The organism is Pseudooctadecabacter sp. (assembly GCF_965657175.1).
Lineage (GTDB): Bacteria > Pseudomonadota > Alphaproteobacteria > Rhodobacterales > Rhodobacteraceae > Octadecabacter.
The window spans coordinates 1-56,419 of sequence record NZ_CBFHNH010000010.1 but is presented as its reverse complement, the minus strand read 5'-3'; the positions used below and the strand labels follow the sequence as shown (position 1 = coordinate 56,419).

Genomic DNA, 56,419 nt, shown 5'->3' with positions numbered 1-56,419 from the left:
GGCCTTCTGGTCGTCGACCTTGGCCACTGTGTTGGGCACCATGGCGGCATACGCCATGGTCCGCGCCGGTCGGTTCAAAGGACGTGGGCTCTTCAGTGGCATGATCTACGCGCCGCTGGTCATGCCTGAGGTCATTACCGGCCTGTCGCTGCTCTTATTCTTCATCGCCATCGGCTTGGACCGTGGCGTTTTCACGATCGTGCTGGCGCATACCACCTTTGCCATGTGCTACGTGTCCGTGGTCGTCACATCGCGGTTGGTCAGTTTCGATCAATCGCTGGAAGAGGCCGCATTGGATTTGGGTTGCACGCCTTTTGACGCGTTCCGCTCCGTGACCTTGCCGATCATCATGCCGGCGGTGATTTCAGGGTGGTTGCTGGCCTTCACGCTTAGCCTTGATGATCTGGTGATCGCGTCCTTTACCGCCGGGCCATCGGCCACGACTTTGCCGATCAAAATCTTCTCCGCCGTGCGCTTGGGCGTCACGCCTGAGATCAACGCGCTCAGCACAATCATGATCGGCATTGTGACGCTGGGCGTCATTACCGCGTCGCTGATCACACGGGCCACGGCAAAGAAAGCGGCCGCCGACGAACGCGCCGCCGCCGGCTAGCGCGCAATTTCTTAAGTAAGAAATTGTCCCCACAAACCCTCCTTGAGGGTTTGGCCCCTAGCCTAAGGCGTAGCCCGCACCGCGCACCGTGCGCACGGGATCTGTGCCGCCGTGCTGTGTCAACGCCTTGCGCAATCGTCCGATGTGGACATCGACCGTGCGGGTGTCGACGTAAATGTCGCGTCCCCAGACCCGATCCAGCAGGTGTTCACGGCTCCAGACACGGCCGGGTTTCTCCATGAAGGTTGTCAGCAGGCGAAACTCTGTCGGGCCCAGCTTGATCTCAGCGGTGTCGCGCGTGACGCGATGGGTTTCGGAATCCAGTTGGATGTCTTCAAACGTCAGGACCTGCCCCACGGTCGAGGGCCGCACGCGGCGCAACTGCGTGCGCACCCGCGCCAGCAATTCAGCCACCGCATAGGGTTTGACCACATAGTCATCCGCACCCGTTTCCAAGCCGCGCACCTTGTCGACCTCTTCCGAGCGGGCAGACAACATGATGATCGGGATACTTCGCGTGTCGCTGCGGGTCTTCAGTTGGCGACAGACCTCAATCCCGGACACATTGGGCAGCATCCAATCAAGGACGATCACGTCGGGCGCGTCTTCCTCGACCAGCATCAGCCCCTGTTCGCCGTCTTCGGCTTTGGTGGTGCGAAACCCCTCGGCCTCCAGATTGTAGGACAGCACCTCCCGCTGGGCGGGCTCGTCCTCAACGATGAGAACATGTGGCTGCGACATGGGATCAGCCCTCCGCCTGCATGGTGGCGGTATGGTCCATCTTGGGGCGGTCTTCGTCGGGCATTTCACCGGTGACCATATAGATGACCTGTTCGGACATATTGGTGACCAGATCGCCCATGCGTTCCACGTTCTTGGCGATGAAATGCATGTGCATACAGGCCGTGATGTTGCGCGGGTCTTCCATCATGAAGGTCAGGAATTCACGAAACAGCGCGTTGTACATCTGGTCCACTTCGCTGTCGCGCTGGCGCACGCTTTCGGCCAGATCCGCATCGCGGCGCACGTAGGCATCCAAAGCGTCGGACAGCATCGCCTGCACCTCTTTGGACATCCGCCGCAGGGCCGCGTCCGTGCCGTTGATGGGCTGCATTTCGGCCAAAAGCGACGTGCGTTTGGCCATGTTCTTGGCGTAGTCGCCCATGCGTTCGAGACTGGAGGCGAGTTTCAGCACGGACAACAGCGACCGCAGGTCCTTGGACACGGGCGCGCGCAGGGCGATGACGCGTGCGGCTTCTTCGTTGATCTGTTCTTCCAGCGCGTCGATGACCTTGTCGCCCTTGCGGACAACCTCTGCGCGTTCCACATCGCGGGTCTCTAAGGATTTCGCGCCCTCAAGAATGGCGTTTTCCACGAGGCCGCCCATTTTGACGACAAGCGCTTGAATGGTCTCAAGGTCGCGGTCGAAGGCGGATGAAATATGCTCGTTCATAATTGCTCCTTACCCGATCCGGCCGGAGATGTAGCTCTCCGTTCTGGGGTCTTCGGGGTTGGTGAAAATCTTGTCGGTCTCGCCGAATTCCACGAGGTTGCCGAGGTGAAAGAAGGCCGTTTTCTGGCTGACCCGCGCGGCCTGCTGCATGGAGTGGGTGACGATGACCACGCTGAAGGACTGGCGCAATTCGTCGATCAGTTCCTCGACTTGGGCTGTGGCAATCGGGTCAAGCGCCGAACAGGGTTCATCCATCAGCAGGACCTCAGGCGATGTCGCGATGGCCCGCGCGATGCACAGACGTTGCTGCTGGCCACCCGACAGCCCCGTTCCGGGCGCGTTCAGGCGGTCCTTGGCTTCGGTCCAAAGGGCTGCCTTGCGCAGGGATTTTTCCACGATCTCATCCAACTCGGCCTTGTTGCGCGCCAGCCCGTGGATTTTGGGGCCGTAGGCCACGTTGTCGTAGATGGATTTCGGAAACGGGTTAGGTTTCTGGAACACCATGCCCACCTTGGCGCGCAACTGCACCGGATCGACGGCTGGGTCATAGATATCTTCGCCGTCGATCAGGATGTCGCCTTCGACGCGGCAGATATCGATCGTGTCGTTCATGCGGTTGATGGTGCGCAGGAACGTGGATTTGCCACAGCCCGACGGGCCGATGAAGGCGGTGACGGTCTTGTCTTCGATGTCGACGTTCACGTCTTTAATGGCATGGTTGTCGCCGTAATAGACCTGCACGCCTTTGGCGGAGATTTTGGTGTCGGACATCAGCTTACTTCTTTCGGTCAAATTCAAGTCTTTCATCGATCTGCCCCCTTACCAGCGGCGCTCAAACCGGCGGCGCAGCAGGATCGCGATGAGGTTCATGGTCAGCAAGAAGACCAGCAGCACGATGATGCCACCCCAGGCCTTTTCGTAAAACCCGGTGTCGGCACGGGCCGCCCAGGTGTAGATTTGCGCGGGCATGGCGGAGTTGCTGTCCACAAAGCCTGAGATGATCCCGTCCGGATATTCCCGCGCCACATAGCCCACCATACCAATGAGCAGCAGCGGCGCCGTTTCGCCCAAGGCCTGTGCCAGACCAATGATGGTGCCCGTGAGGATACCCGGCATGGCCAGCGGCAGCACGTGATGGAACACCGCCTGCATTTTGGATGCGCCCACCCCAAGGGCGGCATCGCGGATGCTGGGTGGGACGGATTTCAGGGACGCACGGGTTGAGATAATGATCGTCGGCAAGGTCATCAGCGTCAGCACAAGGCCGCCCACCAGCGGGGCCGATTGCGGCAGATGTGCAAACTGGATGAAGACCGCAAGGCCCAGAATACCGAACACGATGGACGGCACGGCCGCGAGGTTTGAGATATTGACCTCAATCAAATCAGTCAGGCGGTTCTTGGGCGCGAATTCCTCCAGATAGATCGAGGCCGCGACGCCAATAGGCAGGGCCAGCAGCAGCACCACGATCATCATAAAGAACGACCCGATGACCGACGCACCAATGCCCGCACCGCCGGGGTTGTCCACGGCGGTGTCCGTGCCGGTGATGAAATTCCAGTCAAAGGCGGTTGTGATCAGCCCTGCTGCAATCATCTCATCCAGCACGTCTAGGTCTTCGACCATCAAAAAGCGGCTGTCGGTCACATCTTCGCGCTGCAGGTCGCCTTCGAAATAGCGGCTGATGCGGGTCGAGGCGGGCAGATTGAACGTCACGGACTGGCCGATCTGGCCTGGGTTCGCTTTGTAGAATTCGCGGATCGTGGCGCCTGTTTTGGGCACCAGACGGTCGGTGATGAAATCCTCATCCACCTCAATCGTGGACCCTTGGGCGGTGAGGAATTCGTTGACCTTGGCCACCAGCAACGCCTCATAAGCGGCGGTTTTCAGCAGCTGGCCTTCGGCGGCATCGTAGTCTTCTTGCGTCACTGTCGCTTGCAAGGCCACGACCGTGTTGGTGAACGCAGGCAGACCGGAGCGCAGGATCGACGTCAGCAGCACGACCAGAAACAGCAGACCAATGGCGATGGCCACGATGCCGTAGGCTTTGAACCGCTTCTCAGCCGCGTTGCGCTTTTTGGTGCGCGCATCGACCGTCAGCAGGGAGGATTTGGGGGACGCGGTCATTCGTATTGCTCCCGGTATTTACGGACAATGAAAAGGGCGAAGACGTTCAGCCCCAGCGTGATGACAAACAGCGACATGCCAAGGGCGAAGGCCACCAGCGCCTCAGGCGATGAAAAGTCGCTGTCGCCGGTCAGCTGGCTGACGATTTTGGCGGTGACGGTGGTCATGGCCTCAAACGGGTTGAGGTCAAGGCGCCCTGCCGCCCCTGCCCCAAGGACCACGATCATCGTCTCGCCAATGGCGCGGGACGCAGCCAGCAGGATGGCGCCCACAATGCCGGGCAAAGCGGCGGGCAGCACAACCTGGCGGATGGTCTCAGACGGGGTTGCGCCCAAGCCAAGCGATCCGTCGCGCATGGATTGGGGCACGGCGTTGATGATGTCGTCGGACAGGGAAGACACAAACGGGATCAACATGATCCCCATGACCAGCCCTGCGGTGATCACCGACCGATCTCCGGTCATCCAGGCCACACCCAGCGCGCCATCGCCGCCAAAGACATCCTTCAGCATCGGCCCCACGACCAACAGCGCAAAGAGGCCGTAAACGATTGTGGGAATACCGGCCAGAACCTCAAGCAGCGGTTTTGCAAAGGCCCGGACCCTCGGCCCTGCATATTCGCTGAGGTAAATGGCGGCGAACAATCCGATGGGTACCGCCACCAGCAGCGCCACGAAAGAGATGTAGAGCGTGCCCCAAAGAAGCGGCAGCAACCCAAGTTCAGACGCCCCGCCGCGCCCCGAAAAGCTGGGCTGCCACGTGGTGCCAAAGAAGAAATCCATGGCCGGATACAGGCGGAAGAATTCGACCGTGTTAAACACCAGCGACAGCACGATCCCGATGGTCGTCAGGATCGCGATGGAGGCGGCTGCGATCAGCACCGCCATGACGCCCCGTTCCACGGTGTTGCGCGCGCGGAAGGTCGCGGTGGTCTTCATCAGCGCAAAAGACGTGCCGCCAATGGCGATCATGAGCACAAGGACGGTTTTGATCAGGTTGCCCGTGGCAGAACCTGCGCGGTAGGCTTGCGCGGCCCCCAGCACGTCCTGCGACACCTCAGACCCAAGCGCCACACCGACACCGGCCAGCGTGCCGCGCACATCCGTGCCCTCAGTTGTCATGTTCGCGGCTTCAGCAGACGACAGCGCACCTTGCGCCACGGCAGTGTCCAACCCGTCGGCCAAACGGCGCACGTCGGACATAATCAGCGACAGCGCGCCGTCATCGGCCACTTCGGTGGTGATCATGTCGGACACGTTGCTTTGCAACACCATAGGCTGCGCGATGGTCCAGACCGCCAGCACCAGTGCGGCAGGCACAAGACCCGTCAGGGCGGCGTTGTATCCATAATAGCTGGGCAGCGAATGCAATTTGCGCATGTCGCCATCGGCTGAGGCCATGGCCCGCTTGCGGCCCAACACATAGCCCGCGACAGCGATGATCGCGAGGACGATAAGAAGGGTGAGGATCGGCATGGCAGCTCCGCTCAAGGGTGGAACGCGCGCGTTCCGGTCTTCGTTTCGGCCCTCTTATCGGTCACGGGGCCTGTCGTCAAAAGGCCGCCCCTGATGGGGGGCGGCAAAACGGGATGGCGCGACCCGCGCCGCGCCATCCTAAAGGGGCTTACATCGCCTCTTCAGCTTCGATCTTGGCTTGTGTGGCTGCCAGCTCAGGGTCGGACACGAGGCCATACTGGGCCAATGGGCCGTCGGGGCCTGCCAGCTCATCTGCCATGAAGAACTGTGCGTATTCCTTCAGGCCGGGGATGACACCGATGTGCGCGCCTTTGATGTAGAAATACAGCGGGCGGGACACAGGGTAGTCACCTGCGGCGATGGTTTCGGTTGTGGGCTCAACACCGGACATGGTCGCCACTTTCAGCGTGTCTGTGTTGTTTTCGTAGAAGGCCAGACCGAAGACGCCGATGGCGTTGGGGTTCGCGTCGATGGAGGCGAGCGTTTCTGTGTAGTCGCCGTCGATGTCCACGGACAGACCATCAGTGCGCACAGCCAGACAAGCGTCTTCTGCGTCGTCCTCGGACATGCCTGCTTCCATCATCGCCTCAAACGCGCCGGTTTCTTCGCAGCCCACTGCGATCACCTTTTCTTCGAATACTTCACGTGTGCCGTGCTTGGTGCCGGGGATGAAGGCCAGGATGTCAGCCGCCGGAAGATCCGCGTTGAATTCGGACCACTGTGTGTAGGGGTTGTCGACAAGTTCGCCGTCAACCATGACCTTTGGGGCCAGTGCGTTGAACAGATCGGATGGTGTGAAGGCTGTGTAATCAGGGCCGTCGATCTGGGAGGCAAACACGATGCCGTCATAGCCGATGCGCACTTCGATGATGTCGGTCACGCCGTTGGCGGCGCATTCTTCGATCTCACCTTCGCGGATCCCGCGGGAGGCGTTGGCCACGTCGATGGTTGTCTCACCGATGCCTTCGCAGAAACGGGCCAGACCAGCGGAGGAGCCACCGGATTCCACAACAGGTGTCGGGAAGTCGGTGTTGTCGCCAAAGGCTTCGGCTACGATGGACGCATAAGGCAGCACGGTGGAGGACCCGGCAACCTGCACGTTGTCACGGGCAGAAGCAGCGGTGGCGAAAATGGCAGTGATCGCCAGTGTTGAGGCGGTCATTTTGATGAAGGACATTGAAGTCTCCTGTACGTCGGTTTCATCACCCCTAAGTGCGGGGCTTATCCTTCGCGGATCGAAGGATCATGGGGCGGTGGCTAAGCGCCGCTCAAAACGCTTTTGTGACAGTTGTGTAAAAGTTATATGACAGCCGCCGACGCTTGCGCATTATTCTGCGGGGCCAGCCGCTCCAATCGGCAAAATCACTGTAAAAACAGACCCTTGACCGATTTCACTTTCGATGCGGAACCGGCCGCGGTGACGTGTGATGATGTGTTTTACAATCGCCAGACCCAGCCCCGTGCCGCCGATTTCACGGCTGCGGTGGGTGTCGACGCGGTAGAATCGCTCGGTCAGGCGGGCAATGTGATGCGCGGCGATACCGTCCCCCTCATCACGCACGGACAGGCGCACGCCGGGCTGCATCAGAGCATTTTGCTGGGCCGGTTCTGTCAGGGTGATCGTGACGGTGCCGCCTTCGCGTCCGTATTTGATGGCGTTTTCAACGAGGTTGCTGACGACCTGCCACAACTGCCCCCAATCGCCCAACACTTCGATGGTATCATCGGGCACGTTGGTGACAAAGCGCGCGCCCCGCGCCTTGGCCACGGGGGCCAGCGCCTCAAGCACCTCCCCCATCAGCGTATTCAGCGGCACTTTGGCCGTGGGCCGGATGCGTTCCTGATCTTCCACCCGGCTGAGAGACAACAGGTCCTCAACCAGACGGTGCATGCGCCCGGCCTCTTGCTCCATGATCGCCAAGAACCGCTGTTGGGCTGCTGGATCATTGCGGGCGGGCCCGCGCAGGGTTTCGATGAACCCCAGCAGTGATGTCAGCGGCGTGCGCATTTCATGGCTGACGTTGGCCACAAAGCCGCGCCGCATCTCACCTGCGTCTTCCACGGCGGTCATATCCTGAAAGGACAGCACGACCGCACGACCTTCAGACAGGGCCACAGCCCGCACGGACACATCCCACGTGGTGTCGCGCGCGCCGTCATTGCCCAGATACCGCGCCACCCGCTGGCCGCCGTCGGCCAGCGACGCCTCAACCGCGTCCAGAACCGCCGGTTGGCGCAGGGCCGTGACATAGTGCCAGCCGTCGCAGTCCTTGCCGACCAAAATGCGCGCTGGCGCGTTGATGCCCCGAATACGCAGGTCCCCGCCCACCACAATCACCGGATTGGGCAGGCTGGTGATCAAGGCGCGCAGGTCAGACATGGATCAGGCCTTTTGGCTTTCAGCGATGGCGTGGGTCAATTCGTCGATCAACAGGCCGGGGTCTTCGAGCCCCACAGAGACGCGGAAGAACCCTTCGGAGATGCCAAGCTTCGCGCGCCCGTCTTCGGTCAGCGCGCGGTGTGACGACGACGCCGGATGGCTGAGTGTCGTGCCCACATCACCCAAGGTGGGCGCGAATGGCAGATCCTTTGCGGCGTTGGTCAGCGCATTGCCCGCAGCACGGCCCCCTGCCACCTCAAACGACATCATATTGCCGGGACGGTCGCCCAACACCTGCGCCACACGGTTGTGGTCAGGATGATCGGGGCGGCTGGGGTGCAGGACCTTGGTCACACCGGGCAGATCGGACAAGGCCTCCGACAGGGCCGTGGCCGTGGCCTCGGCGCGGTCATAGCGCAGATCGAAAGACTGCAGGCCACGTTCCGCCAGCCAGCAGTCAAAGGGGCTTGGCGTCAGGCCCCATGTGACATTGGCCACGTTGATCTTTTCCATCAATTCGGGGTCTTTTGCCACGGCATAGCCAAGGGTCGCATCAGAGTGTCCGGCCAGCAGTTTCGTGACCGAATGGATGACAATATCCGCGCCGTGTTCAAACGGCAGGTAGCTGCGCGGGGTGGTAAAGGTGTTGTCGACCATCAGCAGAATACCACGGTCTGCGCACAGGGCGGCAATCCCTTCCATATCCGCCACTCGGATCGTGGGGTTCGACACGACTTCGACGACAATCATCCGCGTGTTGGGCTGGATGGCGGCGGCGATGGCAGCAACATCCGTTGGGTCCGCGAGTGAGGTTTCAACCCCGAACTTGGGCAGGTCCTCGGTCATCAGACGCAAGGTACGGCCATAAAGCTGATCCGCCCCGATCACATGATCGCCTGCCTTCAGAACACCCAAGAACACGGCGCCAACAGCCGACATGCCGGACCCTGTGATGATCCCGCCTGTCATCCCTTCAAGCCCGTCGATCTTTTGGGCCAAAACGGAGGCATTGGGATGGCCTTCGCGCGCATAGGTAAAGCCCGAGCCTTCTTCATACTGGCGGTCCAGCCCGTCAGGATCAGGTGAGGAATAGACAACAGAGGGCTGCAATGGTGTCACGACAGGACGGGACACGGATGTCGGCCACGCCGGACGGCGCGCCAAAGACTTCGGCGTTTCAGACATTAGATTTCCTTAAGACCAGCCGCGAAACGGGCTGCGTTTTCTTGGTAGTGTAAGGCGGAGGCGGTGAGGCCTGCAATCGCTTGATCGTCAAGGTCGCGGACAATTTTACCGATGCCCATCACAAGCGACCCATCGGGGATCACCTTGCCTTCGGTGATCAAGGCCCCTGCCCCGATCAGACAGTTTTTGCCGATGACGGCCCCGTTCAGAACCGTGGCCCCCATGCCAATGAGGCTGTTGTCGCCAATGACGCAGCCATGCAGCATCGCCTTGTGGCCGATGGTGCAATTGGTCCCGATCGTCAGGGGGAACCCCATATCCGTATGCAGCACGCAGTTTTCCTGCACGTTGCTGCCCGTGCCAACGGTGATCATCTCATTGTCACCGCGCATCGTCGTGCCAAACCAAACGGAGGCTTTCGCCTCTACCGTCACTTTGCCAATCAGGTGACAGCCCGGCGCAATCCAGGCTGCGGGATCAATGTCAGGGCGCGCGCCCTCAAGGTCATACAGCATCACTTGGCCCCCGCGAATTCGTCTTGCAGCTGGCGCACATGATCGGCCAGATCGGGCTGCTGATCACGGCGTTGGCGCTCAGCCTCTACAATAGTGCGCAGGCGCGCTTCGGTGGCGTCCAGATCATCGTTGACCAACACATAGTCATAGCTGCGCCAGTGGCTGATTTCGTCCCAGCTTTGGTCCATGCGTTTGTCAATGACCTCCATGCTGTCTTGGCCGCGTGTTTCCAACCGACGGCGTAATTCCTCAATCGACGGGGGCAAGAAAAACACGCTGAGCACGTGCTGGCCCAGCGGGCTGTCCTTGATCTGTTCGGCCCCCTGCCAATCCACATCAAACAACACGTCAACGCCTGCGTTGATCGCATCGCGCACCGGATCCATGGGGGAGCCGTAGAAATTGCCAAAGACATGGGCGTGTTCCAGCATCTTGTCGTCCGACACCAGCGCCTTGAACTCTTCTTCGGATTTGAAGTGGTAATCGACGCCATCCACCTCCCCCTCACGCGGGGTGCGGGTCGTGGCGGAGACCGAAAACCGGATCGTCGGGTCCCATGCCCGCAGCCGCTTGGTGTGGGTGGATTTCCCCGCACCCGAGGGCGAGGACAGAATGATCAAAAGGCCGCGTCGCGCCATGGGGTTACTCCACGTTTTGGACTTGTTCACGCATTTGGTCGACGACCGCCTTGAGGGCAAGCCCGATCTGCGTCAGCGCCGTCGAATGGGCTTTGGAGCACAAAGTGTTTGCCTCACGGTTAAATTCTTGGGTCAGAAAATCGAATTTTCGACCAATCGGGCCGCCCGCATCCAGCAAATCACGGGCCGCCTGAATATGCGCGCCCAGGCGGTCGATTTCTTCGGTGATGTCGGATTTGACGGCGATCAGCGCCAGTTCCTGCGCCACACGGTCCGGATCGACGGTGGTTTGTTCGGCCACGCGGGCCAAAGCACGGTCCATCTGGTCTTTGAGAGCCGATGTGCGGACCTCGGCGGCGGAGGCCGCTTGCGCGGTCAGTGCTTCAACCTCATCGACTTGGGCGCGCAACACCTGCGCCAAAGCCGCCCCTTCATGGTCGCGCATGGCCATCAGACCGGCCAGTGCGGCGTTGAAATCCGCCTCCAGCGGGGCCAGCAGAGCGTCGGCGTCGTCCGTTTGGCGGGCCACCAGAACGCCCCTTTGGGCCAAGACGTCCGCAGCCGTGGGCTGGCCCAGCGTCACGCCCTTGTCGAAAGCGCGGTCCTGAATTTGATCTAAAGCCGCCAGAATGACATCCAACCGGTCCTGATCAATCTGCAACGCTCCTTCGGTCTGGGACCGGTGCAGCCGCAGGCCAACAGTGATGTTGCCACGGGTTGCAACGGCGCCCACGGCTTTGCGCACGGTGCCTTCCAGCGCGGCAAATCCGTCCGGCAACCTCAGCTTTACATCAAGTCCGCGGCCGTTCACGCTGCGCACCTCCCACGTCCAAGCGACGTCATCGGCGGTTCCTTGCTGCGTTGCAAATGCGGTCATGGAGCAGATCACGGGCGGTCCTTCGGCTTGGGTCTATCCCCTTGCACCTAAAGGCAAATGCAACCTCTAGGCAAGTGTCTGACCGCCTCAGACAGCCAGTTCTGGCGCCGCACGGCAGCCCGCCATTAACCCGTTAACACTTTGTTTAGAGAAAATGCGAAGCAAATGTGTCACAAACTGGACAAGCAATCGATACAGATAGGACGACCGTAATGAGTTTGACATTTGACCCCTACAAACTTGGCAACAAAGACGTGGCACAGGCGCAGGATGTCATCATGACCAATCCCACGGCGCTCGACGAACTTGAGGCCTATTGGAAAAGCCTGCCCCGAAAACTGGGCGTGCCGTCCCGCGCGGATGTGGATCCGGTGGCCATGGGCCGCCAGCTTGAGGACAGCTTTATCGTGGAACGTGTGGCACCGGGTGTGGCGCGGATCAGGGTGGCGGGCCGCAACATCGGTAAATTGATCGGGATGGAACCCCGTGGCCTGCCATTGACGGCGATCATGTTGCCTGCATCACGTGCGGCGATCTCGAACTTTATCGAAACCGCGTTCACCACCCCGTCGGTGGTTGAACTGCCCTTAGAATCCCCCCGCGCCGTGGGCCAGCCCGCCCTGCACGGCAAGATTTTGTTGCTGCCCTTGCGCGACGATCACGGCCAAGTCACCCGCCTATTGGGTGTTCTGGTCATGAGCGGCCGTCGCGGCATGGGCGGACGCCGGTTTGGCGTATCAGACAAAGTTGCCTCCCGGGTGGAGCCCATCGCAGGGCTGACGGCTGTGCAAGGGGGGCGCCCCGATCGCGTGCGGCCTTCGCCGCGGGTGGCATCCGACCTGTCAGAGCCACAAAAGGCGAAGGACACACCTGCCCTCCGCCTTGTTGTGTCGAACCCGTAAGGGTTCATGACGCGACGTGACTTGGTTCAGGCGGATTGCGCCGCCAGAACCGATGCGCGGCGCGAAGACAGCTCTTCTGCGACCAAGAACGCCAGTTCCAGAGATTGCGACGCGTTCAAACGCGGGTCGCAGGCGGTGTGATAGCGGTCGGACAGGTCTTCGTCTGTCACGGCCCGCACGCCGCCGGTGCATTCGGTCACATCCGCGCCCGTCATCTCAAAATGCACACCGCCGGGGATCGTGCCTTCGGCGTTGTGGACGCCAAAGAATTCGCGAACCTCACGCAGGACACTGTCGAAGGGACGGGTTTTGTAGCCCGTGGACGACTTGATCGTGTTGCCGTGCATCGGATCGCAGACCCAAGTGACCTTGGCACCTTCTTCTTCCACAGCCTTGATGAGACGCGGCAGATGTTCGGCCACGGACCCTGCCCCAAAGCGCGCAATCAACGTCAAACGCCCAGCTTCGTTTTCGGGGTTCAACTTTTGCATCAACGCCTTGAGGTGGCCAGACGTCATCGTGGGGCCACACTTCAACCCGATGGGGTTTTGCACACCGGAACAGAATTCCACATGGGCGCCGTCGGGCTGACGGGTGCGGTCCCCGATCCAGATCATATGGCCAGACCCGGCCAGCCACTTGCCGGAGGTAGAATCGATCCGCGTCAGGGCCTCTTCGTATTCCAGCAACAGCGCCTCATGGGAGGTATAGAAATCCACCGTTTCCATCGCGTGCGCCGCTTCGGCATCCATGCCAGCGGCCTTCATGAAGTCCAGCGTACCGCTGATCTGTTCGGCCATGGCGCGGTACTTGTCCGCCTCTGGCGCGCCGGTGAACCCCAGGGTCCAGCCGTGAACCTTGTGGATGTCCGCATAACCGCCCGTCGAAAAGGCGCGCAGCAGGTTCAGCGTGCCTGCGGCCTGCGTGTAGGCCTGCAACATCTTATCAGGGTTCGGGATGCGGGCCTCGGGCGTGAAGTCCAGATCATTGATGATGTCACCACGGTAGCTGGGCAGTTCCACACCATTGATCGTCTCGGTCGGGGCCGAACGTGGCTTGGCAAATTGGCCGGCCATACGGCCAACCTTTACCACCGGCACTTTCGCGCCGTAGGTCAGCACCACAGCCATCTGCAACATCACCTTAAAGGTGTCGCGGATCGCATCGGCGTTGAAGGCCGCAAAGCTTTCGGCGCAATCGCCGCCTTGCAACAAGAACGCTTCACCACGGCTGACAGCAGCCAATTCCTGACGCAACTTGCGGGCCTCACCGGCGAAAACCAGCGGCGGATAGGAAGACAGCTTTCCCTCAACAGCGGCCAAAGCCTCCGCGTCGGTATAGTCCGGCATCTGTACCCGGGGCTTGTTGCGCCAGTCAGATTTTTTCCAGTCCGTCATGTTCTTGCTCCGATTGAAAATACATGTGATCGCGGCCCCGTCCGTGGGGCAGTGAGCGATACCAGACCCGCTTATAACGAGGATGTGGATAAGGTCCAATGACAAATGCCGCTTCGCTAAAGTCTGATCCAGCGGCTATTTGTCTTGATTGTGCCATAGAAAGATGCTCAGCCTAACCGTCACCTATTGAAGCGTAGCCACCATGCAGTCTTACAACTCCGTCGATGTTGAAAACCCAAGCCGGACACCGCGTCGGTTTATCTTTGTTTTGCTGGACCAATTCACGTTATTGTCGTTTGCAGCGGCGATCGATTGCCTGCGTCTGGCCAACCGTATGGCCGGACAGGAGCTTTATTCATGGCGGCTGGTGGGCGAAGGCGGCGACAAGGTCAGCTGCTCGACCGGCACGACCTTTGCGCTGGACGGTGATCTGGATGAATTGCATCGCGACGATACGGTGATTTTGTGTGGCGGCCGCGATGTGCAGGCGGCCACGACCAAGCGCATCCTGAACTGGATCCGGCGCGAAGCCCGTCGCGGTCTGGTCATGGGCGGGCTGTGCACCGCCGCCTATTCGCTGGCCAAGGCGGGCCTGCTGGACGGCAAACGCGCCACGATCCATTGGGAAAATCACGACAGTTTTACCGAAGAATTCCTTGAGGTGGAACTGACGAAATCTGTCTTTGTCAAAGACGGCAACCGCTGGACCACTGCGGGTGGCACATCCTCCATCGATCTGTTTTTGCAGATCATCGCAGATGACCACGGTGAAACATTGGCCAATGCGGTGGCAGATCAGCAGATTTATTCCGCGATCCGCACCGATCAGGACACCCAGCGGTTGTCGATCCCCACGCGGATTGGCGTGCGGCACCCCAAATTGAGCCGCGTCATCCAAGCGATGGAGCAAAACATCGAAGAACCGATCAGCCCCTCCATTCTGGCCAAGGATGTCGGCATGTCCACACGGCAATTGGAACGGCTGTTCCGGCGCTATCTGAACCGGTCCCCCAAACGGTATTACATGGAATTGCGGCTGCAAAAGGCGCGCAATCTGCTGATGCAGACGGATATGTCGGTGATCAATGTGGCCTTGGCCTGCGGGTTCGCGTCCCCGTCGCATTTTTCCAAATGCTACCGGTCCCACTACGACACCACCCCTTACCGTGAACGCGGCGCCCATGCAGCGCGGCTGTCGGTTTGACGTCGTGGTAGGCGGCGCGGTCCGTCCGTGCTAAGCATCTAAAACACACCAGAGGTTCCAATGGCGAAACGCAACTTTACCGTCCTTCCGATCTTGGTTGTCCTTATGATCGTCGGCATCACTGTGTTTATGATCTTCACCGAAAGATCCAACGCGCCCGACATCGAGGGGGACGCGAATTACCCGCACTATGTGTGCACCTTTGAACGGTATTGCGTCGCTGACGCCTGCAAATCGAACCCCATCTATATCATTGCCTATACATCCTACATTGACGGCCAGCCCCGTCTGGAAATTCCGGGCATGGACCCTCGCGCCACCTTGGACAGAACCGATGAGGCCCTGACGTTCACGTCCATGGGGGGCGATGTGAAGGGGCGGTTGATGATGTTCCGCGACCGCGCACTTGATTTCTACGCGACCTCCGCTGTTGAGGGCGAAACCGAACCGCGCGAACACTTTGCCTCCGGCCAATGCGACCGCCTCGTATCACCCTAGCGGGGGCCTTGCTTGCGGGGCTTGCAGGCCCCGCTGCGGCGCAGTGGGAGTGCGTGATGACGCGTGAGGACTGTACACTCTTGTGTGAGGACATCCACGTGGCCTTCGCCATCGACCCGCATCAGTTTGTGGAACCGCTGAACCCCGACGATCCGCCACGTAGGCAGGTCACGCAGGTCACCCTGGAGGACGCCACCTTTGCCGCGCAGGCCATTATGATGGCAGGCGGCGTCCAAGGGTTTCACGAAGACGCAGGTGAGCTGGGATCACGCCTGATGATCGTGCGTCCAGACGGGACCGCGCGGCTGACCCTGCAGCCCGAAAACACCCGCTGGGTCGGGATGTGCACCCAGACCGATTAGGCAGCGCCGTTGATGCAGGCGGCCCCTACCCCAAAGCGCGCAAGCGTTTGATCAGGCTTGATGTGTCCCAGCGTCCACCGCCCATGGACTGGACCTCTTTGTAGAACTGATCGACAAGGGCTGTGACAGGCAGCGACGCGCCGGTTTCATCAGCGGTAGCAAGACAAATCCCCAGGTCCTTGCGCATCCAGTCCACTGCAAAGCCGTGTTCAAACGCGCCGTCGATCATTGTCTCGTAGCGGTTCTGCATCTGCCATGACCCAGCCGCCCCTTGGCTGATGACTTCAACCACCTGCCGCCCGTCGAGGCCCGCTTTGTCGGCAAAATGCAGCGCCTCAGACAGACCTTGGACAAGGCCCGCGATGGCGATCTGGTTGCACATCTTTGTCATCTGGCCTGCACCGCTGTCACCAATGCGGCGGCAAATGCGCGCGTAGCTGTCGATGATCGGCTGGGCCACGTCATAGGCCGCCTGATCACCCCCGCACATCACCGACAACACACCGTTTTCGGCCCCCGCCTGACCGCCCGAAATCGGGGCGTCCACGAACGACACGCCTAGCCCCTGACCGGCGGCATAAAGCTCCCGCGTGACTTTGGCAGAAACCGTCGTGTGATCCACAAAGATCGCCCCGCGCGCCATGGTGCCGAATGCGCCATCTTCGCCGATGCAGATCGCGCGCAGGTCGTCGTCGTTGCCCACGCAGGCCATTACAAAATCCGCATCCATCGCCGCAACCGCAGGCGTGGTGGCCATCTTGCCGCCAAATTCATCCGCCCAAGCAGCGGCTTTCGAATGGGTGCGATTGTAGACGGTGACGTCATGTCCGGCTTTTACCAGATGCCCCGCCATGGGATACCCCATCACGCCGAGACCTAGAAATGCGACTTTTGCCATTGTGTTCCCTCTTGCTTGCATCGTTTTGGCTGTTGCGTGATAGGTAACGGACGCGGGCCTGTCGTCAATGGCGGGGTGGCGATGGAATGAAGGAAGACACTATGGCGTTTGCCTTTCGTTGGCTTGTCCGGCTGGCCTCTGCGCTGGTCATATTGATCGTGGTGGTCTTTGCCTTGGCGTATTACTTCGCCTCGCGCTCTCTGCCTGATTATAACGACAGGCTTGAAATGGCAGGCCTGTCCGCCCCGGTTGAGATCGTGCGCGACAACGCCAATGTGCCCCATATTTTCGGCCAAACTGACGAAGACGTCTTTTTCTCATTGGGGTTGGCCCATGCGCAGGACCGGCTGTGGCAAATGACGATGCTGCGGCGGACGTCCCAAGGCCGCCTGTCTGAACTGTTTGGCGAGAGAACCCTGCCCATCGACCGCCTGATTCGCCACCTTGACCTCAGCACCCTGTCCCAACGGTCTGTCAGTGCGCTGGACGCACGCACGCAATCGGCCCTGCGTGCCTATTCGGCCGGTGTGAACGCATGGATCAACGAAGTGAACGCCGGTGCGCGCGGCCGTGGCGCGCCCGAGATGTGGCTGTTCAACCATGCCATCGCCCCTTGGCAGCCGTCGGATTCCATCGCGATCACCAAGGTGATGGCGCTGCAACTCAGCGGGCATTTGGAACAAGAAGTGCTGCGCGCGCGCACGTCGCTGATCCTCAACAACGATGACCGGCTGGGGGATATTTTGCCGGACTTTCCCGGTGCGGGTTTGGCCGCCCTGCCCAGCTATGCCAGCCTGATGCCCGGCGTGCCGGACTATGCGCCGAATTCCCGGATGGCCTATGATGCGCTGTCGCCTGTCAAACCCCGTGCCTTGGCTGGCGCGTCAAACGCATGGGCCGCGGGCCTCAGCCGGTCGGCCACGGGATCGACGCTGATGGCCAATGACCCGCATCTGGGCCTGACAGCGCCGTCGATCTGGTACCTCGCCCGATTGGAGCTTGAGGGCGGCGGTGTCATCGGCGCCACCATTCCGGGCGTGCCGGTTGTCATGTTGGGCCGGTCTGCAGATCTGGGCTGGGGTCTGACGTCATCCTATCTGGACGATCAGGATGTGTTCATCGAAGAGGTCAATCCAAGCGATGCCAGCCAATACCGCACGCCTGACGGCTGGGCCCAGTTTGAAACCCGCGAAAGCATCATCCGCGTGGCCGATGCGGCCCCCGTGACGATCCAATTGCAATGGACAACGAACGGGCCGGTGTTGCCGCCCGATCAATATGACCTCGGCACGATCCGGCCCCCGGGCCATGTGACCGCCCTTGGCTGGACGGCCCTGTCGGGCGAGGACACGACCCTACAGGCCGCCATGGCGCTGATGCGCGCCACCAACGTGGAGGCCGGGATCGCCGCCCTTGAAGGCTATGTGGCCCCCTCACAGATGATCACCTTGGCGGATCGCAATTCGGTGGGGCTGAAACTGATCGGTCACGTCCCCAACCGCAGCCCCGATCACGTGACCCAAGGCCGCCTGCCCCATTTCGGTTATCTGCCCCAGAACCGCTGGGACGGACGCAGGCCCTATGACACCAATCCCCAATGGATCGACCCCGTGGGCGGTCTGGTGGGCAACACCAACAACAAGATCATCGATGCGCCCTTTCCCGAGCATGTGAGTTTTTATTGGGGCGACAGCCAAAGGGTGAACCGCTGGCGGCGATTGATGCAAGCGCGTGAGGTCCACACCCGCGACAGTTTCATCGAGGCGCAGCTGGACACCGTGTCCTATACCGCGCGGTCGATCCTGCCTCTGATCGGGGCTGATCTGTGGTTCACCGGCGAGGCCGCCCCCGAAGGCACGCCCCAGCGCCTGCGGCAGGATGCGCTGGCCCTGCTGGCCGAATGGAACGGGGAGATGAACGAACACCTGCCCGAACCGCTGATCTATTCCGCTTGGCTGCGCGCCTTGCAGGACCGTCTGATCCGCGACGAATTAGGCCCGCTTGCGCGGGAATATACCCATGTGGAGCCCCTGTTCATCGAACGCGTCTTCCGTGACACTGACGGGGCGTCCGTGTGGTGCGACGTGCTGCAATCCGCCCCGGTAGAGACCTGTTCGGACATCGCACGTCTGTCGCTGGATGACGCGCTGGTCTGGGTGGCCGAAAACCATGGCACCGCCTTGGAATCCCTGCGCTGGGGCGACGCCCATGAGGCGACCCATGATCATCCGGTGTTGGGCGAGGCTCCGGTTCTGAAATGGTTCGTGAACATCCGCCAATCGACGTCAGGCGGCGACAACACCTTGATGCGCGGACGCACTGCGGGCAGCGGGCCCGACCCGTTCCGCAATGTTCATGCTGCCGCCTATCGCGGAGTTTATGATTTCGCCGATCCGGACAGTTCTGTCTTTATCACGTCGACCGGTCAATCGGGGCATTTCCTGTCACGGTACTACGACGATCTGGGGGATCTGTGGCGGCGGGGGGAATATATCCCCATGTCCCTTGATCCTGCACTGGCCCGTGGCGGGGCTGTGGGGATCACGACTTTGGTGCCTGTGGCCGAGTAATTTCGAATTGGCTTCGCCAATCCGATCCGGCGCCGGAATGTATGGTTTTCTTGATTGAGAGGTCGGAGGGGGCGCTGCCCCCGGCCTTCGGCCTCCCCCGAGGTATTTGAGAACCAGAGAGTTCGAGGCGTCTTGGAACACCTCCAGTGGAGGTTTTCAGCCGAGAACGGGCGGAGCCCCGAAAGCCGTTTCGGAATTGATCCGGGGCATCAATTCAGGTGCAGAATGGTTGGAGATCTGATCCGTCTCGGAAAGCATCCAGTGGAGGTTTTCAGGCCAGAACAAGCGGAGCCCAATGGCATATCGCACCCCGGTGTGACGGAACTTAGCCGAAAGCGGGCCGCCTACAGCGCGTCAGGGAAGGATTTTTCGAACTTGGCCTGTTGATGTGCTGTCCAGCGGACATCCAGCGTCCATCCGGTGTCGCCCTGCGCCTCATCCTCAATCACGCCTTCGCGTTGCAGCCAGCTGTGCGCAGCCCCCTGCGCCCAATCAAGGGAGAGCGTCGCCGTGCGGGTTTTGCCTTTGAGGTCTTCTGAAACATGGGTCAGCAGTGTTTCAATGCCCGCCCCTGTCACCGCCGAGATGGCGAATGTGTTTTCCTCGCGCAGGTGAATAGCCTCCATATAGGCGGCATCATCGTCGTCCAGCAGGTCGATTTTATTGAGAACCTCAATCATCGGCACGTCGGGGTTCACATCCAGCACGCGCAGCGTGTCGAGGACCGCCTTTTTCTGGATATCGGTTTGCGGGTGGCTGATGTCGCGCACATGCAAGATCACATCCGCCTCAAGCACTTCTTCCAGCGTCGCGCGAAACGCAGCGACAAGCTGCGTCGGCAGATCGGAGATGAAGCCCACCGTGTCGCTGAGGATCACATCATCGCCCTTGCCCGTGTCGCTGGGCAGTTCGACCTTGCGCATGGTGGGGTCGAGCGTGGCAAAGAGCATGTCTTCGGCAAAGACCTCCGCCCCTGTAAGGCGGTTGAACAACGTCGATTTGCCCGCGTTGGTGTAGCCCACCAGCGCCACAATCGGGAACGGCACTTTGGCGCGGGCCTTGCGGTGGAGTTCGCGGGTTTTGACGACTTTTTCCAGCTGCTTGCGCAGACGGTTGAGTTGGGCGTCGATGGCACGGCGGTCGGCCTCGATCTGGGTTTCACCAGGGCCGCCCACAAAACCAAGCCCGCCACGCTGACGTTCCAGGTGGGTCCAGGCGCGCACCAGACGGGTGCGCTGGTAGCTCAGCGCTGCCATTTCAACCTGCAACACGCCTTCGCGGGTGCGGGCACGTTCGCTGAAGATTTCCAAAATCAACCCTGTCCGGTCCAGAAGTTTGACCTTCCATTCCTTTTCCAGATTGCGCTGTTGCACGGGGCTGACGGGTCCGTCGATGAGAACAAGACCCGCGTCCGCCTCTTCCAGCCAGCCTTTGATTTCTGCGATTTTACCCGATCCGAACAGCATTCCCGGATGAACCTTGGGCAGGCCCACGACCTGTGCGCCCACGACCTCAAGCTCCGGCAGGGCATGGGCGAGTGCCACGCCTTCTTCCAACGCGGACACAGCATCGCGGCGGAATTGGTCTGATTTGATTTCAGGGTGCAGGACAAACGCCCGCGTCGCGGAGGCGTCATCCCCCATGAACGGAGCCCATGGTTATTCTTCGCCGTCGTAGAGGCTGATGGGTTGGGCGGGCATGATCGTGCTGATGGCAGATTTATAGACCAGCTGGCTTTGCCCATCGCGGCGCAGCAGCACGCAGAAGCTGTCGAACCAGGTGATCACGCCTTGCAGCTTCACACCGTTGATCAGGAAGATCGTCACCGGAACCTTGGCTTTGCGAACGTTATTAAGAAAAGCGTCCTGAAGGTTCTGTTTGTCTGAGGCCATGATCCCCGTCCTTTATTGTTTTTGTGGCAGCACGTCTGCCAATGTTTCCCATCGGGCACCACTATGTCGTGTGACGTTTGGGATTTCCAGCCCCAAAACCACACCTTGCGCCCGATGGGGTTTTTGCGCCTCAGCGGCGCCAGAATTCGGGGTTCAAAAGCGCGATGATCGCCAGTGTCTCAAGCCGCCCCAAGGCCATGGTAAATGCCAAAATCACCTTGGCCATATCGGGAATGCCTGCGTATGAAATGGGCGTTTCGGCGGCGATGGCGGCCAAGGGGCCGGTGGTGGATAAGGCCGCCACGGCCAGCACCAGTGCGGTTTCAAACTGCACACCGGTGAAGGCCAGCATGACCATGACGGCGGCAATGGAAATCACAAACAGCATGAAGAAAATCCACGCGATCTGCGCGCCTTGCCTACGGATTTGACGGGCCCCAGCCCCCGCACCGCCGACGGACGACGGATGCACGAGGCGTTCGACCTCTCGTTGGCTGTGCTTCCACAGCGCATAGACCCGCAAGAGTTTGATGCCGCCTGCTGTTGTCGCGACCCCGCCACCGATCAGCGACAGCCCCACCAGCATCAGACCCGGCGTGCTGAGGCCGGACCACGCCCGTGTGGCGGTCCAATCGGCGGATTCAAACCCTGTCGTTGTCAGGAAGCTGGCAATGGTGAACAGCGCCCCCCACATGGCACGCGCACCGGTGGCCAGATCATTTGACGCGCCGTCGTCAAAGGCCACCAACCCGTGACGCAGGAACAAAACGACGGACAGGATGGCAATCAACGTCAGACCCATCTGGAATTCGCTGTCTTTGTGCAGCGGGTTCAATTCCTGCCCCGCCAGCCCCCGCGAAAAGGCCACGCGCGACATCGCAAAAACAAAGAAACAGGCAATGACCAATTCGCCCCAAAACCCTGCGGGTGAAAACAGAATGCCCCCCACGGGTGAGATGCCGGAAGTGGCCATCACGGACATGGCGTGGCTGATCGCCACAAACGGGACTTCGCCCAAGGCCACAAGGGCCAGCCACAACAGCGCCGTCAAAGCCGCATAAAGCGGGATCAGCTTGGCGCCGAACCGGATCAGCCGCGACGACGGATCGGTCACTTGCCCGATTTGCGTCAGGCTTTGTTCGCTGGCTGATCCGCCCCGCAGGGCGCGCACTTCAAACCCGCCGATGTTGAGGGGGGCAAAGATCGAAATCGCGCTGACCCACATCAGCAATCCCCCCAGCCAGCCCATCACGGCGCGCCATAAATGGACCGACGGCGGCAGGCTGCGGGGGCTGTCATAAAGAGTGGCGCCCGTGGTGGTGATGGAGCTGACCGCTTCGAACCATGCTTCAAGAAACGTCATGCGCGGGACGGCTTCGTACATGGGAACGGCCAGCATCAAGGGCAGCACCAGAAACGCCGCCAACAATGACACCAGATACCCGCGCGCAGCTGTGGTCTGATAATTCGCTGTGGCAAACCCGATGAACAAGGTCAAAACGAACGACAACAATGCCGCGTAAAAGAACACGCGGCTGACGGCGTAGTTTTCCAGCATCAACGCATGAAGCGACGGGATAATCATCGCCACACTGCCTATGCCCATCAGCACTACAAAGAACGGACGTTTGGACAGGGTTTCGATCATCGCATCAGAAGAAATCGATGGAGACTTGCAACAGCGCCTCAACCTCGGCCACTTGCGGGGTCATGGCGAAAATGGCGACGATATCGCCTTCTTCGATCCGCAAATCGCCCTTGGGCTTGTGCATCTTGCCGGACTTAAGGATCCCGCCCACCAGCACGCCTTCGGGAAAATCGATGTCGCGCAGACGTTTGCCGGCGATGGGACTGGTGGTGAGAACCTGCGCCTCAATCACCTCGGCCTCGGCGTCACCGATCGAATAGACGGACCGCACGCGGCCATGACGGATGTGTTGCAGGATGGAACTGACCGTCGTGGCGCGCGGGTTGATGTAGGCGTCAATGTCCAAAGGCCCCATCAGGGACACCAGCGTGGGATCATTGGTCAGACAGATCGCCATCGGGCAGCCCATGCCCTTGGCGCGCACAGCGGCCAGAAGGTTGGTTTTGTCGTCGTCTGTGACGGCCAGCACGGCGTCGGCGTTGCCGATGTTGGCCTCTTCCAGCAAAGACGCATCCAAACCATCACCGTTCAGCACAATCGTGCGTTCCAACTGGTCCGCGGTGGCCTCGGCGATTTCACGGTTGCGTTCGATCACGCGCACGCGCACGCGGTCGGTGCGGGTTTCCAGCGCGCGGGCCACCGCAAGTCCAACATTGCCGCCGCCGATCACCACGACCCGTTCCAGCTTGCCTTGGATCTTGCCGAAAATTTCCAGCGTGCGGGCCATGTCCGTGGTTTCGGTCATGACATAGCAATCGTCGTCCGGGAAAATCTGGTCACCGGGCGACGGCGCAAACAAGGTGCCCTTGCGGCGAATGCCCACGACCACCGCTTTCAACGTTGAAAACAGGTCCGACAATTGGCGCAATGGCGTGTTGATGACAGGGCAGTCTTCGTCGATGGAAATCCCCAAAAGCTGGGCGCTGCCTTCGAGAAAGCTTTCGGTGTCAAAGGCTGCGGGGGCGGCCAGACGTTGCAACGCGGCCTCGGCCACCTCGACCTCCGGTGAAATCACGACGTCGATGGGCAGGTGATCGCGGCGGTAAAGATCGGAATAGATCGCGTTCAGATAGCTTTGCCCGCGCAGACGCGCGATCTTGCGTTGCACGGCAAAAACCGAATGGGCCACCTGACAAGTGACCATGTTGACCTCATCCGAATGGGTCGCCGCGATGATCATATCCGCGTCCGCCGCCCCTGCCCGTTCCAGAATGTCGGGATAGCTGGCAAAGCCCGCGATGCCTTGGACGTCCAAGGTGTCGGTCGCACGGCGCACCAGTTCAGGGTTGTTGTCGACAACCGTCACGTCGTTGCGTTCCGATGCCAGATGGCGGGCAATTTGCCAGCCAACCTGTCCTGCTCCGCAAATGATGACCTTCATGGACACGCCTATCGTCGTTTCGGTTTGATCGTGGTGACAGAACCCCCGCGCCCGGTCAATGCGTTACGCGTCGGACCCTTCTTCAACATGGGCCACCCGCGCCCCCGCTTTGTTGGAGGTCACCACCCCCAAAGTCTTGAGCTTTCGGTGCAACGCAGACCGTTCCATGCCCACAAAACTGGCCGTGCGGCTGATGTTGCCACCAAAGCGGTTGATCTGGGTCAGCAGGTATTCGCGTTCAAACAGCTCCCGCGCTTCGCGCAGGGGCAAGGTCGCAAGGCTGCCCGACAGCAGCACGCGGCCTTCGTCGCTGGGCCCTTCGGACTGGTCGGGCAGTTCCTTGGCCTCAATCGGGCCGGTGCCTTCGCCTAAAATCAGCACACGTTCCATGACATTGCGCAACTGGCGTGCGTTGCCGGGCCAGCGCATGGTCTGCAGCAACGCGCCGGCCTCTTCGCTCAAAGAACGGCCCGTAAGGCCCTGACTTTGTTCAAGTTCCGCAACAAAGTGTTCCGCCAACAGCGGAATATCCTCACGTCGTTCTTCAAGGCTGGGCACGTGGATCGGCACCACATTAAGCCGGTGATAGAGTTCCTGACGGAAGGACCCCGCATCAATTGCGGCCTGTAAGTCACTGTTTGTGCTGGAAATCACCCGTACATCCACCTGCACCTTGTCGACACCACCGACCCGCTGGAATTTCTGGTCGACCAGAACGCGCAGCAGTTTGGATTGCGTGCCAAGGGGCATGTCTGACACGCCGTCAAAGTAAATCACACCACCGTTGGCTTCCTCCAACAGGCCACGTTCCACGCCGCGCCCTTCGGTTTCGCGCCCGAAAAGAACCTCCTCCATGCCATCGGGTTCAATGGACGCGCAGTTGACCGACACAAACGGCATATCCGCGCGGTCGGAATTGGCATGGATGTAGCGCGCGGCGGTTTCCTTGCCCGATCCGCCTTCACCGGTCAGCATGACGCGGCCATTGGATTTCGTGACCTTTTCCAACTGACTGACCAGCGTTTTGAACGACGCACTTTCGCCCAGCATATCCGTGGGTGCCGCATCAGACCGTTTCAGCGCGATGTTTTCACGGCGCAGGCGGCTGGTTTCCATGGCACGCCGGATCACGACCATCAACTGGTCAATATTAAAGGGTTTTTCAATGAAATCGTAGGCCCCTTGTTTGATCGCGGCCACCGCAATTTCGATATTTCCGTGCCCGGAAATGATCACAACAGGCACCTCGGGGTGGTCCTTCTTTACGTGTTTGAGGATATCAATCCCGTCCATGCGGCTGTCTTTAAGCCAGATGTCGAGGATCATCAGCGCCGGTGTTTCGGCCTCAATCTGGGCCATGCATTCATCGGACGTGCCCGCCAGCCGTGTGGTAAACCCCTCATCCTTGAGGATGTCTGAAATCAATTCTCGAATGTCACGTTCATCGTCGGTAATCAGAATATCGCCCATGGGGACCTCATGCAGTTTCTTGTTGCAACGCAGTGTGACCTGCATCGATGGGTAGGGTGATGACAGCCATGGCACCATGGCGTCCGGTGTTGTCGAAGTCGGGCGCATCCGTCAGCGTCAGCGTCCCGCCGTGTTCGTCGATGATCTTCTTCACGATCGGTAGGCCAAGGCCCGTGCCCTTGTCGCGGGTCGTCACGTAGGGTTCGAACAGTTTGGCGCGGTCTTCCGGCAGGCCAATACCGTTGTCCGCAATCGTGATCACAGCGCCGTCGTCCGCTGTGGTCATGCCAATGCGTATCTGCGGGTCAACCGTCACGTCAGGATGTTTTTCCAATTGCGTTTCAATAGCTTCCCCTGCGTTCTTAATCAGATTGGTCAGGGCCTGTGTCAGCATGGTCCTGTCCACGTTGGCCCAAACGATCTGGTCGGGAATGGTCACATTAAAGGCTACATCGGGCTGACCCGCGATCTGAAGGGTCGCCGCATCGCGGACAAGGGCCGTGATGTCGTGGGTATGCCGGTCGGGTTCGGGCATGCGCGCGAACTTTGAAAACTCATCAACAATGCGGCGCAAGTCATTGGTTTGACGGACAATAACGTCCGTCAGCTGGGACAGTGTTTCGTGGTCTTCCACGGCGCGGTATTTGCGTTTGATGCGTTCCGCGGACAGCTGAATGGGCGTCAGCGGGTTCTTGATCTCATGGGCGATCCGGCGCGCCACATCGCCCCATGCGGCCATCCGCTGGGCAGAAACCAGATCGGTCACGTCCTCAAACGCCACAACATAGCCTTCAAGCGCGCCGTCTTCGCGCAAACGGGGCGACATCCGCACCAGAAGGCTTTCTTGTTGCCCGCCCCGCACAAGGTTCACTTGCCCCTGCGACACCGGTTTCTGCCCGATCGTCAGATCGTCGAATAGGGCTGCAAATTCAGGGACGGCCACGGCCAACGCCATGTTCTCGGCGCCGTTGACCTCCAACAGGCGGTTGGCGGATTTGTTCACAAAGGTCACGCGGCCCTCTGAATCCAGCCCCACAACACCCGACGGCACCGAGGACAGCACGGAATCAAACAGCCGCCGTCGCCGTTCGATCTGGCGGGTGTTGTCCAACAGCTCCTCACGTTGACCGCGCAGCTGGGCGGTCATCTGGTTGAAATAACGGCCAAGTTGGGCGATCTCATCCTCGCCCTCTTCTTCGCGCACGCGCACGTTCAAATCCCCTGCGCCAACCCGCTGGGACGCGCCCACAAGCCGCCCGATGGGGCGCGACAGATGTTCGGCAAACCAAAGGCCCACCCAGACGGCGGCGATGATCAGGATCAGCGCGAAGCCCAGATAAAACAGGCCAAAGTCAAACAACACGCGGCCCCGGTCGTCTTCCAATTGATCGTAAAGCGCCACCGTCGCCTGTGTTTCATCCAGCAACGCCAGAATATCGCCGTCGACTTCTCGCGTGACGTAAAGATACTTGTCGGTGAATGCCTCCAGCGGGATCAACGCGCGGAATTCGTTGTTTTCCCAGTCCTCGATAATGACGATGCCGTCTTCGCGCGATTGGGCCAGTTGCAGGGCCGTGGGACGTTCAAAATAAAACTCATAGGACCGGTCCCCACGCGCCCAGATTTCCCCGTCCCCGTCCAGCACGAAAGCCTCCGTCAGGCCGCGTTCGATCTGCGGCTGCACCCGTGCGAGGGCCTGACGGACCTCACCGCGTTCCATGAAAAACGTCTGTAGGCGTTCGGTGTTGAGATAACCCGCCAGCCCGAATCCATCGCGCGCGACCTCTTGGCGGTGTTCTTCTTCGTAGGCTTCGGCGGCGGCCAGCGAATTGCCCACCACATCGCGCACCCGTTCCGAAAACCAGCCCTCAAGCCCGATGTTGATCGTCAGCACCGCAAAGACCGCCACAGCCACCGTGGGGATCAAGGCCAGCAGCCCGAATACGCCCGTCAATCGCAGGTGCAGGCGCGATCCGGCAGATTTCGCCCGACGGGCGGCCACCATGGCAAACACGCGGCTCGACACCAGTGCCGCGATGACGAGAACATAGATGATATCTGCCAGCAGGATCAGCCGCAGGGTGTCCGTTCGTCCCGTCTGATCCAGGGGCCTGAGTGCGGTGATCGTTAAAATGACAAGCACAGGCGCCAGCACAACAAGGATCACCGTCGCCGCGTTGCGCACGCTGCGACGTCTGCGCCAACGTGAAAACGCCAGCATATTGATGCCCAAAAGGGTCCGCTGCACGCGAATAGCCCCGCATTTTAAGGGCTTACGCTACAAAAACGCTGCCCACCGCCTGTTGATGTGGTCCTGCACCGGATGTTGCGTCCGATGGGCCACGGTTATGTTGCCGTTTTACATCAACTTGCGGCGGCGTGTCACGTGAATATCCAGATCGGTGATCTTTTTTCTCAAGGTATTGCGGTTGATGCCAAGAAGCTCCGCACATTTAGCTTGATTGCCTGAGGTCGCATCAAGGGCGATTTCGATCATAGGAGCCTCAACCTCGCGCAGGATACGTTGGTAGAGGCCCGGCGGCGGCAACATGCCGCCGTGCAGATCGAAATACCGTTTCAGGTGCTGTGCGACCGAACCGGACAGCTTGTCGGAATTGCCCGTTTGCAAAGGTTCCACTGCGGGTTGGGATCCAAGGACCTGTTCCACCTCAGAGCGGCCGATTTCCTCATTCGCGGCGGTCACCACCAAGCGGCGCACCACGTTTTCAAGCTGTCGCACGTTGCCGGGCCACGTATAGGCACGCACCAGATCGACAGCCGTGGGGCCCAAGCCCCGCGCCGGCGCGCCGTCGCGTTCGGCGCGGGCCAGAAAATGCTCGGCCAACAGCGGAATGTCATCCACGCGGTCGCGCAGTGGCGGCACCGTAATGGTGACCCCCGCCAGCCGGTAATAGAGGTCCTCGCGGACCTTGCCGTCCTCCAGCGATTCAAGAAGGTCAGACCGAGACGTGGCCATGATGCGGGGTGCCGTGTCGCCCAAAGCGTCGAGCATCCGCACGATGCGGGCCTGCATGTCCATGGGCAAATCTCCCACTTCGTCAAAGACCAAAGACCCGCCCTTGGCGCGTGACAGCAGCGATGACGGCCCGTCCATCCCTTCAAGATCTGCCGCAGAGGCCACCACAAAGGGCAGCGACCGGCGGTCAGAAAAGTCGTGGATCGCGCGGGCAATCAGGCTTTTGCCTGTGCCGCTTTCGCCCGTGACCAACACCGACAGCGGCGTGTTCATCACCCGCGCCACCAACCGATAGAGCGACTGCATCGCCGCTGTACGGCCCACCAGTGGCAGATCGTCGGTCTCTCCTTCTTCGGTGCGCGGGGCCGGTGCGCGTTGCTTGACCTCCAACGCGCGGGCGGAGCGTTTCATAAGGTCCGGCAGGTCAAACGGTTTGGGCAAATAGTCGTAGGCATCCGCCTCTGCCGCTTGGATCGCCGTCATGATGGTGTTTTGGGCAGAGATCACGATGACAGGCAGACCGGGACGCGCCTCGGCGATTTTGGGCAGCTGTTCCAACCCGTTGCCGTCGGGCATGACCACGTCGGAAATGACCAGATCGCCCTTGCCCTCTTCAATCCAGCGCATCAGCGTCACAAGCGACGACGTGGCGTGGACCTTGCAACCGGCCCGCGTCAGCGCTTGGGTCAAAACCGTCCGAATGGTGCGGTCATCGTCTGCGACCAATACTGTTCCGTCCATCAGGTGTCTCCGTCATTTGGGGTTGGCTGGGCGTCTTTGGGCACGGTGGGCAGCGACACGCGAAACACGGTCTTGCCCGGCACGCTGTCGACCGAAATCCAGCCGCCCACGTCTGCAATCAATTTGCTGACCAAGGCGAGGCCAAGGCCGGTGCCGTTTTCCTTGCCCGAAATAAAGGGTTCGAACACATCCGCTGCAATGTCAGGCGGCAGGCCCGGCCCGTCGTCGATGATTTCCACCTGCAAGGGCAGCCGCGCACCGCTGCCGTCCTTGCGTTGCACCCGCAAAGAGGGTTCGTAGAACGTGCGCAGCCGGATGGATCCGCCTGCGCTGCCCACTTCGGACGCGTTTTTCAGCAGGTTCAGGAACACCTGCAACAGCTGATCGGCGTCGGCATAGGTGTGGGGGAGCGAGGGGTCGTAATCCTCAATCATCATCATATGCGCGCCAAACCCGACAGAGGCCGACTGCCGCGCGCGGTCCAGCACATCATGGATGTTCACAGGCGCGCATTTGGGCGGCTGCACATTGCCGAATTGTTCGACCTGTTCGAGAAGTTTGACGATGCGGCGGGATTCCTCGACGATCAGATCGGTCATCTCACGATCGCCGTTGGACAGGGTCATGGACAGCAGCTGCGCCGCACCGGTGATCCCCGCCAAGGGGTTCTTGATTTCATGGGCCAGCATTTCCGCCATCCCGATGGCAGACCGCGCGGCCCGCACGGATTGGGCGGATTTGGTCATGCGCGACGCCATCTCACGCGGCTCGAAGATCATCAGCATCTGATCGCCGTCGTCTTTCAGGGCCTCATCCGTCAAAGGCGCAAACTGGATGTTGCATTGCAGGGGCGGGCGTTCCCCGCTGCCCACATCCACGTCGTTCACAAACAAGGACGTGCGGTTGGCACTTGCGCGACTATAGGCGCCTTCGATGGGCGCATCGATCATGACCTTGTCCCACACGGGGGCCCCCAGCAGGGCTTTGGCCGACAGGTTTAGGAAACTTTCCGCCGCAGGATTGCTGTCTGCGATCGTGTCATCGGCGTTCAGCAGCAAGGCGGGCACCGGCAGGGAATTCCAAAGCGCCCTCATGCGGCGATCCTTTCGGTCAAAGCATCGGGAAGCATCGCCAACACCCGTTTGGGGTCCCGTTCGGTCAGAACCGCCTTGCGCAAGGCCGGATCGGGGCCTGCCTGATCCATATACCAGCCCAGATGTTTGCGCGCGGTCTTGCCGCCCAGTTCGGTGCCGTAAAAGGTCAACATATCCTCGTAATGGGCCGCGACCATGTCGACCAGATCAGCCCCATGGGGCGCCGCCTTTGGTGCGCCGCCCGCCAGGCCCGCCGTCACATCGCGCAGCACCCATGGCCGCCCTTGTGCGCCGCGTCCGATCATCACGCCGTCCCCACCAGAGGCGGACAATGCCGCCTTGGCCGTGGTCACATCAACGATATCACCATTGGCGATCACCGGAATCCGCACCGCGTCCTTTACCGCCCTGATCGCGGCCCAATCGGCACTGCCCTTATAAAACTGACACCGCGTGCGCCCGTGGATGACGATGCGCTGGATGCCGGCTGCTTCGGCCCGCTGGGCCAGATCGGGCGCATTGTGCAAGGTGTCATCCCACCCCAGCCGCGTTTTCAACGTGACCGGGATCGCGACAGCGCCCACCACCGCCTCAATCAACGTCAGCGCATGATCCAGATCGCGCAGCAATGCTGAGCCTGAATAGCCGTTCGTCACCTTTTTGGCCGGACAGCCCATGTTGATGTCGATCATCCCAGCACCATTGCCTTCGACTGTGCGGGCGGCTTCGGCCATCCAATAGGCATCACGTCCGGCCAGTTGCACCGCAGTATTGGCCTGATCAAACCCCAGTTCCGCCTTCTCGCGTACGCCCGGTTTGGCCTGCACCATTTCCTGACTGGCCACCATTTCCGACACGACCCAGCCTGCACCAAAGGACGCGACCAACTTGCGAAATGGCAAATCGGTGATGCCCGCCAACGGGGCCAAAGCCACGGGCGTTTTGGGATCGGGCAAGGCAATGTCCTGAATCATGCCTCCGTGGTAGACCCATGCCGCCCGCCCCGCAAGGAAAGCCGTATAATTATTAGGCGCAAAACACGTAACGCCTAAAAATTAATCACCCCTTTAGATGCCCCTTCCCCACTGACAGGTCACGCCCTACAAAGGCACAGCTTTATCAAAGAGATGCCCATGAAAACTGCCGCCATCATAGTTGCTGCGGGTCGCGGAACCCGCGCCGGTGGGCCCCGACCCAAGCAGTGGCAACAGATTGCTGGACGCACAGTTGTTGAGCATACTTTGGCGATTTTTGAGGCACACCCGCAGATTGACGACATCGTGCTGGTCATTTCCCACGAAGATGACGGCCTTGCCCGTGAGCTGGGTCTGTTTGACCGCGCGGCCGTGGTGACGGGCGGCGCGGAACGATCAGCCTCGGTCCTTCATGGGTTGGCGGCGACGCAGGCCGATCTGGTGCTGATCCACGATGCGGCGCGCTGTTGTTTGACGGACGATGTGATCGACCGCGTGCTGGCAGCGCTCACGACCTCTTCCGCTGCCGCCCCGGCACTGGCTGTGACGGACGCGCTGTGGACAGGCGCGGACGACTGCGTCACGGGCGTGCAGGACCGCACCGGCCTCTACCGCGCCCAAACCCCGCAGGGCTTCCACCGCGCAGCCATCGCCGCTGCCCACGACACCTACGGGTCCGGTGCCGCCGACGATGTGGAGGTCGCCCGCCGCGCAGGTCTGGACGTTTCCATCGTTGAGGGCGATGAACGCAACCTGAAGATCACGACACCGGGCGACTTTGCCCGCGCCGCAGCCCTTTTGGAGACGACAATGGACATCAGAACAGGCAACGGATTTGACGTGCACCGCTTTGGCCCTGGCGATCATGTGGTGCTGTGTGGTGTGACGGTCCCGTTTGAACGCGGGCTTCAGGGCCATTCGGATGCGGATGTGGGGATGCACACGGTCACTGATGCGATCTACGGCGCGCTATGTCGCGGCGACATCGGCCAGCATTTCCCGCCCAGTGATCCGCAATGGAAAGGTGCTGCCAGCCACATTTTCCTCGAACACGCGTGCCGACTGGCCCGCGAGATGGGCTTTGCCATCACCCATATCGATTGCACGCTGATCTGCGAATTCCCCAAAATCGGCCCCGTGGCCCAAGACATGCGCGCTGAGATGGCGCGCATTATGGCGCTGGATATCGACCGCGTTAGCGTCAAGGCGACAACATCGGAACGTCTGGGCTTTACCGGACGCGGCGAAGGCATCGCGGCGCTGGCCACTGTCACACTGGTGAAATCATGAAGGCCAATACCATGAAAGACCGTTGGGCCGAAATCACAGCCACCTATTTCTATGTGGGTTATCTGAAACCTGCGCCGGGCACTTGGGGGTCACTGGCCGCCCTGCCCTTGGCGTGGCTGATCTTCGCGATAGGCGGTGTCTGGCTGATGGCGCTGGCGATCCTGGCTGCTTACGTCAAAGGGTATCTGGCCACGAAATGGATGACCCAAGGCCGCGACAACCATGACCCGTCCGAGATTGTGATTGACGAAGTCGTCGGCCAATGGATCGCACTGATGCCGGTCTTTATCGGGGCCGCGCAAGCAGGTGTCTCAGCGCTTGCACTTTGGCCCGGCTGGATCGCGGCTTTTGTGTTGTTTCGTCTGTTCGACATCACCAAACCCGGCCCCGTGGGCTGGGCCGACCGCAAGGACAATGCCACCGGCGTGATGCTGGATGATGTGATCGCGGGGCTGCTGGCGGCGGTTTGTGTCGCGGCACTCGGGGCGCTCTGGCATGGCTGAGGCGACCGCAAAAGAGGTCATCGCTGCCTTGACCGCGCGTGGTTGGAAACTTGCGACCGCCGAAAGCTGCACCGCAGGCCTGATCTCATGGGCGGTCACCGAGGAACCGGGATCATCCGCCGTCTTTGATCGCGGATTTGTCACCTATTCCAACGCGGCCAAGACCGACATGCTGGGCGTCCCGCCTGAAATCATCGAAACGCACGGGGCCGTGTCCGAAGAAGTCGCCAAAGACATGGCCAAGGGCGCGCGGATGCGGTCCATGGCACAGATTGCCGTGTCGGTCACCGGCATTGCAGGCCCCGGCGGATCGGAGTTCAAACCAGAGGGCCGCGTGTGTTTTGGTCTGTCGACCGCAGATGGCAAATCCCACACCGAAACCATGGAGTTCGGGGCCATCGGGCGGGCCAATGTGCGTGCGAAGACAACCGCACATGCCATGGCTTTGATGGTGCAGGCCTGCACGCAAGGACTGCCCTTTTCGCATGCATAGCGCCAAATAGTCGCCTAAATTTTAGTCGATACGCAATGTGCCCGCAAAATAAGCACCCTTAAACGCACACGCCTTTTTTTAGTCCTCACGAATCCGGTTTGTCCCCCGCAACTGACAATACGGGGACAGTCACATGAACGCAGCGGATACCGCTTGGATGATCGTCGCCACAGCCTTGGTGTTGTTTATGACCCTGCCGGGTCTGGCTTTGTTTTACGGTGGGCTTGTGCGTGCGCGCAACGTGCTCAGCGTGTTTATGCAGTGTTTCGGCATCGCGTGTTTGATGAGCATTCTGTGGCTCGCCCTTGGCTATTCCATCGCCTTTGGCGATGGCAACGCCTACTGGGGCGGCCTTGGTAAGGCCTTCCTCAGCGGCGTTGATGAGGACACCATGGCGGGCAACATCCCCGAGGTGCTGTTCTTTGCCTTCCAGATGACCTTCGCCATCATCACGCCTGCGCTGATCGTGGGCGCCTATGTGGAACGCATCCGTTTCGGCTTTGTGATGCTGTTCTCCGCACTGTGGGTGCTCATCTGCTACGCACCTGTGGCCCACTGGATCTGGGGCGGCGGCATGCTGTCTGGCGGCGAAGGCGCTTTGTTTGCCGAAGGCGTGAACGACTTTGCAGGCGGTATCGTCGTCCACCAGACGGCTGGTATCGCAGCCCTGATCGTGGCCGCATTCTTGGGCGGTCGTCGTGACAAGGGCAAGCCGCCGCGCAATCCCCGTTATGGTGATGATCGGTGCCGCGATGCTGTGGGTCGGTTGGTTCGGCTTCAATGGCGGGTCCGAACTGGCGGCCAACGGATCGGCCGCGATGGCGCTGACGGTGACGCATGTGTCTGCCGCGACAGCATCTCTCACCTGGATTTTGTGGGAACGTATCCGCTTTGGCAAAACATCCCTCGTGGGTCTGGTTATCGGTACAATCGCGGGTCTGGCCTCAATCACACCTGCGTCCGGCTCCACCGGTTCGGTTGAGGCGCTGATCATCGGCGGCATCGCCGGCATTCTGTGTCAGGAGCTGTGTTCCGTGGTCAAAAACACCCTCAACATCGACGATACGCTGGACGTTTTCGCGGTCCACGGTGTGGGCGGTATGTTCGGCATCATCATGCTGGCGGTCTTCGGCTATGCCGATTGGACAGCCCAGCTGGGTGGTCTGGCGGTCGTCGGCATCTGGACGATCGTGACCACCACCGTGATCGTTCTGGTCGCCAAGGCCGTCTTCCCGATCCGCGTGAGCGAAGAAGACGAACATTCCGGCCTCGACATCACGTCGCACGGTGAACGCGCCTACGACATGACCAGCTAAGCCAAGCCGGTTTCAACAGATCAAGACGGGTGGCCGATGCAGATCGCGGCGCCCGTTTTCAGTCAGTCAACGCGGCGCATGACCCGCAAAACCGCGCCCAGATCACGGGCGTCGATGGCATCCGTGATCTCGGTGGTGACACCGTTGACCAGCAAAGCCTCCCCCTTGGCAATCAGACGTGCGCGCCGTTTGGTCAAGGGTTCGTCCATCGACAGATCATGGCGGGCCTCCAACACCTCGCCCGAGGTCAGGGTGACGCGCACATGGCTCGCAACCTCGGCAATATCCGCGTCAGCGGTCACATGGACCCGCGCCATCATGTCCGACGTGGCCTGCGATTTCGGAAAATTCAGCTCCGGCCCCGCGCCAATGGTGCTCTCCCCGTTCAGGATCAGGGCCGCCAGAAAGGCGTAGCTGAATTTGCCTTCTTGCCATGTATTGCAATCGGGTTTGTTGCAGACCGTCATCCAACGGGGATGCGTGCGCACCTCAATACGGTCCACGCCCGTGCCACGCGGCAGTTGAAGCGACAAAAGCGCCTCAATCATAGCGTGGGTGCCGTGGCAGCAAACGTGGTATTTGTGTGTGACATCATCGAACTGCCAGACCTGCCCCAAATCCGCAAAGGCATCGGTGTCGCCTGCGCCTGCGTGGGTGGCAAGAAGGGCGGCCACCACATCGGGCGATCCGGTCAGGCCGGCCTGCGCAAGGGACGCGGCCTGAACCCCGTGGGCTGCGGCCTGACCTGCGTTGACGGGTTTCATCGCACTGCCGAACTGGGCCTTCTGGCCCGCCACAAACCCCGCGACGTTCAAAAGCGTGGCGCGTGGATGCGTCCCCATCAACAGACCTGCGGCCACCGCCGCGCCAAAGGCCCCTGCCGTCGCGGTCTGATGCCAGCCTGCCTGATAATGGGACCGACCCAACCAAAGCCCGACACGCAGTGCGACCTCCGACCCGATGCGCATAGCCCGAAGGGCTACGTCAAAATCAGCCCCCGTTGTTTCAGCCACCGCCAGTGTGGCGGGGATAACAACCGTGCTGACGTGGCCGATATGGCCGAAATGCGTGTCATCAAAATCAAGAGCATGTCCGATGGTGCCGTTGATAAAGGCGGCATCGCGGGCCGAATAGCGCGCAGGCGCGCCATGGGCCAACATGTCTTTGGTGTAGAACACAGAACTGCCCCCTGCCCCAAGGGTCGCGGCATACCGCGCCATGGCCCCGACCATATCGTCGCGCAAGGCGCCCAATCCACAGGCCATGAAATCAAGCAGGCACAGCTCCTGCACCTGCAGGCTGTGAGCGGGAATGGCAATCCCCTCATGGTTGGCTAAAAACGTCTCAAGGGTCAGCAAATCATGGGTCATACCCCAGAGTGCCGCACGGGCATGCAATGGTAAAGCGCGCTAGCCGTAAAGCTCCGCGGCGCGGCGTTCAAAGGCGCGCACGATGCGTTGCATGGCCTCGTTAAAGAACATGCCAGCGGCCCCTTGCAAAAGCCGGTTCTTGAATTCGAAATCGACCTCAAAATGCACATCACAGCCACCCTCGGCGGGTGTGAACGTCCATGTGGATTCGAGGTATTTGAACGGCCCGTCGATATAGGCCGTGTCGATGCGTTTATCCTCAGGCCACAGCGTCACGCGACTGCCGAACTTTTCGCGAAAGACCTTGAAGCTGATGACCAGATCAGCCAGCATCAGCACATGATCGCCACGGTCCTCGGTCGACCGGATGCGCGCGGCGGCGGTCCAAGGCAGAAACTTCGGATAGTTGGCCACATCAGCCACCAGATCGTACATCTGGTCTGGCGTGTAAGGCAGGCGTTTGGTTTCTGAATGGGCGGGCATGGGCGGCTTTCGGTCGTGACATTCCAGCCTCATGTCGTATGGTCCGGCGGAAAATTCAAGCAAATGCAGTAGATTGTGACCCAATGACCCAGACGCCCTACGTGATTGACCAGATGATTTCCGCGAAATCCATCGCCGCACGGATCGAAGAACTGGCTGAGGTAATCCGGACCGAATTTGCCGACACCAACAAACTGGTGGTCGTGGGCCTGTTGCGTGGGTCCTTCGTGTTTATCGCCGATCTGGTTCGGGAGCTTGATTTGCCGGTTGAGGTCGATTTCTTGGAGGCCAGCAGCTACGGCGACGGGATGGAATCCAGCCGTGAGGTCCGCATTCTCAAGGACCTGCGCGGCCAGATCGAAGGCCGCGATGTGCTGGTCGTCGAAGACATCGTCGACACCGGCCACACATTGCATCAGGTGATCGACATGCTGCAAACCCGCAAGCCCGCGCGCCTGAAATCCATCGCCCTGCTGGACAAACCCACCCGCCGTGAGGTCGATATGAAAGCCACATGGACGGGCTTTGAAATCCCCGATGAATTCGTCGTGGGCTACGGGATCGACTATGCCCAACGCAACCGCAACCTGCCCTATATCGGCAAGGTCCGGTTCACATGAATTACACACGTTTTCTTCTTAAGGCGAGCCAATGGGCCCGCCGACCGCCATCGGAAAGCCGCGTGAAACTGGTGATTGGTGTGATCTTGCTGTGCCTGATCCTTGTGGGGATCGAACGCTTCGTCGGACTGCCCGACTGGATGAGCGTGAATAAGGTGAACGGCCTGCGCTAGGCGTCCTCAGGCGGCAATTCGCGTTTCACGCCCGAGGCTTGGATCGCAACGAAGGTAAAATCGCCCTCGGTCACCATCAACAATTCCCCCGTGCGCTGACGGCGCACCCATGTTTCCACGTGCATGGTCAGGGATGTGCGGCCCGTTTTGACGATTTGGGTGTAGACGCTGACCAAATCGCCCACATTGATCGGCGCGTGAAACCGCATCGCCTCAATCGCGACGGTGCTGCATCGCCCCTTGGCGCGTTGGGCCGCCGTGGTGCCCGCCGCGATGTCCATCTGGCTGATGACCCAGCCGCCAAACACATCGCCGCCCGAATTCGTGTCCTTGGGAAAGGCCACCGTCTGAAGCGTCAGGTCCCCGTCGGGGGTTGCTTGCGTCACGCGCCCAGCTTGGCGTTGCGGGCCGCCTGCAGTTTCGCGAAATCATCGCCTGCGTGATAGCTCGACCGCGTCAGCGGGGTGGCCGACACCATCAAGAAGCCCTTGTTGAAGGCGGTCTTTTCATAAGTGGCGAATTCTTCGGGTGTGACGAACCGGTCCACCGCGTGGTGCTTGGGTGTGGGTTGCAGGTATTGACCGATGGTCAGGAAATCGATGTCTGCGGCGCGCATGTCGTCCATGACCTGCACCACGGATTGTTTGTCTTCGCCCAAGCCCACCATGATGCCCGATTTGGTGAACATCGACGGGTCCAGTTCCTTCACCCGTTGCAACAGCCGCAGCGAATGGAAGTACCGCGCACCGGGGCGGACTTCTGGATACAGGCCCGGCACGGTTTCAAGGTTGTGGTTGAACACATCGGGCTTGGCGGCCACGACGACCTCCAACGCGCTGTCATCACAGCGGATGAAATCGGGCGTCAGGATTTCAATGGTGGTGTCCGGCGATTGGCGGCGCACGGCGCGGATCGTCTGGGCGAAATGTTCCGCCCCGCCGTCTTCCACATCATCCCGATCCACCGAGGTGATGACCACATGGTTCAGCCCCAGTTTCTTCACAGCATCGGCGACACGGCCGGGTTCAAAGACATCCAACGCCTCTGGCGGTTTGCCGGTGGCGATGTTGCAGAAGGTACAGGCGCGGGTGCAAACTTCGCCCATGATCATCATGGTGGCGTGGCCTTGGGACCAGCATTCGCCCACGTTGGGGCAGCCAGCCTCTTCGCACACGGTCGTCAGCTTGTTATCGCGCATGATGTCGCGGGTCTGTTTGTACCCCTCTGTCGTCGGTGCCTTGACCCTGATCCAATCGGGCTTCTTGGGCTGGGGCGCATCCGGGCGCCGCTGCTTTTCAGGATGACGTTGCGCTGGAATTTTCAGGTCACGTGTTTTCACATCTTTGGGCGACATGGGGCTCTCCTCTTGCCTTCCTATCTAGGGGCAAGACGCCTGATTGTCCAAGGGTCAACAGGATGGAGGGGATCAGGGTTGCGCGCGCCGCATGGCTAGCCGATCTTGGGGCCCAATTCACCGGACGCTTCATAATGCAACACCAGCCGCTGCAAGGCGATGCGCAGCACCACTTTTCCAGACCGCGCAGCCCAACCCATCTGCTTTTCAGTGATCTCAAGCCCATCAAGCAGGCAACAGCACCGCAAGGCGACCTCGGACAGGCCTGGCCCCAGAAAACCAAGTGCGGCACGCACCTGCCCCTCAGCCGAGGCACCCTGATCCCCGATCGGGTGATGGGCCTCAATCGCGGACAGCAGGCCCTGCCAGTCGGGGGCCGGTGTGCCATTGCGCTGGGCGTCCACCTGCGCGAGTTCATAGTCCTCGCGCAGCCGTTCAGCGGCGCGCACCATGGCACGGGACAAAAACGCCTGACCGTCCCGATCTTTGCGGCGCGACAGGCTGGCGACAGGCGTTTCCTGCACCGGCATGCGCGTCATCTGGGTGACATCCCAGCCGCCCACGCCCTTTGGCGCATGTTCAAATGCCTCTGGCGCTTCGGCCATGGCGCGGGCCTGATTTTCCGTCTCCGCCGTCAGTTCACGCAAGGCCACGCGCCCTGCAGGCGTGATCCGATACCGCAACACGCGGCCAATGGTGTTGCCGCAGCTGATCCAACCGCGCAAAGCCAGCGTCATCGCCGTGGTCGAAGGCAGTTTGCTGCCATGATCAGGATCACCCGAGGCGCTGTCTCGCAAGATCACGCCTTGATCCATCCCAATGGCAATCGCCAACATGGCATTGGGGGCCGCCAGCCGCCGCAGGGCCTGCATCATCTCAAGGGTATCGGGCAGCGTATCCGCTGCGTTGTCGTCGCCCAAGGCCTTGATCGCGCGGTCCACCAAGGGATCATCACGGCGCGTTTCCACCTTTCTGATCTGCCTCATGATTGTTGAGGCATGACAGGATTGGGACCGCGCCAAAGCACGGATCGGCTGCCCCATTTCCGTATGGAAAACGTAATTTCGCACATCGACGGGCACCCATGACGGCACCGCGCGTGACGCGTTTTTTGCATCTTTCATGTACCTACCCAACTTCCCTTTGCCGGATCCCAGCAGATCCCGTGGCAACGCAACCTTTGCGTGTAATCGTTTCCAGATGGTTAACAATATCCACAACGTCTAAAATTGTTTCCAAAGTGTAAATAATTGTAAACGCAGCGTTCGCAGGAAGTTATCCACACGCAACACCCTTAATAGTTGTGTCATCTTTGTGTCCTACCGTTCATGGGAGACACGACATGCAAGACGTTCTGACACTGATTTCAAGCCTGAAACGCCCTACATTGCTGGTGCGCACTGCCCGCCACGGGGTCGAAGACTACAACCGTTGCGTGCACCTGCGCCGTCTGCTGAAAACCGACGCCATGCCCGGCCCCGGCAAAGCGATCATCAAACTGATGGAGCTTGAGGCCGTGGCCAATGAGCAACGTATCGCCAAACGCGCCGAATACTCCGTCGCCCGCCATATTGAGATTTTGGTGGCTCTCATGTGTGAAGCCCGCATCCTCAAAGCCACCAAAGCCACCCGCCAGCGCGCTCTGGCAGAGGCCACCTAAAGCCGCCTCCGCACTGCGCGCGTTTACATGAAACTGTCGGGCATCGACGCCTTTTTGTCGGCCACATAGGCCTCCAGCCGCGCCTTGACGTCTGGATCAAGGGCGGGGGGCTGATAATCGGCCAACAGTTTCGCCACACGGGACGCAGCAAGGGTCTGGCTGTCGCGCGCGCCCTCTTCTTCCCAAGTCTCGAAGGGTTTGTAGTCAAACACCTCGGACCGCCAGAAGGCCGTTTTGAAATTGGCCTGCGTGTGCGCGCAGCCCAGATAATGCCCGCCGGGCCCGACCTCACGGATGGCATCCATGGCTTGCGCGTTCTCATCGTCCTCAACGCCTGCGGCCATGGAATGCAACGTGCCCAACTGGTCTGCATCCAGCACGAATTTCTCAAAATCCGCCACAAGACCACCCTCAAGCCAGCCACACGAATGCAGCATGAAGTTCACACCGGACAAAAGCCCCATGTTCAGGCTGTTGGCGGTTTCATAGGCGGCCTGCGCATCAGGCAGTTTCGATCCGCAGAACGACCCCGCAGACCGGTACGGCAGCCCCATTCGGCGGGCCAACTGCCCTGCCCCGTTGGTGATCTTGGCGGCCTCTGGCGTGCCAAAGGTCGGCGCGCCTGAGTTCATGTCGATCGATGTCACGAAGGTTCCGAAAATCGCAGGCGATCCGGGGCGGACCAGCTGGCTATAGGCCACACCGGCCATGACTTCGGCCAGAACCTGCGTCAACGTCCCCACCACGCTGACCGGCGCCATGGCCCCGCCCACGATAAAGGGCGAAATGATCGAGGCCTGATTGGCGGCTGCATAGACTTCCAACGCGCCCATCATCGTCTCGTCAAAGGTCAAAGGACTGTTGATGTTGATAAGGGAGGTCATGACCGTGTTATTGGCCACAAAGTCCTCACCAAACAGGATCTCACACATCTCAATGCTGTCGCGGGCACGCACTGGGTCGGTGACGGACCCCATGAACGGTTTATCGCTGAGCGTCATATGCGCCATCAACATATCAAGGTGGCGTTTGTTGACGGGCACATCTGTGGGTTCGCACACCGTGCCGCCTGAATGGTGCAGCCATTTGGACATATAGCCCAGCTTCACGAAGGTCTGGAAATCCTCCAAGGTCGCATAGCGCCGCCCGCCTTTGGCATCGCGCACAAAGGGCGGGCCGTAGACCGGGGCCAGCACCAGATTGTTGCCACCCACCACGACCGATTTGGCCGGATTGCGCGCGTGCTGCGTGAATTGCGCAGGCGCGGTGGCGCACAATTTGCGCGCAAGCCCCTTGGGCAGGCGCACCCGCTCCCCGTCAACCATGGCACCGGCGGCGCGCCAACGGTCCAAAGCGGCAGGATTGTCCACAAAGGCCACACCGATTTCTTCCAACACCTGTTCGGCATTGGCCTCGATGATCTCCAAGGTTTTGTCCGACAACATCTCAAGGTTGGGGATTTTGCGTTCAATCGTGGGGGCTGTCTCAAACGATACGGCGGACCGTTCAGCGCGGCGGGCGGCCCCGCCTCCACCCCGACCCCGGCGGCCCCGTGCAGGTGTGGCGTCTGGTGCTGTTGCGGCGTCGGTCATGGCGGTCCCCATTCGAATCTCTGGTGTCCTGACCCTAGCGGCCCCGCCAAACCGGCCCCCGCCACTTGCGGCCTTTGCGCCATAAAAGCGACATTGTGGCGATTGCGCCCCCAAGGTAGGGCTGCCCCATGTCCGATATCAGCTCCCATTGGCGGCCCCACCCCCTGATCCGCACCCAAGCGCTTGCCTTGGTCTGGCGCGAAGATGCGCTTTTGGCCTGCGCCATCCGCCGCGATGACGGCACCATCAAAGGCTGGCGCCCCTTGGGCGGCACGGTCGAATTTGGCGAACGCGCCACTGAAACGGTTGTGCGCGAACTGCACGAAGAAATCGGCGCCACCGCACAGATCACCGGCCTGCGCGGCGTGCTTGAAAATATCTATACCCACCACGGCGACACCGGACATGAGGTGGTGTTTCTCTATGATGTGACCCTGACCATCCCCGGTCTGGCTGCTGCGGACGATTTCATCCTGACCGAAGACGACGGCAGCCGCCATCTGGCCGCATGGGTCCCGCGCGACCGCTTTACGTCACACGGAGCGCTGCTCCTTCCCGAAGGCCTGCTGGCTTTGCTGTGACGCCCCCCTTCATCTGGCCCAAAAAACTCCCCCCGGAGGGCCGGTTTGCCACAATCCCAGCCCGCACTCATCTGCCCCCCGAATCCTTGCGCATTTCCAAGACCCCCTTTAGGTGGGCACATGGATATTATTGATCACGACCGCCTCCTCATCATCGACTTCGGCAGCCAAGTGACGCAGCTTATCGCGCGGCGTTTGCGGGAGTTGAATGTTTATTGCGAAATCCACCCCTATCAGAACGTCACTGACGCCAAACTGGCTGAGATTGCACCAAAGGCCGTGATCTTGTCGGGCGGTCCTGATTCCGTGACCCGCGAAGGGTCCCCCCGCGCGCCTGACGCGCTGTGGACCCTCGGTGTGCCGGTGCTTGGCATTTGTTATGGCCAGCAGACCATGATGACCCAACTGGGCGGCGAAGTGCACGGGGGCAAGAACACCGGCGGTGGCGGCACCGCCGAATTTGGACGCGCCTATGTCACACCCGCCGATGATCGCATCGACCTTTTGGCAGGCTGGTTTTTGGAAAACCGCGAACAGGTCTGGATGTCCCACGGAGATCACGTGGCGAAGCTCGCCCCAGGGTTTGAGGTTTATGGAACCTCCCCCAATGCGCCCTATGCAATTACTGCCGATCTCAGCCGCAATTTCTACGCTGTCCAATTCCACCCTGAGGTCCACCATACCCCCAACGGGGCCACGTTTTTTGAGAACTTCATCAAGATCGCAGGTTTCACCGGCGATTGGACCATGGGCGCCTACAAAGACATCGCGATTGAAAAAATCCGCGAACAGGTGGGCGACAAACAGGTGATCTGCGGCTTGTCCGGCGGCGTCGACAGCTCTGTCGCGGCGGCCTTGCTGCATGAGGCGATTGGCGATCAGCTCACTTGCGTGTTCGTCGATCACGGGTTGTTGCGCCTCAATGAGGCGCAAGAGGTCGTGACCATGTTCCGCGACAACATGAACCTTAAGGTGATCCACGCAGATGAGGCTGAACTGTTCTTGGGCGAACTCGAAGGGCAAAGCGACCCTGAGACAAAGCGCAAAATCATTGGCCGGTTGTTCATCGACGTCTTCCAGAAATACGCCAACGAAATTGAGGGCGCGGAATTTTTGGCCCAAGGCACGCTCTATCCCGATGTGATCGAATCTGTGTCTTTCTCCGGCGGGCCGTCTGTGACCATCAAATCGCACCACAACGTGGGCGGCTTGCCCGAAAAGATGGGCCTGAAACTGGTCGAACCCCTGCGGGAGCTGTTCAAGGACGAGGTCCGCGCGCTGGGCCGTGAATTGGGCCTGCCTGCGTCCTTTATCGGCCGCCATCCCTTCCCTGGCCCTGGCCTTGCGATCCGCTGCCCCGGTGAAATCACTCGCGCAAAACTCGACATTCTTCGGCAGGCGGATGCGGTCTATATCGACCAGATCCGCAAACATGGCCTCTATGATGAAATTTGGCAGGCTTTCGTCGCTATTTTGCCTGTGCGTACCGTCGGCGTGATGGGCGACGGGCGGACGTATGATTACGCCTGCGCGCTGCGGGCTGTGACGTCTGTGGACGGCATGACCGCAGATTATTATCCCTACAGCCATGAATTTCTTGGTGAAACCGCCACGCGGATCATCAACGAAGTCCCGGGCATCAACCGCGTGACCTACGACATCACCTCCAAACCCCCTGGCACGATTGAGTGGGAGTGATCGACAGTCCAGCTTCGCTGACACATGATCCGGGGGATCATGTGTGTCGATCACGGGCCGAGCCCTAGGACCGGCGAATTGAAACACCTGATCCGCATCACTGCAGCCCTTGCCCTGCTTTACGCAGGCATGACGGCGGCCCTGTTGATCTGGACGTTCTCATGGCCCCCGCCCGACCCGGGCACCATGGCCCCTGCGGACGCGATTGTGTGTCTTGGCGGCGGCATGGCACCTGATGGCACCCTCGCCCCACCTGTTCTGACACGGATCGACACCTGCGTGCGTCTCTATCAGGCCGGTCTGGCCCCTGTTGTGATGTTCACCGGCGGCACGGCGGGCGTTGATGGCATCGCGGCTGGCGGTCAAATGGCGCGCTATGCTGCGACCCTCGGGCTGCCTGACGACGCCAGCCTGATCGAAGGCCGCGCGCAATCGACGCTGCAAAACGCGCTATTTTCCTATCCTTTGCTGCCCGCCACCGACCACCTGATCATCGTGACCGAAGGCTTCCATCTGCCGCGCAGCTATGCGTCGTTCAAATGGGCCGCATGGGAGGCTGGCCTGCCCAGTCCCCGCATCGCGCTGGCCATGTCCGAACAGGTCCGCCGCGATGGGGGTGACCGCCCGAACTGGCGCATTCTGGCGCGGGAAAGCCTTGCGATCTGGTTCAATCTGGGGCGCGCGGTGGTCTATTCTGCCCACCCTGACCCGGATGTGAATTGGCTTCACTGACCACCGGCGCTAACGTCGGGACATGAATAAAATGCCCCACATTCTGGCCCTTCTGGCCGCCCCGCTGCAGGCCCAAGCCGTTACCTATGACCTGATGTGTTCCGGCACAGATTAGCAGTTGGAGATCACCGGCGATGCGGCCGAATTCACCTTTCGCCGCACCTCTGATCTGAATTTGATGTTGGACACGCCTGCCCCGACAAGTGACTGTCCCCGCGCGTTGACCTTCATTAGGCGCGGCGACAGCGCGATTGTCATTCTTGAAGCCGCTGATACCTGCCGCTACGGCGACACGGGCCAGATCAGCGCGCAGGTTCTGACCCAGCGCGGTGAAACGCCGACCCTATTGACCGGCTGTTGCCTGTGACTTTTGGGCGGCGATCAGCAGGTCCGCCGCCATTTCACCCACCGAACAGGCCGCCACATCGCGCGCGCCATAGCCTACGTCGAACCACTCCTGCCGCGCGGCCACGCCGATAGACACGCGCGGGCCTTCGTTCACTGGGCTGCGGCCCCAATGGGACTGGGTGAAGGGTTCGTCTTCAAACAGCTGTGCCAGATCGACCGTTTCCAATTCGGCGCGGGCCACAAACACGCCCGCCACGCATTCCACTTGCCGCGTGACCATGCCGCGCAACGCCTCTTCCTCGTCCCGCCTGCGGATGATTTCGCGCAAGGCCACGTCGGCCACACCATGTTCCACTTGCATCGCGTGGCCCAACAGATGCGCCATTTCGTACCCCGCCTGCGGGGTGCTGGCAAAATCGGCCACATGGTAGATCGTTTTGTGTGAGGTGCAGTAAAACGCGGCCTCGTTCGTCTCATCCTCGGCACCGCAGGGGGGCTCCCCCTCGGGGTCGATCACCTGCACCAGCGGCACACGGTCGAACATCGCATGGGCGGCATCGACGACCGCAAAGGGGTCAGCGGCGGCGGGGCTGGCGATCACGGCCAAGGCAAGGGTCCATTTCATCCCCACACCAAGGCCCCTTGCGACGCGCGTGTCAACCTGCCAAGCCTGACCTCGACCAGTATGAGGCCCCAAGATGACAGACACCCTCCGCGCTGCCCTTTGGATGATTGGGGCAATTGTGTCCTTCAGCTCTATGGCGATCGCAGGCCGCGCGGTGAGTTTTGAACTGGATACGTTTGAAATCATGCTCTTCCGGTCACTCACCGGTATCGTGATCGTGCTGGGCGTTGCCCGTCTGGCAGGCACCTTGGGGCAAGTGAACCGCCAGCAGCTAGGTCTGCATGGCATCCGCAATCTGGCGCATTTCACGGGGCAGAACCTGTGGTTTTATGCGTTGACGGTGATCCCGCTGGCGCAGGTGTTCGCGTTGGAATTTACCACGCCCATCTGGGTCATCCTGCTGTCGCCGCTGCTGTTGGGGGAACGGATCACGGCCATCGGCGCGCTGGCCGCTGCATTGGGCTTTGCCGGTGTGATGATCGTCACCCAACCGGGCCAGACCGCGATTTCAACGGGCACGATCGCGGCTGCCACCGCAGCTATCGGCTTTGCCCTGACGGCGATTTTCACGCGTCGGCTGACACGGACACAGACAATCACCTGTATCCTGTTTTGGCTGACGATCATGCAGGCGGTCTTTGGGCTGGTGGCGGCGGGGTTTGACGGCGACATCGCCCTGCCCTCGGCGGCGTCGGTGCCATGGTTGATCCTGATCGGCTGCGCGGGGCTACTGGCGCATTTTTGCCTGACGACGGCGCTGTCGCTGGCACCGGCCAGCATCGTCATGCCCATCGATTTTATCCGCCTTCCCGTCATCGCAATCGTGGCGGCACAGGTCTATGGCGAACCGCTGCAGTGGGCGGTCTTTGCCGGCGCCGCCCTGATTTTCAGCGCCAACTACCTCAACATCCGGTTCGGCAACCGCTGAGAATGCTGCACCTGCATCCGTGGCGCAAAAGAGACTCCGCCCCTCAGCGCTGCCAAGTGACGTAGGGAAAGAATTGACCCAAAGAAACCCGCCTCCATAGGGTGCCCGCAGGAGACATCCACTCACTCATGGATTTTAGGGATAGGGACATGAACACATATATGACAGCAGGCGCAGCCCTGCTTTTGACAACGACAGCGGCAATGGCGGGCGGCATCGACCGGTCCGGCCAGTTCTTGGGGCCGCTGTTTGAAGAAGGCGGTGAGACCGGAAGCTACTTCCAGTTTTCCTTCGGCAACGTCAGCCCCGAGGCCAATGCAGCCCCTCTGCCTGGCCCACTTGCGGCACTGGTGCCAAGCGATCCACTGGATTCTTATTCTTCCTTGGGCTTTGCCTTCAAGATGGATCTGAACGATCAGCTTTCTGCGGCGATCATCGTGGATGAGCCTTTCGGCGTGAACGTTGAATACACCGACGGCGCCTTCGGCGGCAGCCCTCTGACAGAGCTCGACAATGGTCGTGCCCACATCGGGTCCACCGGCGTGACAGGTGTTCTGCGCTATGAGTTGAACAACGGCTTCTCCGTGCACGGTGGTGTTCGCGCCCAGCAGGTTGCAGGCGAAATCGTATCCACCCCCGGTTTCCTGCAAGCCGAGAGTGATTTTAACTACGGCTATGTCGTTGGTGCCGCCTATGAGCGCCCTGAAATCGCCTTGCGTGTCGCCCTGACATACAACAGCGAAATCGAAAACGAACTGTCCGGCACAGTGAACTTCGCCCCGATCGATGATTTCACCGTGACCTTCCCAGAAAGCTACAACCTGGAATTCCAGACCGGTGTGGCCGAAGATACATTGTTGTTCGGTTCGATCCGTCATGCCAAGTGGGATGGGTTCAACCTGACGGCCGGTGGTGCCGAATATGTGAACTTCTCAGGTGATACAACGACGTATTCTGTTGGTCTGGGCCGTCGCCTGTCCGACAGCCTGTCCGTCTTCGCCACCGTTGGCTACGAAGAAGCAGGCACGCGTCCGTCCACTACGGCATTGGCCCCCACAACGGGTACAACAAGCTACGGCGTTGGCGCGACCTACACCATGGACCAGATTGAGCTGACGGCGGGTATTTCCTACGTCGAACTGGGAGACCAGACAGTGAACGCCGCACCTGGCGTGGCCTTTGACTTTGACGACAACTCGGCCATCGGTGCCGGTTTCCGGATCGGCTACAACTTCTAAGTCGCTGTAAACACGCAACGGAAAAACCCCGCGCCTTTGGCTGCGGGGTTTTTTATTGCGCGGGGGGCCACGCGGCCTTAACCAAAGCCCATGTTGTATTCTTCCGCCTCCGATTGGGCCGCTGCGCCCCAGAAAAGCGTCCTCATCTTTGCGATGTCGGGCCTTGGCAAAACCCATGTGTCGAACATGTTGCGCGACACGGGCGATTGGTTTCACTACTCGATCGATTACCGCATCGGGACGCGGTACATGGGGGAATACATCACCGACAGCTGTCTGGCCGCCGCGATGGAACACCCCTACCTGCGGGAGATGTTGATCAAGGACGCCATCTATCTGGCGCCCAACGTCCACACCCATGATCTGTCCGCCGTGTCCACCTATCTGGGCAAACCCGGTGATCCGGCCAAGGGCGGGCTGCCCATTGACGAATACCGCGCGCGCCAAGCGCAATTCAAAGACGCCGAAGTCGCGGCCCTGCTGGACACTGCCAAATTCGCGGCCCGTGCGCAGTCTGTTTATGGCTATCCGCATTTTGTCTGCGACACCGGTGGGTCGGTCTGCGAATGGGTTGATCCCGACAACCGCGATGACCCCATTCTGACGGCCCTGTCCAACAGCTGCCTGATGGTCTGGATCGAAGGCAGCGATGCCCACACCGAAAGCCTGATCGCGCGCTTTGACAAAGCGCCCAAGCCTATGGCCTATCAGCCGGAATTTCTGGCACGTGTTTGGGGCGAATATCTGAACAAAAACAACGTGAAACAGGATGATGTTAATCCAGATGACTTCATCCGCTGGACCTATGCACAGGCGCTGGCGCACCGTCAGCCGCGCTATGCCGCGATGGCGCAAAACTGGGGCGTGACGGTCGCCGCTTCCGACATGGCCACCGTGCGCGATCAAGCGGACTTTACCAGCCTCATCGGACACGCCCTTGAGGCCCGCGCCTAAGCCCCCTACATCGGCAATCCCAACCCCTTAACTCAGGACCCATCCAATGCCCATCCGCCTGCCCCGATCCCTGCCCGCCTTTGACGTTTTGTCGAACGAAGGCGTTATGGTCATGGGCCAGACGGCGGCGGACAGTCAGGACATCCGCCCTCTGCGCATTGGCCTGTTGAACCTGATGCCCAAGAAAATCCAGACGGAGAACCAGTTTGCCCGTCTGATCGGCGCCACACCCTTGCAAATTGAACTGACGTTGATCCGTATGTCGGACCACGAAAGCCGCAACACCGCCGCCGATCACATGGCCGAATTCTACCGCACCTTCCAAGAGGTGAAGGATCAGAAATTCGACGGCCTGATCATCACCGGCGCGCCCATCGAACATCTGGACTTCGAGGACGTGACCTATTGGGATGAACTGCGTGAGGTCATGGATTGGACCCAGACCAACGTCCATTCCACCTTTGGTGTCTGCTGGGGCGGCATGGCGATGATCAACCATTTCCACAACGTGCCCAAACACGTGCTGGATCACTAGCTGTTCGGCTGCTTTCGTCACATGAACTTCGCCCCGCAAAGCCCTTATTTGCGTGGATTTTCTGACGAACTGGCCATGCCCGTCAGCCGCTGGACCGAAATGCGCAAAGATGAGATTGAGGCCGCAGGCCTGCCGATCCTGCTGTATTCGGATGACGTGGGCCCCGCCTTGGTCGAAGACCCCGACCACCGCGCGCTTTATGTGTTCAACCATTTTGAATACGACAGCGACACGCTGGCCCAAGAATACGAACGGGATCTTGCATCCAACCAGATCGAGGGCGCCGAGATCCAGCTGCCGGTCAATTATTTCCCCGATAATGATCCCAAACGCACGCCGCCCAACCGGTGGCGCAGTCATGCGCATCTGCTGTATGGCAACTGGATCAGCGAAATCTATCTGACGACGCCGTTTGACATCGACCAGATCGGCGTGACCTCCACCGATCTGAGAAAATCCAGTTCCGCCACGGAATAAAGCGAAACTTGGCAGCCGCCCTTTGCGTTCTTGTCCATGACCCTTATGTTAAAAGGCAACACATCATGCAGGTACGTCAATTGGCCCTTAAACTTATCGCTACCCTTTCCGTCGCCGCGATTGCGGGTTGTGCCGTCATCACTGACAGGCAGTCGTCGTCCCGCGTGACCGAGGCCGAAAGGGAGTTTCCGCCAGAGGGCCAGTTTATCGACGTGGGCGGCCGTCAGGTTCACGCGGTCGTCGAGGGCGCTGGACCGGACGTGATCCTGATCCATGGCGCGGGCGGCAACACGCGGGAATTTACCTTCAGCTTTATGGATCGCCTGACCGACCGCTACCGCGTTATCGTCTTTGACCGTCCCGGTCTGGGCTACACAGACCGCGTGTCAGACGCCTATGAAGGTGCCTTCAACACAGACGCCGAAAGCCCCGCAGAACAGGCGGCCATGCTGCATGCGGCCGCCGAAACCTTGGGCGTCGAAAAAGCGATTGTTCTGGGCCATTCCTATGGCGGGGCGGTTGCGCTGGCTTGGGCGTTGAACCATCCAGACAGTGTCGCTGGCGTGGTCGATGTCGCCGGTGTGTCGCACCCGTGGCCCGGCGATCTGGGCGCCTATTACACCGTCAACGGGTCCGCCATCGGCGGCGCTGTGATCCCGCCGCTGATTTCGGCCTTTGCGTCGGACAAACAGATCGAGGACGCCGTGTCGGGCATTTTTGCGCCCCAACCTGTGCCAGAGGGCTATATCGACCACATCGGTGCCACGCTGACGATCCGGCCTGCAAACTTCCGCGCCAACACGCGGCAGGTGAACACACTGCGCCCCCATATCGTGGACATGGCGGCGCGCTATCCTGACGAATTGACCATGCCGGTTGAGATTATCCACGGCGATGCGGACACGACTGTTCCTTTGTCGATCCACTCTATCCCGCTGTCTGAGCGCGCGCCCAACGCCAATCTGACGGTATTGCAGGGCGTCGGCCACATGCCGCATCACGCCAACCCGCAAGCCGTCGAAGACGCCATTGACCGCATCGCCGCCCAAACCGGCCTGCGCTAAGGAGAGCCCCATGACCAACCTGCCATTTGACGGTGAAATCAGCCGCTATTTCCGCGAAGACGCGCCCGAAGATGTGCGGCGCGAAATCGAAGACGCCAAAAAGGGTGAAATCCTTGCCGCCGCCGGATTTCCCTATGCCAAAAAGTGGAAACGGTCCGAGTATGAGGCCGCACTTGAAGCGTTGCAGATCGAATTGGTCAAAATGCAAAGATGGCTGCGCGAAAGCGGGCAGCGGGTCGCCATCGTCTTTGAAGGCCGCGATGCGGCGGGCAAAGGCGGCACGATCAAGCGGTTCCGCGAAAACCTGAACCCGCGCGGTGCCAAGGTTGTTGCCCTGTCCAAACCCACCGAGACCGAGGCAGGCCAGTGGTACTTTCAACGTTACATTCAACATCTGCCCACTGCCGGAGAAATCACTTTTTTCGATCGGTCATGGTACAATCGTGGCGTGGTGGAAAAGGTTTTTGGTTTTTGTGATGACGACCAACGGGCCAAATGGTTCGATCAGGTGAACCCGCTTGAAAAGATGCTGGCCGACGAAGGCATCAAACTGTTCAAGATCTGGCTGAACGTAGACCGTGCCGCCCAGCTGAGCCGGTTTCTGGACCGCGAAACGGACCCCCTGAAACAATGGAAGCTCAGTTGGATCGACGTGGAAGGCCTCAAGAAATGGGACGCCTATACCGCCGCCATCACCGAGACATTGGAAAAGACCCACACAGACGCCGCCCCGTGGCATGTGGTGCGCAGTGCCGACAAACGCCGTGCCCGCGTAAATGCGATCCGTCTGGTCCTGTCGCAACTGGATTACACAGGCAAGGACAGCGACGCCTTGGGCGCTGTTGATCCAGCCATCGTGGGCGGACCGGAGGTCGTGGGTGCCTAAACGCGGGTATCACCACGGCGATCTTAAGCGCGCGCTGGTCGATGGCGCCCTGCGTTTGATCGAGGAAAAGGGCCCGACCGGGTTTACCCTTTCAGAAGCCGCGCGGGAGGCCGGTGTCACGCCCGCCGCCGTCTATCGCCATTTCGATGGCCGCGACGACCTGATCGCGGAAGCCGCCCGTCAGGGGTATGAGATTTTCGCCGATCTGATGGAATATGCCTACGCCAAGGGCCAGCCGTCTGCTTTGGCTTCGTTCGAGGCCACCGGGCGCGCCTATCTGGCCTTTGCGCGCAAATACCCTGGGCATTACGTGGCGATGTTTGAGAGTGGTATTTCGATCCAGCGCACACCTGACTTGAATGATGCAGCCACCCGCGCGATGGGTGTTTTGGAACGCTCCGCCGTGGAGTTGTCCATGCATATCCCCGAAGAAAAGCGCCCGCCGCCGCAGATGTTCAGCGCCCATATCTGGGCCATGAGCCATGGTGTGGTCGAGCTGTTCGCCCGTGGGACGCCGGGGTCGCGGTCACCCTTTCCGCCCGAAGATTTGCTGGAAACAGGGATCGGGATTTACCTGCGGGGGCTGGGGCTGGTGACGCCGGACGCGTAGTTTCGAATTGGCTTTGCCAATCCGATCCGAGCGTCTGCGGCGCGCGAGGGGGGCCGCACAGGTTGGTTTGGTGACGCGCAGGCCGGATTTAGGTATTTTTGAACCAGAGAAAGACAGGTCAGCCTTCGGTCACGATCCGGTCCGACGAGACGCCCATATAGGTCAGATTTTCGCGCACGTTTTTAACCATGCCGTCCGGTCCACAGATGTAGAACATATGGTCGCCTTCGCCGTGGCCTGCGACGAATTCATTGGCGACCTCAAGGCAGATGCGGCCGTGATCGAACGGGGCCTTGTTTTCATTACTCAGGACATAGACGGTTTCCAGCCCGTCCATCTGGTCCCATTCGGATTTCAGGATCAGTTCGTCTTCGGTTGTGGCGGCCAGCACGAGAGTGCAGCCTGCGATTGATCCGATCCGCGCCCGTTGCCGCAAGATCGGAATGAAAGGTGTGATGCCGGTGCCGCCCGCGAAGAAGACGCCCCTGCCCTTATCCGCGATGGCCCCCCATGGATCGCCAATGCGCACCTTATCACCTGCCACCATTTGGCCGATCTGTTCGGTGACGCCGTCATGGTCGGGGTAGGACTTGATAACGAATTCAAGATGGGGATCATCTGGAAAAGACGTGAACGTGAAGGGGCGCTTTTCGTCCTCCCATCCGTCTTTCAGCACCGCCATATCCGTGGCCTGACCGGGGGTGAAGGTGAAGCCCTCGGGTTTGTCAAAAACCAGATGATGGGTGCTGGGGGTTACGGAACGGATGTCGCGCAGGGTGATGTCGTGGGTCATGAGAACTCCTTTCGCGCTCAACGCCGCAGCGGTCTGAGCGTTCCACGGCGGCCAACAAACACACCGTTGGGCGGGGTTGCGCTATCCGTTTGGGCAACCATATATCCGTTTTGGCATTGGTCCGATCCACCCGCGCGGTCGCTATTATTGCAAATACGGGTTTTCTAGGGCGCACGCCCCAGGGCGGTTGAAACGGCGCACGATAGATGATGTCATATGACATACCCCCGCGAGACGACGGGGGCACATCTGTCGAGCGTTCTCTTTTGGGGGCCCGTTTGGGGCAAAGATTACAGGTAGACGACATGAATAAAAATTGGGACGATCTGAAGTTTTGCCTCGCCCTTCATCGGCACAAATCGATGTTGGACGCGGCGAAAAGCATGAAAGAAAATGTTGCGACCGTGTCCCGACGGATCGAGAGATTGACGGAAGATATGGGCGAGACATTGTTCGTGCGACGCGGCCCAAGCTGGGAGCCAACCGGCATCGGCAAAGAGATCATTGATCTGGCACGCGAGGTCGAAAACCGGCTGGGCGAGATGACCAATTTCAGCCAATCGTCGCTGCCCGACGATTCCGTGATCCGCATGTCCGTGTCGATTGCCGTGCTACAAACCTACTTTTCCCATTGTCTGGAAAACCCGGATTTCAAAGCCTACGGCAGCATCGATATCAGCTACCACCCCCTGAGCCTTGCTTATGCGGAAACGGACCTTGCTGTTGGCTACACCCGACCCGAGAACGGACATTTCGTCTGTGCCAAGCTGGGGCACTTTGATGTGTACCCCTATATCGTGCCCGAGGCCTGTGGGGACGCCCCCAGCGAATGGATCGACATCATCTATGATGATCACAAAATCGCACCCGAGACCTTCGGGCTTGGAGACCACCTTCCCGCGTTGCCGCAGCTTCGGATCGATGGATTGAACCTGACCCTTGATATCCTGCGAAAACGGCCGGCGGTAGCGTTTTTGCCGGACAGTTTTGCGGCGGATCATCCTGATCTGCGAAAGCTGGATATGGACTGTTCGGCCTACACCCTGCCCATCTGGTTGAGCTATCACCAATCGCGCAAACTGGACCCCATCGTGCGCAAGGGGGTTGAATTTGTACGCGCGTGTTTCACCCAATGATCGAATTGACCGCAAACGGACCTTTGCATTTCTGTCCGTCGACACAGCCGCCATTTTATCCACAATGGAAGACAGAGCGGGACAAACCCGTCCACTGGATGAAAACGAGGCATATTATGAAACATATTACGGATGTGGCGCTGGGGGCATTACGCCTTTCTACAGGCGCAATGATGGTCCTGACCGGCATGCAGCCGCTTGGATTGTTAACCTCTGGGCCGATGTCAGAGGTCTTTCCGGTCATCTTGACCGATACGAATGTTTTGATGATCGACGTTCTGCTTCGGCTGCTTTTTGTGATCGCCGGACTTGGCATCATGTTCGGGATCCGCACGCGGCTGTTGTCGAGCTATATACTGTCGGTTCTGCTTCTCGAAGCGATCTACTGCATCCACACCAATCCGACGTGGACGACAGGACATGTGATGCTTGTGGGAAGCATCATGGGGCTGTCTTTGCTAATCGCCTTTGGCGGTGGCCACTACGCACTTATCCGCGGTGGTTGGAGGCGCATCCCCCTTTAGCGCCAATGACCACACACCTCGGCGGGCGGTCGAGGACGCAGGTTTGAAACCGCCCGTCTTTTTTACCCAAGTTTGCGCACTCTCAGACTCCACCACTCACAGCGCAAACGAGAAAGGGCGACCCAAACGGGTCGCCCTTTTTTTGTTCAATGGTCCAGCGATTAACGCTTGGAGAACTGGAAATACGAAAGTTTTAAGTAAAATCAAGGACTTAAAGTTAGCATTTATGCTTAGTGATCTATCAGTGAATTCATTAAATTTGGAGAGTCCCTGTGAGAACTCTTGCAGAAGGTAAAAAAATATCGCTGAAGGCTCATCGGTTAAGTGTAACGTTGATTTCTTACAAGAAACTTCAAGCGAGAGCATCCAGTCAAAAACCAATAAATCTCTGTAAACAAGCTGTAGCGAACCAGCCTATGCCATAATCAAATATTTTATGAAGTCTTAAAAATTAGTCCCTCATCGTCCCCCACAAAAAAGACCGACTACTTGTCTCGTTGCTGCAGCCCTCTGTCAAACCAAAGGCTTCACATTGCAAACAATGTAATCGATGCCGCTTCCCTTGGCGACATATTCCATAAAATCTCTCTGTGATTGGTGGATTCGATCATTTGGCGATTTGACTTCGCAAAAATAGCTACAACCATTCTTTGAAATAAACAGATCAGGCTCCCCAGCAGAATGCCAAGTCTGCGTTCTACTCCACTTTTCACCGTCACTAATAAGAAATTTAAAAATATTTTCCATTCCAATATTTGCTATTAAGCGCTGCCATTTTGCGATAGTCTTATCTTCAATGCTAACGGCTCTCAGAAAAGATCCGTAACGCTCCTTAAATCTGTCAGATGCTAAAATCTCCTGATCATCACTTGGTATCCTTTCGGGCTTTGAGATTTTCCTCCCACGATTAAACATAGTGTGATGGTCTCGATTTTCTCTTTTGTATAGCTTAAGTCTGTAATTCAATTCAGCGGCATTGGCGCTTGCAGCATATGCAGAAAAGTCTATTTTTTCTTGTGTTCGAATGAAACGTTCCAACCTCAATAAGACGTGGTCGTCATCACGAAACCTAAAGCCTTTTGCCATGTCAGATTTTCGCACTTTTTTCGTATAAATTCTTATCCATTTCGCAAATACAAGCTGATAAGAGTCAATAAGATTCTCA

The 56,419-nt window shown here is 59.9% G+C and carries 55 protein-coding genes and 2 pseudogenes (1 of these 57 cut by a window edge); 26 read left to right on the top strand and 31 right to left on the bottom strand.

Annotated elements, in window-relative coordinates:
- Positions 1 to 613, top strand: the 3' portion of a protein-coding gene (locus tag ACTG36_RS10230; RefSeq protein ID WP_296419160.1) for an ABC transporter permease. 200 nt of this gene lie to the left of the window's left edge; 613 of the gene's 813 nt are visible here — the last part of the coding sequence; its start codon lies beyond the left edge, outside the window; its stop codon occupies positions 611 to 613.
- A 57-nt stretch (positions 614 to 670) separates the two neighbouring features.
- Here the strand turns inward: ACTG36_RS10230 and phoB are convergent, their stop codons facing one another.
- From phoB to ACTG36_RS10175, 11 genes are all read right to left on the bottom strand, one after another.
- Positions 671 to 1,354 carry a phosphate regulon transcriptional regulator PhoB gene (phoB, locus tag ACTG36_RS10225; protein ID WP_375280954.1) on the bottom strand — a complete coding sequence of 228 codons (684 nt, stop codon included), beginning with the start codon at positions 1,352 to 1,354 and terminating at the stop codon, positions 671 to 673.
- Positions 1,355 to 1,358: 4 nt separating this feature from the next.
- Positions 1,359 to 2,066 carry a phosphate signaling complex protein PhoU gene (gene phoU, locus ACTG36_RS10220; RefSeq protein ID WP_296419164.1) on the bottom strand — a complete coding sequence of 236 codons (708 nt, stop codon included), beginning with the start codon at positions 2,064 to 2,066 and terminating at the stop codon, positions 1,359 to 1,361.
- Between the two features lie 9 nt (positions 2,067 to 2,075).
- On the bottom strand, positions 2,076 to 2,873 hold the full coding sequence (gene pstB, locus ACTG36_RS10215; RefSeq protein WP_375280955.1) for a phosphate ABC transporter ATP-binding protein PstB: 798 nt from the start codon (positions 2,871 to 2,873) through the stop codon (positions 2,076 to 2,078).
- Between the two features lie 12 nt (positions 2,874 to 2,885).
- Complete coding sequence (pstA, locus tag ACTG36_RS10210; protein WP_439142203.1) at positions 2,886 to 4,193, bottom strand: phosphate ABC transporter permease PstA; 1,308 nt, start codon at positions 4,191 to 4,193, stop codon at positions 2,886 to 2,888.
- Entirely contained in the window at positions 4,190 to 5,668 is a 1,479-nt protein-coding gene (gene pstC, locus ACTG36_RS10205; protein ID WP_375280957.1) for a phosphate ABC transporter permease subunit PstC, read from the bottom strand. The genes pstA and pstC overlap by 4 nt, the downstream gene beginning before the upstream one ends.
- Before the next feature lie 148 nt (positions 5,669 to 5,816).
- Positions 5,817 to 6,845, bottom strand: a complete 1,029-nt coding sequence (locus ACTG36_RS10200) for a PstS family phosphate ABC transporter substrate-binding protein (protein WP_375280958.1) — start codon at positions 6,843 to 6,845, stop codon at positions 5,817 to 5,819.
- 150 nt (positions 6,846 to 6,995) lie between these two features.
- Positions 6,996 to 8,048, bottom strand: coding sequence for an ATP-binding protein (locus tag ACTG36_RS10195; RefSeq protein WP_439142200.1), 1,053 nt, complete (start codon positions 8,046 to 8,048; stop codon positions 6,996 to 6,998).
- Positions 8,049 to 8,051: 3 nt separating this feature from the next.
- Positions 8,052 to 9,233: a trans-sulfuration enzyme family protein gene (locus ACTG36_RS10190; RefSeq protein WP_375282354.1), complete on the bottom strand. Its 1,182-nt coding sequence runs from the start codon at positions 9,231 to 9,233 to the stop codon at positions 8,052 to 8,054.
- Positions 9,233 to 9,751 (bottom strand): gamma carbonic anhydrase family protein, encoded by a 519-nt coding sequence (locus tag ACTG36_RS10185; protein WP_375282355.1) that lies wholly within the window; start codon positions 9,749 to 9,751, stop codon positions 9,233 to 9,235. Before ACTG36_RS10185 ends, ACTG36_RS10190 begins: the two co-directional genes overlap by 1 nt.
- Positions 9,748 to 10,386, bottom strand: a complete 639-nt coding sequence (gene gmk, locus ACTG36_RS10180; RefSeq protein WP_375282356.1) for a guanylate kinase — start codon at positions 10,384 to 10,386, stop codon at positions 9,748 to 9,750. Before gmk ends, ACTG36_RS10185 begins: the two co-directional genes overlap by 4 nt.
- 4 nt (positions 10,387 to 10,390) lie before the next feature.
- Positions 10,391 to 11,263 carry a YicC/YloC family endoribonuclease gene (locus tag ACTG36_RS10175; protein WP_439142195.1) on the bottom strand — a complete coding sequence of 291 codons (873 nt, stop codon included), beginning with the start codon at positions 11,261 to 11,263 and terminating at the stop codon, positions 10,391 to 10,393.
- Between the two features lie 212 nt (positions 11,264 to 11,475).
- Between ACTG36_RS10175 and ACTG36_RS10170 the strand changes: the two genes are divergently transcribed.
- Positions 11,476 to 12,165 (top strand): PAS domain-containing protein, encoded by a 690-nt coding sequence (locus ACTG36_RS10170; protein WP_439142193.1) that lies wholly within the window; start codon positions 11,476 to 11,478, stop codon positions 12,163 to 12,165.
- A gap of 26 nt (positions 12,166 to 12,191) precedes the next feature.
- Here ACTG36_RS10170 and ACTG36_RS10165 read toward each other — a convergent pair whose 3' ends face one another.
- A complete protein-coding gene (locus ACTG36_RS10165; protein WP_439142191.1) occupies positions 12,192 to 13,562 on the bottom strand; it encodes a class II 3-deoxy-7-phosphoheptulonate synthase in 1,371 nt (456 codons plus the stop codon).
- A gap of 202 nt (positions 13,563 to 13,764) precedes the next feature.
- Here ACTG36_RS10165 and ACTG36_RS10160 point away from each other — a divergent pair, with 202 nt between their 5' ends.
- From ACTG36_RS10160 to ACTG36_RS10150, 3 genes are read left to right on the top strand one after another with little or no spacing between them, the layout of a single operon-like run.
- Positions 13,765 to 14,766 (top strand): GlxA family transcriptional regulator, encoded by a 1,002-nt coding sequence (locus tag ACTG36_RS10160; RefSeq protein ID WP_375282060.1) that lies wholly within the window; start codon positions 13,765 to 13,767, stop codon positions 14,764 to 14,766.
- A gap of 60 nt (positions 14,767 to 14,826) precedes the next feature.
- A complete protein-coding gene (locus ACTG36_RS10155; RefSeq protein ID WP_375282061.1) occupies positions 14,827 to 15,264 on the top strand; it encodes a hypothetical protein in 438 nt (145 codons plus the stop codon).
- A 56-nt stretch (positions 15,265 to 15,320) separates the two neighbouring features.
- Entirely contained in the window at positions 15,321 to 15,626 is a 306-nt protein-coding gene (locus ACTG36_RS10150) for a hypothetical protein (protein WP_375282062.1), read from the top strand.
- 25 nt (positions 15,627 to 15,651) lie between these two features.
- On the opposite strand, the gene ACTG36_RS10145 is transcribed toward ACTG36_RS10150, so the two are convergent.
- A complete protein-coding gene (locus ACTG36_RS10145; protein WP_375282063.1) occupies positions 15,652 to 16,524 on the bottom strand; it encodes an NAD(P)-dependent oxidoreductase in 873 nt (290 codons plus the stop codon).
- A gap of 101 nt (positions 16,525 to 16,625) precedes the next feature.
- Between ACTG36_RS10145 and ACTG36_RS10140 the strand changes: the two genes are divergently transcribed.
- Positions 16,626 to 19,094, top strand: coding sequence for a penicillin acylase family protein (locus ACTG36_RS10140; protein WP_375282064.1), 2,469 nt, complete (start codon positions 16,626 to 16,628; stop codon positions 19,092 to 19,094).
- A gap of 344 nt (positions 19,095 to 19,438) precedes the next feature.
- On the opposite strand, the gene hflX is transcribed toward ACTG36_RS10140, so the two are convergent.
- From hflX to dusB, 9 genes are all read right to left on the bottom strand, one after another.
- The gene (gene hflX / locus ACTG36_RS10135) at positions 19,439 to 20,737 is read right to left on the bottom strand and encodes a GTPase HflX (protein ID WP_439142188.1); all 1,299 of its coding nucleotides are present in this window, start codon (positions 20,735 to 20,737) and stop codon (positions 19,439 to 19,441) included.
- Positions 20,738 to 20,752: 15 nt separating this feature from the next.
- A complete protein-coding gene (gene hfq, locus ACTG36_RS10130) occupies positions 20,753 to 20,986 on the bottom strand; it encodes an RNA chaperone Hfq (protein ID WP_085862848.1) in 234 nt (77 codons plus the stop codon).
- A 130-nt stretch (positions 20,987 to 21,116) separates the two neighbouring features.
- The gene (locus tag ACTG36_RS10125; RefSeq protein WP_375282066.1) at positions 21,117 to 22,634 is read right to left on the bottom strand and encodes a TrkH family potassium uptake protein; all 1,518 of its coding nucleotides are present in this window, start codon (positions 22,632 to 22,634) and stop codon (positions 21,117 to 21,119) included.
- A gap of 4 nt (positions 22,635 to 22,638) precedes the next feature.
- Positions 22,639 to 24,015, bottom strand: coding sequence for a Trk system potassium transporter TrkA (trkA, locus tag ACTG36_RS10120; protein ID WP_375282067.1), 1,377 nt, complete (start codon positions 24,013 to 24,015; stop codon positions 22,639 to 22,641).
- Between the two features lie 63 nt (positions 24,016 to 24,078).
- Positions 24,079 to 25,485: a nitrogen assimilation response regulator NtrX gene (gene ntrX / locus ACTG36_RS10115; protein WP_375282068.1), complete on the bottom strand. Its 1,407-nt coding sequence runs from the start codon at positions 25,483 to 25,485 to the stop codon at positions 24,079 to 24,081.
- Positions 25,486 to 25,492: 7 nt separating this feature from the next.
- Positions 25,493 to 27,706, bottom strand: a complete 2,214-nt coding sequence (locus tag ACTG36_RS10110) for an ATP-binding protein (protein WP_439142246.1) — start codon at positions 27,704 to 27,706, stop codon at positions 25,493 to 25,495.
- A gap of 138 nt (positions 27,707 to 27,844) precedes the next feature.
- Positions 27,845 to 29,203: a response regulator gene (locus ACTG36_RS10105; protein WP_439142184.1), complete on the bottom strand. Its 1,359-nt coding sequence runs from the start codon at positions 29,201 to 29,203 to the stop codon at positions 27,845 to 27,847.
- Entirely contained in the window at positions 29,203 to 30,297 is a 1,095-nt protein-coding gene (locus ACTG36_RS10100; RefSeq protein ID WP_375282021.1) for a two-component system sensor histidine kinase NtrB, read from the bottom strand. The genes ACTG36_RS10105 and ACTG36_RS10100 overlap by 1 nt, the downstream gene beginning before the upstream one ends.
- Positions 30,294 to 31,271 carry a tRNA dihydrouridine synthase DusB gene (gene dusB, locus ACTG36_RS10095; RefSeq protein ID WP_375282022.1) on the bottom strand — a complete coding sequence of 326 codons (978 nt, stop codon included), beginning with the start codon at positions 31,269 to 31,271 and terminating at the stop codon, positions 30,294 to 30,296. Before dusB ends, ACTG36_RS10100 begins: the two co-directional genes overlap by 4 nt.
- 159 nt (positions 31,272 to 31,430) lie before the next feature.
- Between dusB and ACTG36_RS10090 the strand changes: the two genes are divergently transcribed.
- The 4 genes and pseudogenes from ACTG36_RS10090 (at position 31,431) to ACTG36_RS10075 (ending at position 34,873) form a co-directional block, all read left to right on the top strand.
- Positions 31,431 to 32,561, top strand: coding sequence for a bifunctional 2-C-methyl-D-erythritol 4-phosphate cytidylyltransferase/2-C-methyl-D-erythritol 2,4-cyclodiphosphate synthase (locus tag ACTG36_RS10090; RefSeq protein WP_375282023.1), 1,131 nt, complete (start codon positions 31,431 to 31,433; stop codon positions 32,559 to 32,561).
- 11 nt (positions 32,562 to 32,572) lie between these two features.
- Entirely contained in the window at positions 32,573 to 33,064 is a 492-nt protein-coding gene (locus ACTG36_RS10085) for a phosphatidylglycerophosphatase A family protein (RefSeq protein ID WP_375282024.1), read from the top strand.
- Positions 33,057 to 33,557, top strand: a complete 501-nt coding sequence (locus ACTG36_RS10080) for a CinA family protein (protein WP_375282025.1) — start codon at positions 33,057 to 33,059, stop codon at positions 33,555 to 33,557. Before ACTG36_RS10085 ends, ACTG36_RS10080 begins: the two co-directional genes overlap by 8 nt.
- Positions 33,558 to 33,690: 133 nt before the next feature.
- Positions 33,691 to 34,873 (top strand): annotated as a pseudogene (locus ACTG36_RS10075) (ammonium transporter).
- A gap of 62 nt (positions 34,874 to 34,935) precedes the next feature.
- Here ACTG36_RS10075 and ACTG36_RS10070 read toward each other — a convergent pair.
- Both ACTG36_RS10070 and ACTG36_RS10065 read right to left on the bottom strand, forming a co-directional pair.
- Positions 34,936 to 36,243: an MmgE/PrpD family protein gene (locus ACTG36_RS10070; protein WP_375282026.1), complete on the bottom strand. Its 1,308-nt coding sequence runs from the start codon at positions 36,241 to 36,243 to the stop codon at positions 34,936 to 34,938.
- A gap of 39 nt (positions 36,244 to 36,282) precedes the next feature.
- Positions 36,283 to 36,726 (bottom strand): type II toxin-antitoxin system RatA family toxin, encoded by a 444-nt coding sequence (locus ACTG36_RS10065; protein ID WP_375282027.1) that lies wholly within the window; start codon positions 36,724 to 36,726, stop codon positions 36,283 to 36,285.
- An 83-nt stretch (positions 36,727 to 36,809) separates the two neighbouring features.
- On the opposite strand from ACTG36_RS10065, the gene hpt reads away from it, so the two are divergent.
- Together hpt and ACTG36_RS10055 are read left to right on the top strand one after the other, a co-directional pair.
- Positions 36,810 to 37,346, top strand: a complete 537-nt coding sequence (gene hpt / locus ACTG36_RS10060; RefSeq protein ID WP_375282028.1) for a hypoxanthine phosphoribosyltransferase — start codon at positions 36,810 to 36,812, stop codon at positions 37,344 to 37,346.
- The gene (locus tag ACTG36_RS10055) at positions 37,343 to 37,519 is read left to right on the top strand and encodes a hypothetical protein (RefSeq protein WP_375282029.1); all 177 of its coding nucleotides are present in this window, start codon (positions 37,343 to 37,345) and stop codon (positions 37,517 to 37,519) included. Before hpt ends, ACTG36_RS10055 begins: the two co-directional genes overlap by 4 nt.
- Here the strand turns inward: ACTG36_RS10055 and ACTG36_RS10050 are convergent.
- The 3 genes from ACTG36_RS10050 to ACTG36_RS10040 all read right to left on the bottom strand — a co-directional run bounded on the left by ACTG36_RS10050 (position 37,516) and on the right by ACTG36_RS10040 (position 39,997).
- Complete coding sequence (locus ACTG36_RS10050) at positions 37,516 to 37,905, bottom strand: acyl-CoA thioesterase (protein ID WP_375282030.1); 390 nt, start codon at positions 37,903 to 37,905, stop codon at positions 37,516 to 37,518. The genes ACTG36_RS10055 and ACTG36_RS10050 overlap by 4 nt on opposite strands.
- The gene (lipA, locus tag ACTG36_RS10045) at positions 37,902 to 38,858 is read right to left on the bottom strand and encodes a lipoyl synthase (protein ID WP_439142244.1); all 957 of its coding nucleotides are present in this window, start codon (positions 38,856 to 38,858) and stop codon (positions 37,902 to 37,904) included. The genes ACTG36_RS10050 and lipA overlap by 4 nt, the downstream gene beginning before the upstream one ends.
- 110 nt (positions 38,859 to 38,968) lie before the next feature.
- Entirely contained in the window at positions 38,969 to 39,997 is a 1,029-nt protein-coding gene (locus tag ACTG36_RS10040; RefSeq protein WP_375282031.1) for a DUF6456 domain-containing protein, read from the bottom strand.
- Positions 39,998 to 40,215: 218 nt separating this feature from the next.
- Between ACTG36_RS10040 and ACTG36_RS10035 the strand changes: the two genes are divergently transcribed.
- Positions 40,216 to 40,533: a DUF6477 family protein gene (locus tag ACTG36_RS10035; RefSeq protein WP_375282032.1), complete on the top strand. Its 318-nt coding sequence runs from the start codon at positions 40,216 to 40,218 to the stop codon at positions 40,531 to 40,533.
- Positions 40,534 to 40,556: 23 nt separating this feature from the next.
- On the opposite strand, the gene ACTG36_RS10030 is transcribed toward ACTG36_RS10035, so the two are convergent.
- Positions 40,557 to 42,125: a trimethylamine methyltransferase family protein gene (locus ACTG36_RS10030; RefSeq protein WP_375282033.1), complete on the bottom strand. Its 1,569-nt coding sequence runs from the start codon at positions 42,123 to 42,125 to the stop codon at positions 40,557 to 40,559.
- Between the two features lie 128 nt (positions 42,126 to 42,253).
- On the opposite strand from ACTG36_RS10030, the gene ACTG36_RS10025 reads away from it, so the two are divergent.
- The 4 genes from ACTG36_RS10025 (at position 42,254) to ACTG36_RS10010 (ending at position 45,503) form a co-directional block, all read left to right on the top strand.
- The gene (locus ACTG36_RS10025; RefSeq protein WP_375282034.1) at positions 42,254 to 42,706 is read left to right on the top strand and encodes an NUDIX hydrolase; all 453 of its coding nucleotides are present in this window, start codon (positions 42,254 to 42,256) and stop codon (positions 42,704 to 42,706) included.
- Between the two features lie 120 nt (positions 42,707 to 42,826).
- Positions 42,827 to 44,404 (top strand): glutamine-hydrolyzing GMP synthase, encoded by a 1,578-nt coding sequence (gene guaA, locus ACTG36_RS10020; protein ID WP_375282035.1) that lies wholly within the window; start codon positions 42,827 to 42,829, stop codon positions 44,402 to 44,404.
- A 78-nt stretch (positions 44,405 to 44,482) separates the two neighbouring features.
- Entirely contained in the window at positions 44,483 to 45,136 is a 654-nt protein-coding gene (locus ACTG36_RS10015) for a YdcF family protein (RefSeq protein ID WP_439142178.1), read from the top strand.
- A gap of 118 nt (positions 45,137 to 45,254) precedes the next feature.
- A complete protein-coding gene (locus ACTG36_RS10010; RefSeq protein WP_439142176.1) occupies positions 45,255 to 45,503 on the top strand; it encodes a hypothetical protein in 249 nt (82 codons plus the stop codon).
- Here the strand turns inward: ACTG36_RS10010 and ACTG36_RS10005 are convergent.
- Positions 45,480 to 46,109, bottom strand: a complete 630-nt coding sequence (locus ACTG36_RS10005) for a hypothetical protein (protein WP_439142174.1) — start codon at positions 46,107 to 46,109, stop codon at positions 45,480 to 45,482. The genes ACTG36_RS10010 and ACTG36_RS10005 overlap by 24 nt on opposite strands.
- A 73-nt stretch (positions 46,110 to 46,182) precedes the next feature.
- Here ACTG36_RS10005 and ACTG36_RS10000 point away from each other — a divergent pair, with 73 nt between their 5' ends.
- From ACTG36_RS10000 to ACTG36_RS09970, 7 genes and pseudogenes are all read left to right on the top strand, one after another.
- Entirely contained in the window at positions 46,183 to 47,037 is an 855-nt protein-coding gene (locus tag ACTG36_RS10000) for a DMT family transporter (RefSeq protein ID WP_439142172.1), read from the top strand.
- A gap of 149 nt (positions 47,038 to 47,186) precedes the next feature.
- The gene (locus ACTG36_RS09995; RefSeq protein ID WP_375282380.1) at positions 47,187 to 48,275 is read left to right on the top strand and encodes an OmpP1/FadL family transporter; all 1,089 of its coding nucleotides are present in this window, start codon (positions 47,187 to 47,189) and stop codon (positions 48,273 to 48,275) included.
- Between the two features lie 90 nt (positions 48,276 to 48,365).
- Positions 48,366 to 49,229: an ATPase gene (locus ACTG36_RS09990; RefSeq protein ID WP_439142170.1), complete on the top strand. Its 864-nt coding sequence runs from the start codon at positions 48,366 to 48,368 to the stop codon at positions 49,227 to 49,229.
- 46 nt (positions 49,230 to 49,275) lie between these two features.
- Positions 49,276 to 50,241: pseudogene (locus ACTG36_RS09985) on the top strand (homoserine O-succinyltransferase).
- Between the two features lie 65 nt (positions 50,242 to 50,306).
- Entirely contained in the window at positions 50,307 to 51,305 is a 999-nt protein-coding gene (locus ACTG36_RS09980) for an alpha/beta fold hydrolase (protein WP_439142168.1), read from the top strand.
- Between the two features lie 10 nt (positions 51,306 to 51,315).
- Positions 51,316 to 52,191, top strand: a complete 876-nt coding sequence (gene ppk2 / locus ACTG36_RS09975; protein WP_375281306.1) for a polyphosphate kinase 2 — start codon at positions 51,316 to 51,318, stop codon at positions 52,189 to 52,191.
- The gene (locus ACTG36_RS09970; RefSeq protein ID WP_375281307.1) at positions 52,184 to 52,801 is read left to right on the top strand and encodes a TetR/AcrR family transcriptional regulator; all 618 of its coding nucleotides are present in this window, start codon (positions 52,184 to 52,186) and stop codon (positions 52,799 to 52,801) included. Before ppk2 ends, ACTG36_RS09970 begins: the two co-directional genes overlap by 8 nt.
- Before the next feature lie 118 nt (positions 52,802 to 52,919).
- On the opposite strand, the gene ACTG36_RS09965 is transcribed toward ACTG36_RS09970, so the two are convergent.
- A complete protein-coding gene (locus ACTG36_RS09965) occupies positions 52,920 to 53,594 on the bottom strand; it encodes a flavodoxin reductase (RefSeq protein ID WP_375281308.1) in 675 nt (224 codons plus the stop codon).
- Positions 53,595 to 53,899: 305 nt separating this feature from the next.
- Here ACTG36_RS09965 and ACTG36_RS09960 point away from each other — a divergent pair, with 305 nt between their 5' ends.
- Positions 53,900 to 54,730: a LysR family transcriptional regulator gene (locus ACTG36_RS09960; RefSeq protein ID WP_375281309.1), complete on the top strand. Its 831-nt coding sequence runs from the start codon at positions 53,900 to 53,902 to the stop codon at positions 54,728 to 54,730.
- A gap of 116 nt (positions 54,731 to 54,846) precedes the next feature.
- The gene (locus tag ACTG36_RS09955; protein ID WP_375281310.1) at positions 54,847 to 55,254 is read left to right on the top strand and encodes a hypothetical protein; all 408 of its coding nucleotides are present in this window, start codon (positions 54,847 to 54,849) and stop codon (positions 55,252 to 55,254) included.
- Between the two features lie 513 nt (positions 55,255 to 55,767).
- Here ACTG36_RS09955 and ACTG36_RS09950 read toward each other — a convergent pair.
- On the bottom strand, positions 55,768 to 56,419 hold a 652-nt coding region (locus tag ACTG36_RS09950), incomplete at its 5' end, for a VRR-NUC domain-containing protein (RefSeq protein ID WP_439142164.1).

Excerpts from the sequence above, each read along its gene's own strand:
- phoB (WP_375280954.1), bottom strand. The coding sequence starts at position 1,354 with ATGTCGCAGCCACATGTTCTCATCGTTGAGGACGAGCCCGCCCAGCGG.
- phoU (WP_296419164.1), bottom strand. The coding sequence starts at position 2,066 with ATGAACGAGCATATTTCATCCGCCTTCGACCGCGACCTTGAGACCATT.
- pstB (WP_375280955.1), bottom strand. The coding sequence starts at position 2,873 with ATGAAAGACTTGAATTTGACCGAAAGAAGTAAGCTGATGTCCGACACC.
- pstA (WP_439142203.1), bottom strand. The coding sequence starts at position 4,193 with ATGACCGCGTCCCCCAAATCCTCCCTGCTGACGGTCGATGCGCGCACC.
- pstC (WP_375280957.1), bottom strand. The coding sequence starts at position 5,668 with ATGCCGATCCTCACCCTTCTTATCGTCCTCGCGATCATCGCTGTCGCG.
- ACTG36_RS10200 (WP_375280958.1), bottom strand. The coding sequence starts at position 6,845 with ATGTCCTTCATCAAAATGACCGCCTCAACACTGGCGATCACTGCCATT.
- ACTG36_RS10195 (WP_439142200.1), bottom strand. The coding sequence starts at position 8,048 with ATGTCTGACCTGCGCGCCTTGATCACCAGCCTGCCCAATCCGGTGATT.
- ACTG36_RS10190 (WP_375282354.1), bottom strand. The coding sequence starts at position 9,233 with ATGTCTGAAACGCCGAAGTCTTTGGCGCGCCGTCCGGCGTGGCCGACA.
- gmk (WP_375282356.1), bottom strand. The coding sequence starts at position 10,386 with ATGGCGCGACGCGGCCTTTTGATCATTCTGTCCTCGCCCTCGGGTGCG.
- ACTG36_RS10175 (WP_439142195.1), bottom strand. The coding sequence starts at position 11,263 with ATGACCGCATTTGCAACGCAGCAAGGAACCGCCGATGACGTCGCTTGG.
- ACTG36_RS10170 (WP_439142193.1), top strand. The coding sequence starts at position 11,476 with ATGAGTTTGACATTTGACCCCTACAAACTTGGCAACAAAGACGTGGCA.
- ACTG36_RS10165 (WP_439142191.1), bottom strand. The coding sequence starts at position 13,562 with ATGACGGACTGGAAAAAATCTGACTGGCGCAACAAGCCCCGGGTACAG.
- ACTG36_RS10160 (WP_375282060.1), top strand. The coding sequence starts at position 13,765 with ATGCAGTCTTACAACTCCGTCGATGTTGAAAACCCAAGCCGGACACCG.
- ACTG36_RS10155 (WP_375282061.1), top strand. The coding sequence starts at position 14,827 with ATGGCGAAACGCAACTTTACCGTCCTTCCGATCTTGGTTGTCCTTATG.
- ACTG36_RS10150 (WP_375282062.1), top strand. The coding sequence starts at position 15,321 with ATGACGCGTGAGGACTGTACACTCTTGTGTGAGGACATCCACGTGGCC.
- ACTG36_RS10145 (WP_375282063.1), bottom strand. The coding sequence starts at position 16,524 with ATGGCAAAAGTCGCATTTCTAGGTCTCGGCGTGATGGGGTATCCCATG.
- ACTG36_RS10140 (WP_375282064.1), top strand. The coding sequence starts at position 16,626 with ATGGCGTTTGCCTTTCGTTGGCTTGTCCGGCTGGCCTCTGCGCTGGTC.
- hflX (WP_439142188.1), bottom strand. The coding sequence starts at position 20,737 with ATGGGGGATGACGCCTCCGCGACGCGGGCGTTTGTCCTGCACCCTGAA.
- hfq (WP_085862848.1), bottom strand. The coding sequence starts at position 20,986 with ATGGCCTCAGACAAACAGAACCTTCAGGACGCTTTTCTTAATAACGTT.
- ACTG36_RS10125 (WP_375282066.1), bottom strand. The coding sequence starts at position 22,634 with ATGATCGAAACCCTGTCCAAACGTCCGTTCTTTGTAGTGCTGATGGGC.
- trkA (WP_375282067.1), bottom strand. The coding sequence starts at position 24,015 with ATGAAGGTCATCATTTGCGGAGCAGGACAGGTTGGCTGGCAAATTGCC.
- ntrX (WP_375282068.1), bottom strand. The coding sequence starts at position 25,485 with ATGGGCGATATTCTGATTACCGACGATGAACGTGACATTCGAGAATTG.
- ACTG36_RS10110 (WP_439142246.1), bottom strand. The coding sequence starts at position 27,706 with ATGCTGGCGTTTTCACGTTGGCGCAGACGTCGCAGCGTGCGCAACGCG.
- ACTG36_RS10105 (WP_439142184.1), bottom strand. The coding sequence starts at position 29,203 with ATGGACGGAACAGTATTGGTCGCAGACGATGACCGCACCATTCGGACG.
- ACTG36_RS10100 (WP_375282021.1), bottom strand. The coding sequence starts at position 30,297 with ATGAGGGCGCTTTGGAATTCCCTGCCGGTGCCCGCCTTGCTGCTGAAC.
- dusB (WP_375282022.1), bottom strand. The coding sequence starts at position 31,271 with ATGATTCAGGACATTGCCTTGCCCGATCCCAAAACGCCCGTGGCTTTG.
- ACTG36_RS10090 (WP_375282023.1), top strand. The coding sequence starts at position 31,431 with ATGAAAACTGCCGCCATCATAGTTGCTGCGGGTCGCGGAACCCGCGCC.
- ACTG36_RS10085 (WP_375282024.1), top strand. The coding sequence starts at position 32,573 with ATGAAAGACCGTTGGGCCGAAATCACAGCCACCTATTTCTATGTGGGT.
- ACTG36_RS10080 (WP_375282025.1), top strand. The coding sequence starts at position 33,057 with ATGGCTGAGGCGACCGCAAAAGAGGTCATCGCTGCCTTGACCGCGCGT.
- ACTG36_RS10070 (WP_375282026.1), bottom strand. The coding sequence starts at position 36,243 with ATGACCCATGATTTGCTGACCCTTGAGACGTTTTTAGCCAACCATGAG.
- ACTG36_RS10065 (WP_375282027.1), bottom strand. The coding sequence starts at position 36,726 with ATGCCCGCCCATTCAGAAACCAAACGCCTGCCTTACACGCCAGACCAG.
- hpt (WP_375282028.1), top strand. The coding sequence starts at position 36,810 with ATGACCCAGACGCCCTACGTGATTGACCAGATGATTTCCGCGAAATCC.
- ACTG36_RS10055 (WP_375282029.1), top strand. The coding sequence starts at position 37,343 with ATGAATTACACACGTTTTCTTCTTAAGGCGAGCCAATGGGCCCGCCGA.
- ACTG36_RS10040 (WP_375282031.1), bottom strand. The coding sequence starts at position 39,997 with ATGAAAGATGCAAAAAACGCGTCACGCGCGGTGCCGTCATGGGTGCCC.
- ACTG36_RS10035 (WP_375282032.1), top strand. The coding sequence starts at position 40,216 with ATGCAAGACGTTCTGACACTGATTTCAAGCCTGAAACGCCCTACATTG.
- ACTG36_RS10030 (WP_375282033.1), bottom strand. The coding sequence starts at position 42,125 with ATGACCGACGCCGCAACAGCACCAGACGCCACACCTGCACGGGGCCGC.
- ACTG36_RS10025 (WP_375282034.1), top strand. The coding sequence starts at position 42,254 with ATGTCCGATATCAGCTCCCATTGGCGGCCCCACCCCCTGATCCGCACC.
- guaA (WP_375282035.1), top strand. The coding sequence starts at position 42,827 with ATGGATATTATTGATCACGACCGCCTCCTCATCATCGACTTCGGCAGC.
- ACTG36_RS10005 (WP_439142174.1), bottom strand. The coding sequence starts at position 46,109 with ATGAAATGGACCCTTGCCTTGGCCGTGATCGCCAGCCCCGCCGCCGCT.
- ACTG36_RS10000 (WP_439142172.1), top strand. The coding sequence starts at position 46,183 with ATGACAGACACCCTCCGCGCTGCCCTTTGGATGATTGGGGCAATTGTG.
- ACTG36_RS09995 (WP_375282380.1), top strand. The coding sequence starts at position 47,187 with ATGAACACATATATGACAGCAGGCGCAGCCCTGCTTTTGACAACGACA.
- ACTG36_RS09990 (WP_439142170.1), top strand. The coding sequence starts at position 48,366 with ATGTTGTATTCTTCCGCCTCCGATTGGGCCGCTGCGCCCCAGAAAAGC.
- ACTG36_RS09980 (WP_439142168.1), top strand. The coding sequence starts at position 50,307 with ATGCAGGTACGTCAATTGGCCCTTAAACTTATCGCTACCCTTTCCGTC.
- ppk2 (WP_375281306.1), top strand. The coding sequence starts at position 51,316 with ATGACCAACCTGCCATTTGACGGTGAAATCAGCCGCTATTTCCGCGAA.
- ACTG36_RS09965 (WP_375281308.1), bottom strand. The coding sequence starts at position 53,594 with ATGACCCACGACATCACCCTGCGCGACATCCGTTCCGTAACCCCCAGC.
- ACTG36_RS09960 (WP_375281309.1), top strand. The coding sequence starts at position 53,900 with ATGAATAAAAATTGGGACGATCTGAAGTTTTGCCTCGCCCTTCATCGG.
- ACTG36_RS09955 (WP_375281310.1), top strand. The coding sequence starts at position 54,847 with ATGAAACATATTACGGATGTGGCGCTGGGGGCATTACGCCTTTCTACA.